General features: G+C 69.3%; 41 protein-coding genes. 21 read left to right on the top strand and 20 right to left on the bottom strand.

From position 1 onward, the window contains the following. The 5 genes from AC31A1_RS08850 to AC31A1_RS08830 all read right to left on the bottom strand — a co-directional run. Positions 1–917 (bottom strand): dihydrodipicolinate synthase family protein (locus tag AC31A1_RS08850; protein ID WP_489652701.1); only part of this gene is annotated, 917 nt, incomplete at its 3' end. Then, positions 914–1,978 carry an oligopeptide/dipeptide ABC transporter ATP-binding protein gene (locus AC31A1_RS08845; protein WP_489652700.1) on the bottom strand — a complete coding sequence of 355 codons (1,065 nt, stop codon included), beginning with the start codon at positions 1,976–1,978 and terminating at the stop codon, positions 914–916. The genes AC31A1_RS08845 and AC31A1_RS08850, both read right to left, overlap by 4 nt. Continuing rightward, on the bottom strand, positions 1,975–3,972 hold the full coding sequence (locus AC31A1_RS08840) for a dipeptide/oligopeptide/nickel ABC transporter permease/ATP-binding protein (protein ID WP_489652699.1): 1,998 nt from the start codon (positions 3,970–3,972) through the stop codon (positions 1,975–1,977). Before AC31A1_RS08840 ends, AC31A1_RS08845 begins: the two co-directional genes overlap by 4 nt. Beyond that, entirely contained in the window at positions 3,972–4,931 is a 960-nt protein-coding gene (locus AC31A1_RS08835) for an ABC transporter permease (RefSeq protein WP_489652698.1), read from the bottom strand. The genes AC31A1_RS08840 and AC31A1_RS08835 overlap by 1 nt, the downstream gene beginning before the upstream one ends. Positions 4,932–4,949: 18 nt before the next feature. Then, a complete protein-coding gene (locus AC31A1_RS08830) occupies positions 4,950–6,584 on the bottom strand; it encodes an ABC transporter substrate-binding protein (protein ID WP_489652697.1) in 1,635 nt (544 codons plus the stop codon). A 212-nt stretch (positions 6,585–6,796) separates the two neighbouring features. Between AC31A1_RS08830 and AC31A1_RS08825 the strand changes: the two genes are divergently transcribed. Together AC31A1_RS08825 and AC31A1_RS08820 are read left to right on the top strand one after the other, a co-directional pair. Continuing rightward, positions 6,797–7,510 (top strand): FadR/GntR family transcriptional regulator, encoded by a 714-nt coding sequence (locus AC31A1_RS08825; protein ID WP_489652696.1) that lies wholly within the window; start codon positions 6,797–6,799, stop codon positions 7,508–7,510. Between the two features lie 43 nt (positions 7,511–7,553). Continuing rightward, positions 7,554–8,015, top strand: a complete 462-nt coding sequence (locus tag AC31A1_RS08820) for a protein-tyrosine phosphatase family protein (protein ID WP_489652695.1) — start codon at positions 7,554–7,556, stop codon at positions 8,013–8,015. Here AC31A1_RS08820 and AC31A1_RS08815 read toward each other — a convergent pair. Then, positions 7,989–8,561, bottom strand: a complete 573-nt coding sequence (locus AC31A1_RS08815; protein ID WP_489652694.1) for a class I SAM-dependent methyltransferase — start codon at positions 8,559–8,561, stop codon at positions 7,989–7,991. The genes AC31A1_RS08820 and AC31A1_RS08815 overlap by 27 nt on opposite strands. Before the next feature lie 55 nt (positions 8,562–8,616). Between AC31A1_RS08815 and AC31A1_RS08810 the strand changes: the two genes are divergently transcribed. Further along, positions 8,617–9,378, top strand: a complete 762-nt coding sequence (locus AC31A1_RS08810) for an AraC family transcriptional regulator (protein ID WP_489652693.1) — start codon at positions 8,617–8,619, stop codon at positions 9,376–9,378. Here the strand turns inward: AC31A1_RS08810 and bla are convergent. Next, positions 9,375–10,310, bottom strand: coding sequence for a class A beta-lactamase (gene bla / locus AC31A1_RS08805; protein WP_489652692.1), 936 nt, complete (start codon positions 10,308–10,310; stop codon positions 9,375–9,377). The two genes, AC31A1_RS08810 and bla, sit on opposite strands and share 4 nt — an antisense overlap. Before the next feature lie 126 nt (positions 10,311–10,436). Here bla and AC31A1_RS08800 point away from each other — a divergent pair, with 126 nt between their 5' ends. Beyond that, positions 10,437–11,615, top strand: a complete 1,179-nt coding sequence (locus AC31A1_RS08800) for a glycoside hydrolase family 113 protein (protein ID WP_489652691.1) — start codon at positions 10,437–10,439, stop codon at positions 11,613–11,615. On the opposite strand, the gene AC31A1_RS08795 is transcribed toward AC31A1_RS08800, so the two are convergent. Then, entirely contained in the window at positions 11,567–12,034 is a 468-nt protein-coding gene (locus tag AC31A1_RS08795) for a GNAT family N-acetyltransferase (protein WP_489652690.1), read from the bottom strand. The two genes, AC31A1_RS08800 and AC31A1_RS08795, sit on opposite strands and share 49 nt — an antisense overlap. Positions 12,035–12,379: 345 nt before the next feature. Between AC31A1_RS08795 and AC31A1_RS08790 the strand changes: the two genes are divergently transcribed. The 6 genes from AC31A1_RS08790 to AC31A1_RS08765 all read left to right on the top strand — a co-directional run bounded on the left by AC31A1_RS08790 (position 12,380) and on the right by AC31A1_RS08765 (position 19,066). After that, complete coding sequence (locus AC31A1_RS08790) at positions 12,380–13,150, top strand: SCO2525 family SAM-dependent methyltransferase (protein ID WP_489652689.1); 771 nt, start codon at positions 12,380–12,382, stop codon at positions 13,148–13,150. An 81-nt stretch (positions 13,151–13,231) separates the two neighbouring features. Next, positions 13,232–15,073: an SCO2524 family protein gene (locus AC31A1_RS08785; protein ID WP_489652688.1), complete on the top strand. Its 1,842-nt coding sequence runs from the start codon at positions 13,232–13,234 to the stop codon at positions 15,071–15,073. A gap of 3 nt (positions 15,074–15,076) precedes the next feature. Continuing rightward, complete coding sequence (locus AC31A1_RS08780) at positions 15,077–15,994, top strand: SCO2523 family variant P-loop protein (protein WP_366490951.1); 918 nt, start codon at positions 15,077–15,079, stop codon at positions 15,992–15,994. Next, entirely contained in the window at positions 15,991–16,974 is a 984-nt protein-coding gene (locus tag AC31A1_RS08775) for an SCO2522 family protein (protein ID WP_489652687.1), read from the top strand. Before AC31A1_RS08780 ends, AC31A1_RS08775 begins: the two co-directional genes overlap by 4 nt. Before the next feature lies 1 nt (position 16,975). Further along, a complete protein-coding gene (locus tag AC31A1_RS08770; RefSeq protein ID WP_489652686.1) occupies positions 16,976–17,944 on the top strand; it encodes an SCO2521 family protein in 969 nt (322 codons plus the stop codon). Positions 17,945–17,986: 42 nt separating this feature from the next. Then, positions 17,987–19,066 (top strand): hypothetical protein, encoded by a 1,080-nt coding sequence (locus AC31A1_RS08765; RefSeq protein WP_489652685.1) that lies wholly within the window; start codon positions 17,987–17,989, stop codon positions 19,064–19,066. 60 nt (positions 19,067–19,126) lie between these two features. Here AC31A1_RS08765 and AC31A1_RS08760 read toward each other — a convergent pair whose 3' ends face one another. Further along, a complete protein-coding gene (locus tag AC31A1_RS08760; RefSeq protein ID WP_489652684.1) occupies positions 19,127–19,669 on the bottom strand; it encodes a hypothetical protein in 543 nt (180 codons plus the stop codon). 118 nt (positions 19,670–19,787) lie between these two features. On the opposite strand from AC31A1_RS08760, the gene AC31A1_RS08755 reads away from it, so the two are divergent. Further along, complete coding sequence (locus AC31A1_RS08755; protein WP_489652683.1) at positions 19,788–20,177, top strand: VOC family protein; 390 nt, start codon at positions 19,788–19,790, stop codon at positions 20,175–20,177. On the opposite strand, the gene AC31A1_RS08750 is transcribed toward AC31A1_RS08755, so the two are convergent. Further along, positions 20,163–21,137, bottom strand: a complete 975-nt coding sequence (locus AC31A1_RS08750; RefSeq protein WP_489652682.1) for an ArsR/SmtB family transcription factor — start codon at positions 21,135–21,137, stop codon at positions 20,163–20,165. The genes AC31A1_RS08755 and AC31A1_RS08750 overlap by 15 nt on opposite strands. Before the next feature lie 414 nt (positions 21,138–21,551). Between AC31A1_RS08750 and AC31A1_RS08745 the strand changes: the two genes are divergently transcribed. The 4 genes from AC31A1_RS08745 (at position 21,552) to AC31A1_RS08730 (ending at position 24,082) form a co-directional block, all read left to right on the top strand. Continuing rightward, complete coding sequence (locus AC31A1_RS08745) at positions 21,552–21,767, top strand: hypothetical protein (RefSeq protein WP_327404223.1); 216 nt, start codon at positions 21,552–21,554, stop codon at positions 21,765–21,767. A 65-nt stretch (positions 21,768–21,832) separates the two neighbouring features. Next, positions 21,833–22,582 carry a DNA repair protein RecO gene (gene recO / locus AC31A1_RS08740; RefSeq protein WP_393755358.1) on the top strand — a complete coding sequence of 250 codons (750 nt, stop codon included), beginning with the start codon at positions 21,833–21,835 and terminating at the stop codon, positions 22,580–22,582. Between the two features lie 50 nt (positions 22,583–22,632). Further along, on the top strand, positions 22,633–23,475 hold the full coding sequence (locus AC31A1_RS08735; RefSeq protein WP_489652681.1) for an isoprenyl transferase: 843 nt from the start codon (positions 22,633–22,635) through the stop codon (positions 23,473–23,475). A 64-nt stretch (positions 23,476–23,539) separates the two neighbouring features. Further along, positions 23,540–24,082 (top strand): YcxB family protein, encoded by a 543-nt coding sequence (locus AC31A1_RS08730; protein WP_489652680.1) that lies wholly within the window; start codon positions 23,540–23,542, stop codon positions 24,080–24,082. An 80-nt stretch (positions 24,083–24,162) separates the two neighbouring features. On the opposite strand, the gene AC31A1_RS08725 is transcribed toward AC31A1_RS08730, so the two are convergent. From AC31A1_RS08725 to AC31A1_RS08710, 4 genes are read right to left on the bottom strand one after another with little or no spacing between them, the layout of a single operon-like run. After that, complete coding sequence (locus tag AC31A1_RS08725) at positions 24,163–24,573, bottom strand: Fur family transcriptional regulator (RefSeq protein ID WP_033284652.1); 411 nt, start codon at positions 24,571–24,573, stop codon at positions 24,163–24,165. A gap of 59 nt (positions 24,574–24,632) precedes the next feature. Beyond that, a complete protein-coding gene (locus AC31A1_RS08720) occupies positions 24,633–25,535 on the bottom strand; it encodes a metal ABC transporter permease (RefSeq protein WP_393755352.1) in 903 nt (300 codons plus the stop codon). Beyond that, positions 25,535–26,299, bottom strand: a complete 765-nt coding sequence (locus AC31A1_RS08715) for a metal ABC transporter ATP-binding protein (protein WP_489652702.1) — start codon at positions 26,297–26,299, stop codon at positions 25,535–25,537. The genes AC31A1_RS08720 and AC31A1_RS08715 overlap by 1 nt, the downstream gene beginning before the upstream one ends. A gap of 32 nt (positions 26,300–26,331) precedes the next feature. Beyond that, positions 26,332–27,288, bottom strand: a complete 957-nt coding sequence (locus tag AC31A1_RS08710) for a metal ABC transporter substrate-binding protein (RefSeq protein WP_489652679.1) — start codon at positions 27,286–27,288, stop codon at positions 26,332–26,334. A gap of 131 nt (positions 27,289–27,419) precedes the next feature. Here AC31A1_RS08710 and AC31A1_RS08705 point away from each other — a divergent pair, with 131 nt between their 5' ends. Both AC31A1_RS08705 and AC31A1_RS08700 read left to right on the top strand, forming a co-directional pair. After that, the gene (locus tag AC31A1_RS08705; RefSeq protein WP_489652678.1) at positions 27,420–28,802 is read left to right on the top strand and encodes a glycine--tRNA ligase; all 1,383 of its coding nucleotides are present in this window, start codon (positions 27,420–27,422) and stop codon (positions 28,800–28,802) included. Between the two features lie 122 nt (positions 28,803–28,924). Next, positions 28,925–29,536 (top strand): LysE family translocator, encoded by a 612-nt coding sequence (locus AC31A1_RS08700; RefSeq protein ID WP_489652677.1) that lies wholly within the window; start codon positions 28,925–28,927, stop codon positions 29,534–29,536. Between the two features lie 12 nt (positions 29,537–29,548). Here the strand turns inward: AC31A1_RS08700 and AC31A1_RS08695 are convergent, their stop codons facing one another. Beyond that, the gene (locus tag AC31A1_RS08695; RefSeq protein WP_489652676.1) at positions 29,549–30,595 is read right to left on the bottom strand and encodes a chitinase; all 1,047 of its coding nucleotides are present in this window, start codon (positions 30,593–30,595) and stop codon (positions 29,549–29,551) included. Between the two features lie 155 nt (positions 30,596–30,750). Between AC31A1_RS08695 and AC31A1_RS08690 the strand changes: the two genes are divergently transcribed. Together AC31A1_RS08690 and AC31A1_RS08685 are read left to right on the top strand one after the other, a co-directional pair. After that, positions 30,751–31,761: an aldo/keto reductase gene (locus AC31A1_RS08690; protein ID WP_489652675.1), complete on the top strand. Its 1,011-nt coding sequence runs from the start codon at positions 30,751–30,753 to the stop codon at positions 31,759–31,761. Positions 31,762–31,787: 26 nt separating this feature from the next. Continuing rightward, positions 31,788–32,375, top strand: coding sequence for a TetR/AcrR family transcriptional regulator (locus AC31A1_RS08685; protein WP_489652674.1), 588 nt, complete (start codon positions 31,788–31,790; stop codon positions 32,373–32,375). 128 nt (positions 32,376–32,503) lie between these two features. On the opposite strand, the gene AC31A1_RS08680 is transcribed toward AC31A1_RS08685, so the two are convergent. The 3 genes from AC31A1_RS08680 to AC31A1_RS08670 all read right to left on the bottom strand — a co-directional run bounded on the left by AC31A1_RS08680 (position 32,504) and on the right by AC31A1_RS08670 (position 35,492). Next, complete coding sequence (locus tag AC31A1_RS08680; RefSeq protein WP_489652673.1) at positions 32,504–33,652, bottom strand: serine hydrolase domain-containing protein; 1,149 nt, start codon at positions 33,650–33,652, stop codon at positions 32,504–32,506. A 72-nt stretch (positions 33,653–33,724) separates the two neighbouring features. After that, positions 33,725–33,931 (bottom strand): hypothetical protein, encoded by a 207-nt coding sequence (locus AC31A1_RS08675; protein WP_393755337.1) that lies wholly within the window; start codon positions 33,929–33,931, stop codon positions 33,725–33,727. Between the two features lie 133 nt (positions 33,932–34,064). Then, entirely contained in the window at positions 34,065–35,492 is a 1,428-nt protein-coding gene (locus AC31A1_RS08670) for an MFS transporter (protein ID WP_489652672.1), read from the bottom strand. A 101-nt stretch (positions 35,493–35,593) separates the two neighbouring features. Between AC31A1_RS08670 and AC31A1_RS08665 the strand changes: the two genes are divergently transcribed. Further along, positions 35,594–36,490: a helix-turn-helix transcriptional regulator gene (locus tag AC31A1_RS08665; RefSeq protein ID WP_489652671.1), complete on the top strand. Its 897-nt coding sequence runs from the start codon at positions 35,594–35,596 to the stop codon at positions 36,488–36,490. A 63-nt stretch (positions 36,491–36,553) separates the two neighbouring features. Here AC31A1_RS08665 and AC31A1_RS08660 read toward each other — a convergent pair whose 3' ends face one another. After that, positions 36,554–37,999, bottom strand: coding sequence for an MFS transporter (locus AC31A1_RS08660; protein ID WP_489652670.1), 1,446 nt, complete (start codon positions 37,997–37,999; stop codon positions 36,554–36,556). 97 nt (positions 38,000–38,096) lie between these two features. Here AC31A1_RS08660 and dusB point away from each other — a divergent pair, with 97 nt between their 5' ends. After that, positions 38,097–39,299 carry a tRNA dihydrouridine synthase DusB gene (dusB, locus tag AC31A1_RS08655; RefSeq protein ID WP_489652669.1) on the top strand — a complete coding sequence of 401 codons (1,203 nt, stop codon included), beginning with the start codon at positions 38,097–38,099 and terminating at the stop codon, positions 39,297–39,299. A 40-nt stretch (positions 39,300–39,339) separates the two neighbouring features. Here the strand turns inward: dusB and AC31A1_RS08650 are convergent. Beyond that, positions 39,340–41,061, bottom strand: a 1,722-nt coding sequence (locus AC31A1_RS08650) for a sulfatase-like hydrolase/transferase (protein WP_489652668.1), incomplete at its 5' end; no start/stop codon positions are given.

Here is a 41,061-nt window from a genome sequence, read left to right as displayed (position 1 = left end):
GCCAAGAACTTCCCCACCCGCTCCACCTCGCCGGCAGACAACCCCACCTGCGGCTCCGCAGTCGCCGCGCACTCGATCACGCCCCGCAGTTGCAGTGCCGCCTTGAACGCCCCGAGGGCCGACGAACTGCCCCCCATCCGCGCCGGGTCACCGACACCCACCAGCCCGAACAACACACACAGCCGCTCCTGTTCGGCCCGCGCACGCGACCAGTCCCCGGCCCGGCACAACGCGTCCAGCCGGACATACCCGTGAGGATCGACGTTGGCGAGACCCGGCACCGCCCCGTCCGCGCCCAGCGCCAACGCCGAGTCGACGAACAGTTCGGACCCGGTGAGGACGCTGAACCCGGTGATGTCCGGATGGACACGCGCGCCGGTGACGACCGTACGGAAGCCGCCGAGGTCGCCGCTGGAGTCCTTGAGCCCGGCCAGCACCCCCTCGGCGGCGAGTTCGAGGACGAGGTCGGAGGGGAGTTTCGTGTGGACGGAGGCCGGGAGGTCGTAGGCGACGACCGGGACCGACGACGCGGCGGCGACCAGACGATAGTGGCGGGCGATCTCGGCGGGATGGGTGCGCGTGTAGAAGGGCGCGGTCACGACGACCGCGTCCGCACCCGCGTCCGTCACGGCGGCCACATGGTCCAGCACCCGAGGCGTCGTCATGTCGATCGCCCCTGCCAGTACGGGGAGTTGACCCCCGACATGAGCGACCACCGCCTCCACCACGTACCTCCGCTGCCGGTCCGTGAGATACGCCGCCTCCGACGTCGACCCGAGCAGAAACAGCCCGTGCACCCCCGCCCCGACCAGATGATCGACGAGCCTGAGCAGTGAACGGACGTCCACCTCGCGTTCCGGTGTCAGGGGCGTGCAGACGGGCGGTACGACACCGGTGAGCGGGGCGGGGAGGGTCATGAAGGCTCCATGGGGCGGCTTTGGCGAACGAGGTCGCGGGTGGACAGGTCCTCCTCTACAGGATGGTGGCAACGGTAGAAATGTCCCGGTGTCGACGCGGGCGAAAAGTCCGGCATGGCGGAAGCGCACACGTCGTCCGCCTTCCAGCAGCGGGTGCGGAACGGGCACCCGCTCGGCGGACGCGTGGCCGACGGCACCGGGCCGACCAGCGGGATCGGGTCGATGGGGTGGAGGAGACCGGGGGTCGCCGAGAACAGCGCCCGGGTGTACGGGTGCCGCGCCCGGTCGGTGACCCGGTCGGCCGGGGTCTCCTCGACGATCCGGCCCAGGTACATGGTGATCACGCGGTCGCTCATCCGCCGTACCGTCTGGATGTCGTGCGACACGAACACCAGCGCCAGGCCCAGCCGTTCCTTCAGGTCGAGGAGGAGGTTGAGGATCTGGGCCCGGACCGACACGTCCAGCGCGCTCGTCGGCTCGTCGGCCACCACCAGGTCGGGGTTCAGCGCCAACGCCCGCGCGATCGCCACGCGTTGGCGCTGGCCACCCGAGAGCTGGCCGGGCAGACCGTCGGCCAGTGCGCGGGGGAGGCCGACCAGCGACATCAACTCCCGTACCCGGTCCTCCCGTTCGGCCTTCGTCCCACGACCGTGCACGTCCAGCGGATCCCGCAGTATCTGCCGGATCGTCAGCCGGCGGTTCAGCGCGGTCGACGGGTCCTGGAAGATCATGCCGATGCCGGTGCCCACCGCGGCCCGGCGTTCGCCGTCCGGCATCGACCACAGGTCGCGGCCCCGGAACGACACCGTGCCGGACGTCGGCCGCTGTACGCCCACCAGCACCTTCGCCAGCGTCGACTTGCCGCAGCCGGACTCGCCGACCACGCCGACCGTCTCGCCGGACGCGATGGTGAGGTCGGCGCCGGTCAGGGCGTAGACCCGGTCGCGGCTGAACAGACCACCGCTGCGCGCCTTGTGCACGACATGGGCACCGGCCAACTCGACCAGTGGGCTGCCCAGTTGACTGCGGGCCGTCTCCGGTTCGACCTCCGCGCCGCTCATGACACCGCCCCGCTCTCCGTCGTCACCAGGTCGATCGCCGGGTGGTGGCAGGCCGCCGTGTGCGTGCGCGGGCCGACCAGGTCGGGGGCCGTCGTACGGCAGAGGTCGCTCGCCAGCGGGCAGCGGTCCGCGAAGCGGCAGCCGGCCGGGAAGTCGGCGGGGGAGGGGACGACGCCCTTGATCTGGGTCATCCGCTCGGCCGCCGACTCCAGGGACAGCACGCTGCCGAGCAGACCGCGCGTGTAGTGGTGGGCCGGTGACTCGACCAGGTCGGCGGTCACGCCCGTCTCCACGATCTGTCCGCCGTACATCACCACCACCCGGTCGGTGACGTCGGCGATGAGCGCGAGGTCGTGCGAGACGAGGATCAGCGCGAACCCCAACTCCTCACGCAGGCGCAGCAGTAGCTCTATGACCTGCGCCTGCACGGTGACATCCAGGGCGGTGGTCGGTTCGTCGGCGACGATCAGTTTCGGGTCGCGGGACAACGCCATGGCGATCAGCACGCGTTGGCGCTGGCCGCCGGAGAGTTCGTGCGGGTAGCTGCGCAGGGTGCGTTCGGGGTCGAGGCCGACCATCGTCAGCAACTCGCCCGCCCCGCGGCGCCCTCCGCGCCGTATCACCTGCTTGAGCTGGGCGCGGATCGTCATCGCGGGGTTCAGGGACGACAACGCGTCCTGGTAGACCATCGCCATCTCGTGGCCCAGCAGTTTGCGGCGGACGCGCATCGGCTCGCCCACCAACTGCCGCTGGTTGAAACGGACATGGCCGCGCACCCGCGCGCCCTTCGGTTCCAGGCCCATCACCGCCAGCGCCGTCAGCGACTTCCCGCAGCCCGACTCGCCCACCAGGCCCAGGACTTCACCCGGCCGCACCTCGAAGCTGATGCCGTCGACGATGTCCACGCCGCGGTGCCGGCCCTCGAAGCCGATCGCCAGGTTCTCGACCGCCAGGACCGGTTGGCCGTCCGGGTCGGGCAACGGCCGCGCCCGGGACCGGAGTCGTAGCGCCGCCTCCGTCAGGCCGGGGAGCGGGAGCACATCGCCGCTGCCCGGCTCGGGCGCGTCGAGCGGGTCCTCGTCGGGCCGTACGTCCACCTCGCGCGCGGCCGGGGCCGCCCACGCGTCCGAGACTCCCTCGGACAGTATGTTCAGCGAGAGGACCGTGATCAGCATCAGCAGACCGGGGAAGACCGTCGCCCACCAACCCCCGGTCAGCACCATGTTCTTGCCGTCCGCGATGACACTGCCCCACGACGGGTCCGGGGGCCGGACGCCCGCGCCGATGAACGACAGCGAAGCCTCGAAGACGATCGCCTCGGCGACCTGCACCGTGCAGAACACCAGGATCGGAGCGGCGCAGTTGACGGCTACGTGCCGCGCGACGATGTGCGGGGTGCGGGCGCCGATCACCCGTTCCGCGGTGACGTAGTCCTCGCCGTACTGGTCAAGTACGTTGGCCCGTACGACCCTTGCGACCGGCGGGGTGAACAGGAACGCGATCGCGCAGATCAGTACGGTGATCCCGCCGCCGAACACCGCGACCAGGACCGCCGCGAGCGCGATGCCGGGGAACGCCATCACCACGTCCAGGCAGCGCATCAGCGTCTCGTCGACGCCCTTGCGGGAGGTCGCGGCGACCGCGCCGATCAGCGCACCGGCGACCAGGGCCAGCGCGGTCGCCCCGAGCCCGATCGCGAGGGACCAACGGGCGCCGTACATCAGCCTGCTGAGGATGTCCCGGCCGAGGCTGTCCTGGCCCATCCAGTGCTCGGCGGACGGGTGTCCGGTGCCGTCGACGGGGAGCTGCTGGTCGAGCGGGTCGTCCGGCGCGAGGAGCGGGGCGAACAGCGCGACGAGGACGACGACCGCCAGGAAGCACACCGCGACCTTCGACAGCGGCGGCAGCCGGCGCAGGCCGCGCAGCCGGATACCGGGCCGGGACAGGGTCTCGGCGAGGCCCTCGCGGGAGAACCGGGGGAACTGAGTGAACATCAGGAGGCGTCCCTCAGACGGGGGTTGACCAGCAGATAGAGGATGTCGATGACGAGGTTCACGACGACGAACCCGGTCGCCGTCGTGAGCACCACGCCCTGGACGACGGCCGGGTCGCCGTTCTGCACGGCGTCGATCATCAGCTTGCCCATCCCGGGGAGGGAGAAGATGGTCTCGATGACGACCGCACCGCCGAGCAGGTATCCGACGCGCAGACCCAGCACGGTGAGTGGGTTCATGAGCGCGTTGCGGAGCACGTTCCGGCCGACCACCACCCGCGGTGGCAGACCGCTGCCGACCGCCGTCCGGACGTAGTCCTTGTCCAGCTCCTCGACCACCGACGTCCGTACGATGCGGGTGAGTTGGGCCGCCACCGGGAGCGAGAGGGCCAGCGCCGGGAGGGCCATCGTCTTGAGCCAGCCGGTGAGGGAGTCCGCCGGGTTGATGTAGCCGCCGGTCGGGAACCAGCCCTGGTCCACGGCCAGGTACTGGATCATCAGCAGCGCCAGCCAGAAGCCGGGCGCCGCGACCCCGGTCAGCGAAGCGACCCGGATGATCTGGTCGGGTAGCCGGTCACGGTAGATGGCCGCCGTCACCCCGCCGAGCAGCGACAGCACCACCGCGATCACCAGCCCCAGGAAGGTGAGTTGGAGGGTGAGCGGCAGTGCGGTGGTGACCTGCTCGACGACCGGTGCCCGGGTCAGGGCGCTGGTGCCCATGTCGCCGTGCAGGAGTGCGCCCACGAAATGGACGTAGCGCAGAGGCAGCGGATCGAGCAGGCCGTTCCGCTCGCGGAAGTCGTGCAGCTGCCGCGGTGTCGGGTTCGCGCCCTGGAAGAACGCGGACGCCGGGTCGACGTCCGAGAAGCGCATCACCAGGAACACGAACAGCACGATGCCGAGCATCAGCGGAACGAGCAGGACGATACGGCGGGCCAGAATCCGGAGGACGGTGACCATGGTCCAACTCCCGTGCTGCTAGACCCACTTGGCCTGGAGGACATTGATGCCGGGGTAGGGCTGCGGCCTTATCCCCGTCAGCTTCCTCGGGTCCCAGGCGGTCATCAGCTCGTTGTGGACGACCGGGTAGAGCACGGCCTGTTCGGCGACGATGTCGATGTAGTCCTGGATCATCGTCTTCTTCTTCGCCGCGTCCGACTCCCGCGTCGCCTGGTCCATGTCCTTGAAGAGCTGCTTGGCGACGGAGTTCCCGGCCCAACGGGCGTAGCCCATCCAGAGGTTCTGCGGGCCGTAGTTGTAGTGCATGATCAGGTCCGCGTCGAGGCCGAACTGGTTGGGGTTGGAGGCGGCGGCGACCACCTGGTAGTCCTGCTTCTGGTCCATCTTGGTGAAGACGGCCGTGGTCTCCTGCGGGGAGAGCGTCGTCTTCACGCCGATCGCGTCCCAGGACGCCTTGATGGTCGGCAGGCAGTCGACGATCCAACTCACGTTCACCGAGATGATGTTGATCTCCAGCCCGCTGACCCCGGCCGCCTTCAGCAGCGCCTTCGCCTTGTCGGGGTCGTAGTCGTAGACCGTCTTCGCGCGCCGGTAGGCCGGGTTGCCCTCGTTGAGGAACGACGAGGAGGGCTTCCCGTGGCCCCGCAGGGCGACCTGGACCATCTTGCCGGTGTCGATGGCGTAGTGGAGAGCCTGGCGCACCCGTACGTCGTCGAAGGGCTTGTGCTGCGTGTTGAACATCAGGAACAGGTTGTTCATCCCGGCCCCGCCGCCGACCGTCATCCCGCCGCTCCGCAGCCGCTGGATGTTGGCGTAGGGGATGTTGTCGGCGATCTGCGCGCCCGCGCTCGACCCGGAGATCTTGGCGACGCGCGGTGCCGCGTCGACGATCGTCAGCCAGTTCATCGTCTTGAAGGCGGGCGGGCGCGGGCCGTTGTAGTCGGCGAACGCGGCGAAGGTCGTGTTGGACTTCGGGTGGTGCGCGGTCTGCTTGTACGGCCCCGAGCCGACCGCCTTGCCCTTGATCGCGTCGTCCCAGGCACCCGGCTTCGAGAAGATGTGCTTCGGCATGATCTTCGCGAGGGTGAGCCGTGAAATCCCTTCCGGGAAGGGGAACTTGAGGACCAGCTCGACGTTCTGCGCGTCGATCTTCCGCACCTCCTTCAGCCAGCTCGCGAAGAAGCCCTGTGCGAGGGTCGCCGTCTTCGGGTCGAGGATGCGGTCGAAGACGAAGACGACGTCGTCGGCGGTGACCGGCTGCCCGTCGTGGAACTTTGCGCCCGCCCGCAGCGTGAACTTCCACGAGGTGCCGCCGGTGTCCTTCGGCACGGCGGTCGCCAGTGCCGGATAGGGGGCGCGGGTGATCGGATCGGTGTCGATCAGCCCCTCGTAGATGTGGTTGTTGCCGGCCATGGCGAACGCCGACGCCGTCTGCGTCGGATCCCAGCTGCCGTCGTTGCCGTAGCCGATCACCGCGGTCAGCGTCCGGTTCTTGCCGGTGCCTCCGCCGCCGGTGTCGTTCGTCGACTGCGGCCCCGACGAACAGGCGGTCAGGGACGAGGAGATCGCGGCCGCGGCGCCCAGCGCGCCGGAGTACTTCAGGAACGCCCGGCGGTGCAGCGCGGGCACGTTCTGGGTCACGTCTTCGCGCATGGTTACTCCAGGAGGTACGACGTCCTACGTCCTGCGGTCAGCGCGACCATAAGAGCGGCCGTGGGGGCGGTCAAGGCATCGCACACGAATGGCGTAGCCGTCAGAGGTCGGACCAATGGCGGTTTGAAAAGGCGTGGGAATGGCGGCAATTGACGCCCCATCAGGTCCGGTCGAGGCCAGACGTGGGACGTGGGACGTCTGATGCGGCTACGATGCGGCGCATGTCCGGGGAGCCAAGGAACAGTCGGATACAGCGCGAGATCGTCCAGCTGATCCTCGACCGCAAGCTCCAGCCCGGCGCGCCGCTGCCCACCGAGGCCGAGCTGATGGACGACCTCGGCATCAGCAGAAACTCCGTCCGCGAGGCCCTCAAGGCGCTCCAGGCCCTCGACATCGTCGAGATCAGACACGGCTACGGCACCTACGTGGGCCGCGCCTCGCTGACCCCGCTCGTCGACGGCCTCACCTTCCGCACCCTCACCCGCCACCAGGACGACGCGGACGCGCTGGCCGAGGTCCTCCAGGTGCGCGAGGTGCTGGAGGAAGGCCTGATTCATCGGGTCGTTGCCACCGTCACCGAACCGGAACTGGACAGACTCGAAGCGGTGGTGACCCGCATGGAGGAAGCGGGCCGCGTCGGCCGCCCCTTCCCCGAACTCGACCGGGAATTCCATGAGTTGCTCTACGCTTCGCTCGGCAACGAACTCGTCCCCCAACTCCTCGGCGCCTTCTGGACGGTGTTCCGCCGGGTCGCCGGCGCCCGCGGCTGGACCGACGACCCGGCCCCCGAACTCACCGTCCGCCGCCACCGCGACATCGTCACCGCACTGCGCGCCCGCGATGTCGAGGGCGCACAGCGCGCGATGGCCGACCACTTCCGCGGGATCGAGGCACGGGCGGCACAGGAGTCACGGGGAGTGGGCTGACCTCTGGGGGCAGCGGACGGCCCGTCATCTCTACGCTGTCCGCATGGCCGAGCTCTGGAACCCGACCACCACCGGCGTCCTACGGCTGCCCTCCGGCCGCCTGGTCCGAGGCCGCGCCCTGCGCCGGCCGCTCCCGGCCGACGGCCCGGCACCGACGTACGGCGTGTATCTGCTCGGCAGCCCGCCGCCCCAAGTCCCCTGGCCCGCACGGTGGTTGCGCTGGCCCGACTTCCGCCTGCCCGCCGACCGCGCCGAGGCGCACGCGGTCCTGGCGGAGATCTGGCACCGGTCCCTCACCGAGCGCGTCGAGATCGCCTGCGGCGGCGGCCGGGGCCGTACCGGCACGGCACTCGCCTGCCTCGCGGTCCTCGACGGCGTTGAGCCGGGGGAGGCGGTCGCCTACGTCCGCGCCCACTACGACCGGCACGCGGTGGAGACGCCCTGGCAGCGGCGGTACGTACGGCGGTTCGCGGCACCGTCAGGCGTGGCGCGCCCGGAAGCGTAGGCGGCGGCTCTCCGGGTCCAGGTCCACCGCCACGTCCGTGAAGCCGGCCCGCTCCAGCCGGGCCGGGAGCGTCGCCGGATCGAGGGTGTTCATCGTGTCCCGGAAGTGCAACACCCGGAAACGGAAGCCGGGTTGGCTGTCACTGCCCGCGAACGTGCCGCCGGGACGCAGCACACGGAACGCCTCGGCGAAGATGCGGTCCTGGTGGGCGGCGGTGGGCACATGGTGCAGCATCGTGAAGCAGACGACGGAGTCGAACGACCCGTCGGGCAACGGCAGTTCGGCGCCGTCCGCGTGAAGGACGTCCGCCCGGTCGCCCCACCGGGACCGCAGCAGCCGTGCGGTGTCGGCGTCGATCTCGGCGGCGGTGAGGTGGTCGACCCGCTCGACGAGGACGCGGAGGTTGGCGCCGTAGCCGGGGCCGATCTCCAGTACGTCCGCGCCGAGTTCGACGTGCTCAAGGGCCCAGGGCAGGATGCGGTCCTTCGTCGTCCGCGCCCACTCCTCTGAGCTGCATATTCTGCGGTGAGCTCGGTTCATCGGCATACGTCGACGCTAGGCGGGGCCGGTGGCTGTCCGCCACGGGCTAGGCTGCCGTGTCATGTCGCGGAACGGACAGGAGCGGGGGCGCCGGTCCGACACGGTCATCCTCGTCGGCCAGTTCGTCATGCCGCGCGGCACCGCCTTCGCCACGCACTGGCATCCCGACCACCAACTCCTCTGTTCCGAACGGGGGTTGCTCCGGATCCGCAGCGAGCACGGGACATGGCTGCTGCCGCCGTCTCTGGCCCTGTGGATCCCCGCGCACGTTCCGCACGCGACGGAGTCCGAGGGCGATGCCGTCATGCGGGGTGCGTACGTCGACCCGGTGAGCTGCCCGCACCTCGGCCGGCGGAACCCCACGGTCGTCGCGGTCACCCCTCTTCTGCACGCGCTCGTCGCTCACCTGGACCGCGCGGACCTTACACCGGGCGCCCGTTCACGCGCCGAGCTGGTGCTCCTCGACGAGCTGCGTCCGGTACCGGTGACGAGCGTGTCCGCGCCCGAGCCGCGTGATCCCCGGGCGCGGGCGGTGGCCGAGGCACTGCGGGCCCGTCCGGCGGACGGGCGGACCCTCGCGGAGTACGGCGGCCAAGTCGGCGCCAGCGCGAGGACGTTGGCCCGCCTCTTCGTCGCGGAGACGGGTCTCGGGTTCGGCCAATGGCGAGAACGGCTACGGATGCAGGCCGCGTTGCCGTTCCTCGACGAGGGGTTGCCGGTGGAGTCCGTGGCACGACGGGTGGGCTACGCCTCGGCGAGTTCCTTCACGGCCGCCTTCCACCGGGTGGTCGGGGTGACGCCGAGGCAGTACTTCCCGCGTTAACCCAGTGCCGTCGCCACCAACTCGGCGGTCTTCGCGACCAGTTCGTTGTCGTACGGCGCGTCCGGCAGGGTCGGCTTCGTCGTCAGGACCGCGAGGACGACCGGGTCACCGGCCTCCGTCCAGGCGATGCCGACGTCGTTGGCGGTGCCGTAGTCGCCGCTGCCCGTCTTGTCGGCGATCGTCCAGGTCGCGGGGAGCCCGGCGCGGAAACGGGTGGCGCTCGTCGTGTTGTTGAGCAGCCAGGCGGTGAGCCGGTCCCGGTCGGGGCGGCGCAGGGCGTCGCCGAGGACGAGCCTGCCGTACAGGCCGGCGATCGCGCGCGGGCTGGTGGTGTCGGTGATCCGGTCCGGCTCGGCCGAGTTCAGCTCGGTCTCCCAGCGGTCGAGCCGGGTGACCCGGTCGCCGAGGGAACGGGCGAAGCGGGTGACGGCGGTGGGGCCGCCGAGTTCGCGCAGGAGCAGGTTGCCGGCACCGTTGTCGCTGTAGCGGATCGCCACGTCCGCGAGCTGCTCGACCGTCATGCCGTCGGCCAGGTGCGCCCGGGTCTGGTCGGAACCGTCGACCAGATCGGCCTCCGTGTAGTGCACGACCTTGTAGAGCACCTCGCCGTGCCGGTCCAGGTCCCGCAGGACGGCCGCGGCGGCGAGCGTCTTGAACACCGAGCACATCGGGAAGAGTTCGTCGGCACGGTGCGCGACGGTCTTCTTCGTACCCAGGTGATGCGCGAACACGCCTACACGGGCGCTGTGTTGCTCTTCAAGGGCGCGCAGCCGAGCCGTGGTGTCCATGCTGTCCGTGCTGTCCGACGCCCGTGCGGAGGAGGTGCCGGCGAGGAGGGTGGCGGCGGTGGCGGCACCGGCGATGAGGAGGGTGCGGCGGGTGCCGGTGCCTGTCGTAGGGGTCGTGGGGGACTGTTCGGAGCCTGGGATCACGCTCTCCTTTGTTCGGTGTCCGGCAACGATCTCTTCAGTGATCGACGCGAGAGCTCATACCTTGGTTGCGCCGCCGTGGACCATCGGCGGACACCGCGACGGGCCCGCGCTCGGCACAGTGGACGCATGGTGAACACACAGGGGATCACTCGGGGGCAGTTCCTGGCGGGGTCGCTGGCCCTCGGAGCGGCGGGCGCGATGCTCCCGTCGGGACAGGCGTCGGCGCGGCCGCGTACACCTCCGCAGGCGACACATACCCGGTGTCCCGGTCTACGCCACCACGGCGTCGTCTACACGGTCGGCGAGGGCGAGACCCCCGCCACCGCCTGGAGCCCGCGCCGGATGCGCGCCGACCTCCGCGCGATCCGCGACGAGTTGCACGCCGACACGGTCGACGTCACCGGCGACGGTGTCGACCGCCTCACCGCGACGGCCGCCGAGGCCGCCGAACTCGGGCTGCACATCTGGCTCCAGCCCACTCTCGCCGACGTCCCGGAGCGGGACATCCTCGAACACCTCGCGGAGACAGGGCGGTTCGCGGAACGCCTCCGGCGGCAGGGCGCGAGCGTCGACTTCAGCGTGGGCTGCGAGTTCTGGCTGTTCGTACCCGGGATCGTGCCCGGCGCGACGGTCCTGGACCGCGTCCAGAACATCCTGGACGGCACGTTCGACCCGGCGAAGACGCAGCGCAGGCTGAACGCGTTCACCAAGAAGGCGGCGGCGACGGGCCGTTCGGTCTTCCGCGGCGACCTCAGCTACGCCGCCGCCCAGGACGACGAGGTCGACTGGAACCTCTTCGACATCGTGGGCATCGACTACTACTCCTACTTCCGCCAACCGGCCGACTATGTCCGGGAGTTGAGGGCATACCAGCGCTGGGGCAAGCCCGTCACGATCACCGAGTTCGGCACCTGCGCGTACAAGGGCGCCGAGAAGACCGCCGGCATGGGCTGGAACGTCGTCGACCACGACAAGGACCCCGAGGAGATCAAGGGCCGCCTCGTCCGCAGCGAACACACGCAAGCGGCGTACATGGTCGGCCTGTTGGAGGTCTTCGAGTCGATGAACCTCTACGGCGCGATGGCCTTCGAGTTCGTCACTCCGGACGCCCCGCATCGCGCCCACGACCCCCGCCACGACCTCGACATGGCGAGCTACTCCATCACCAGGACCATCAAGGACCGTCCGTACGACCCGAGTTCACCCTGGCGCTGGGAGCCGAAGGAGGCGTTCCACGCGCTGGCGCGACAGTACCGTCACAGGGCGAGTGTCATGAGGAGGCGGTGCTCGCCCGGCCCGAAGTAGTCCCTGAGCACTCCTTGCTCGGACGAGAAGCCCAGCGAGCGGTACAGCACGATCGCGGCGGCGTTCGTCGGTTCCACGGTCAGGCGGACCTGGTGGACGCCCTCCGTGCGCAGCCGGCGCAGGGCCTCGACCATCAGGCGCCGGCCCAGCCCATGGCCCTGCTGGTGGGGCGTGACGGCCAGGCTCATGATCCAACCCACGTAGCCGTCCGAGGTGTTGACGAAGAGGATGTAGCCGAGAAGGCCCTCACCGTCGTCGAGGACGAGGATGCGGTCGCCGTGGATGTCGCAGAACTGCCGGAGCACGAAGGCGGGGTACGGCTCCTCGGGGAATGCCTCCCTGTCCACGCGCAGGAGCTCGGGCAGGTCGGCCTCGGTGATGCCCCTCAGGGTCAGGTGCCGGTCGGTGCGGTCGGCCAAGAATGCCTGGTCAGCGCGGCGGCCCGCAGAAGGGAAACGTTCCTCCGGAAAGGGCGTCATACTGCCTCCTGTGGGTAGGGAGTCAATTGCGCGTTGACGGCTCGTGCGACTCGTACGGGTGGTACGGGCGAGACGTGTGCGCCCTGCCTTTCTGGTGTGTTCGGCAGGGTTCCACCCATCTTGGGTGGGGCAATCGGGCAGTTCAAGGCCGAATCAGGTCGCATGAATGCATTCGCGACCATGCGCCCCCCGTGCGCCCCGGTGGTGGCTGTGACCTGACGTAGATTGCCCTACGAAATTGACGAGAGGTATACGTCACGCCCGGGATGTTGGTACCGTGGCTTGGTGAAAAATGCGGAAGCCGCCTGGAGCGCGTTCGATTCGATCGCCTATGTAGATCATAACTATCGTGACCTACAGGCGGAGGACGCGGAGATCCTGCATATTATTCGGGATCATTTCGCCGATCATTTCCGGAAGCCGGGCGTCGGCCCCGTTCGCGGCATCGACGTGGGAGCGGGTGCCAATCTCTACCCCGCCCTGTCCATGTTGCCGTGGTGCGAGGAGATCACGCTCTTCGAGCGCTCGCCCGCGAATGTGGAGTACCTGAAGAGCCAGGTCGGCTCGTACGAGAAGAACTGGGACCAGTTCTGGACCGCCCTGTGCGGGAACGAGGACTACGAGTCCTTCGGTCTCAAATCCGACCCTCGCGAGAGATTCGGCGAGGTCGTCAAGGTCAGACAGGGCGACATCTTCGACCTCAAGCGGATCGGCCGCCGATGGTCCGTGGGGACGATGTTCTTCGTCGCCGAGTCGATGACCTCCTCCTACCAGGAGTTCACCCTGGGTGTGGAGCGCTTCATGCGCGCCCTGGCCCCCGGGGCCCCCTTTGCCGCCGCTTTCATGGAACACTCCGAGGGTTATCATACGGGTGAGCAATTCTTCCCCGCGTGCGACGTGGGAGAGAACGAGGTGCGGGAGAGTCTCGAACCCTTCACGGACGAGTTCAAGGTGCACCGGCTCAAAAGCGACGCCGGGCTGCGGGAGGGGTATTCCGGAATCATCCTCTCCTATGGCTGGCGCGGGAATTCGGACTCACCGGTTCCGATCCGCTGACCGGGTCGACCGGTGAATCTTCACAACAGAAGAGGGATATTCCTCGGCTGAGGGCAGTGCGGTCTGTGTGAGGGGAATGGAATGGAGATCAAGCCGCGGCAGCACCTGCTGGACATCTGGCAGGCGATCGCCCGCCACTCCTTCGACGGAGGGGAGTGGGCGTGGGGAAAATGGGGCGGTGAGAGCAGCGTCGCCGACGCCGAGCGGCTGCTCTGCCTGCTGTATCCGGCGACCGAGCTGCCGTCGTTCCGGCTGGACGACCCCGACACCACGCTGACCGACGTACAGCAGACGCTGAAGCGGGCCGGCGGACGGCTGGAGATTCCGGCCAACCTCGTCATGGCCGCGGTCGAGTTCATGCGCACCCACACCGACGACAAGAGGCCCACGTTCGCGGGCGGTTACTACTTCCAGTCCCGGGACAAGGAGCAGGACCTCACCGAGGAGCAGCGGCAACTCGGCGTCACCGACTCGTTCTCGATGTCGATCACCCTCTGTCTCGCGCTGCTCGGCTTCCTCAAGGTCTACGAGTCCAAGACCCGTCGCGGCGACATGCAGGAGACGATCAAAGAGCTGAAGGCCGCGACCAGCAACCGGCTCACCGCCGCCATGGTGAGTCTGCTGCGGTCGTTCACGGTCAACGTCTACGACACCGACTCCTCCCAGGGCCAGACGCTCTGCGAACTCCTCGGCCAGGGGCAGTTGTCGCAGCGTCAGGTGCTGGAGCAGTTCCAGCGGCGGTTCCGGCCGCTGCGCGCCGCCATCATCGAGAGCTTCATCCTCGGCCTCGACGTCCAGGAGGCACTCAAGGACGAGAGCCAGCTCTTCGAGTGCGGCTGGGCCTGGAGCCTGGTGCGGGACGCGCCCGAGGTGGAGACCGAGGAGGCCATCGGGACGCAGCCCGACGGCGTCGCCAACCCGGTGCCGTACCTCTACTTCACGGTGGTCGCGCTCGACGGCATCCAGGACCTGTTCTCGGACCGCACCCTGACCCTGGGCCTACTCAACGCCGAACAGCAGAAGCTCGCCGAGGCGTTACGACTGCGCTGGGAGATCACGCAGCAGTACTGGTCGCGCATCGCCCGCTTCGACGGCGACCGCTGGCCCCTGGAGGACATCCCCTGGCGTACGACGGGACAGCGGCTGGAGTCCGAGTACTTCTCGCTCTCCGTCGCCGCGATCCTCGTGCACGACCTGATGCGCCGCCGGGCCACCGACGACGACCTGACCCGCACCGTCCGCGTCATGGAGCGCCTCGCCGAACGCGGCCGTATCACCAGCCGGATGACGCGCGACGACCCGATGATCCAGCTGCACAACCCCGGCGTCACCCTGCCGCTCCAGGGCGGCGGCACCATCGGCCCGCCGATGGACTGGACGATGAGCGACTTCTCCGCCCAACTCCTCAAACGCACCGTCCAGTTGTGCACGCTCTCCCGCAACCTCTCCGCGCACGACCGGCTGCTCAGGCTGGCCGAGGACATCTTCGGCCATGTGTGGCGGCGCCGGATGGGCGAGGGCGAGGGCGTCGGCCTGTGGGACAACGTGCACGCCATCTACCCGGAGACCGCCCTCACCGAGGGCCCGGTGTCCTGGAGCATCACCGAGCGGGTCACCGAGGTGATGGTCCAGGTCCACAACATGTACGCGCAGCCCCCGATCCGTAGCCTCGAACTCACCGAGCTGGCACGGGCGTTGCTCAGCGAGTCCACCCACCTGCTGGGCAACGAACAGATGGCGCCCGCGCCCAACGCCGACGGAAAACGCGGCATGCAACTCAGGGGAATCGAGGTCAAGTTGCGCCGCGCCCGCGCGCTCGTCGACGAACAGCCGGGCACCGCCTACTCGTTGACCCTCGACGTACTGGGCCAGCTCGACGCACTCGCCCGGGCCCGCGAAGCCGCCGCGGTCCAGGGAGTGTGACCCGTGCTGATCTTCGCGGCCTCCGACAAGGGAGGCACGGGCCGCTCCGTCACCAGCGCCAACCTCGCCTACCAGCGCGCCCTGACGGGAGACGACGTCTGCTACCTGGACTTCGACTTCGGCTCACCCACCGCCTCGGCCGTCTTCGACGTGCCCGACGCCCGCCAGGCCGCCGAGGACCGCGGACTGCACTCGTACCTGATAGGCGAGATCAGCGAACCGGTCCGGATCGACGTCTGGGCGGACACCGAACACCGCGTCCTGCGCAACCAGCCGCCCGGAGCGGGCCGGTTGATCCTGATGCCGGGTGACCTCAGCGGCGGCGAGTTCGCCACCTCCGGCGACAACCTGCGCCGCTGCGTGGACCTTCTCCTGCGCCTCAACGGCGAGTTCGACCTGATCGTCGTCGACCTCAGCGCCGGCCGCAGCTACGCCGTCGACATGGTCCTCGCGGCCACCTCGCAGCGGGCGATGAGCGGTGTCCTGGCCCGCTGGCTGGTCTTCCACCGCTGGACCCGGCAGCACGTGGAGGCCGCGGCCAGCCTGGTCTACGGCAAGCGCGGCATCATCGCCGGCGGTGTCGCCCGCGGCCACGACGAGGACGCGCTGCGCGGCGCGATCCGTTTCGTACGGGCCGCCGTACCCGATCCCGACTCGGCGCTGTGGTCGCAGGCGACGCCCACCCAGTCGGCGTGGATGGAGCAGTGCGACACCGAGTTGAAGCATCTCGCCTCGCACCACGGCATCGGCTACAGCCAGGTCCTCGGCTCGGTGCCGCTGGAGCCGGTGTTGCAGTGGCGGGAGCAACTCATCACCGACGAGGACGTGTTGGACAGCCAGATCGCCACCATGGAGACCTGGCAGGCGCTGAGCGACCTCGCCGCGCGGCTGACCGACGACAAGTACTGGGAGGAGGCATGACGGAGGCCGTCTTCCGGGAGACCACCGCGGACCCGCGGACCCAGTCCGTGCCGCTGGCCCATCTCTCGCTGGAGCTGGGCCACCTCTACATGGAGGACTTCGAGGCGGGCCCTGAGCGGCTGCGCGAGCACTTCGCCGAGGTCCGGATCTGGGTGGACGCGGCCCGCGCCTCCGCCGCCCGCCGCACCGGCGGCAAACGCCCCCGCATCAGCACGTGCTTCCTGATCGACGACTACTTCACCCGCTTCTCCACCCCGGCCGAACTCGTCCCGCTGGTCCTCGAAGAGGCCGGGAAGGCGGGCCTCGTCATCGACTACCTCGCCCGCGAGTCGGGCTGCGCGGTCGCCGACCGGATCGAGCTGGCCGAGTCCGTCATGCACCGCCTCGTCGAGTCGCCGCCGCCCGGCAGCCACGGCTCCCGCCCGCCGGTCAGCCAGACGGGCTGGCTCGCGAACGGCGAGCGCACCACCCCGACGCGCAGCGCGCTGGCGGAGATCGTCACCTGGCAGCCACCGCACGAGACCGCGGCCCGCAACCACTCGGTCTTCATGGATGTCGAGCTGTGGTCCGAGACGGACAAGGGCCGCCTGTGGTCCTGCCCGTTCCTGGCCGCCGTATGGCAGTTGGCCCGCCTGGGTCTGCTACGGCACCTGGGCGAACCGGTGTTGGTCCCGCAGCCGTGGACCGGCGGGGACTTCCCGTGCGACTGGGACCGGCTGCCGCCGCTGCTCCAACTCAGCGACACCCGGGTCCCGTTCAGCGCGTACCGCACCTGCACGCTGATGGCGAACCGGTTCGTCGCCGTCGAGGACGCCGTACGGCTCATCCTCGACCAGATAGACGTGGACTCCGTCGCGCTCGAACAGGTCGCCAAACGGTCCGCGGGCGAAGGCGTCGCGGTACCGGAGGCGGTGGCCCAGCGCGCCACCTACGTGTTCTACGAGGAGCCAGCCAACTCGGTGTCACCCGACGGGAATTGACATGACGACCCCCGGCCGGCAGACGCGCTCGGTCCTCGCCTGCGGCGAGGTGCGCACCGGTCTGCTGCCCTCTTTCCAGGCACTGGACGGCCGCACCGCCGCCCAACTCCTGCGGCTGCGCGCCGACGAACACGTCCGGGTCTCCGAGCGGCCCAATCTCTACGCCCTCTCGCCCGAGGTCCTCACGGGCGTGGACTGCCGGCTGCCCACGTCGAACGGCGCCAAGGTCAGGGCCGTCGGTACGGTCGTCACCCGCGCCGCACTCACCGAGGGCCGGGTCCTCCAGTCCACCGCCTACTTCAGCGCCCCGGCCGCCGGACCCGACGTACGCCGGCCCTGGGGGCACTACCTGGTCCGCCCCGGGGTCGTCGAGCCGTTCGGGAAGCTGCCCGAACAGGCCACCGCGGAGGGCGTGTTGCGCGGTGGCGGGCGCGGCGAACTGGACCTGGGGATGATCGCCGAGGGACTGCTGGCGCAGCTGGTGCGCCACCCGCTCCTCGACCACAAGGCTCCCTTCAAGTCCCGCCGCACACAGCTGCGTTGGGCCGCGCGGCAGGCGCCGGAGGGTGAAGGGCCGTCGCTGGACCGCTTCACGCTGGCCGAAGACGGCCTGCGGACAGTGGAGTTGAGGGTGCCGGAAGGCATCGAGGCGGCCGCGGTCGCGGGGCTCTGCGAAGACCTGGCGTTGCACGACTGGCTTTTGACGACCGTGGTGCACATGCTGGAGAACAGCCGGCTCGGTGCGGCGGACGGGCCCGCGGCGGTCCTGGCGCTGCGCCCGGCCGTCGATCACCTGCTGCATCTGTGGATGCCGCGCGCGCACGTGGACCGCACGCTGGGACACCTGTGGGACGTACTGGAGCGGGAACCGGGCTTCAGCCGCCAATGGGAGAACCTTCGCCAGCGTATCCGGGACCAACTGGCCATACAGGCAATCCCGTTGCTGCACCAGGCGCTGAGCACGCGCTGACGGGGCGGCACGAACCGCATATCCGACGGGGGAGAGGTTCACATGAACGGAGTGACGACACCAGGGGCAGGCGGCCTGCGGTCCGTACCGCAGCAGGACCAGGTGCAGCGCAGATCAAAGCTGTTCCTCAAGACGCTCTTCGCGATCTTAGCGGGAGGCGCCGCCTTCTTCGTGACCAACGTCCTCAACGAGAACGACGGCGACCTGTGGCAGTGGACGATGTCCATCGTCCTCGGCTGCGCGACGCTGATCGTGCAACTGCTCGTGGACTTCGGCGAGCGGCTGGAGGCCGTCCAGGAGAGCCAGAAGCGACGCATCCGGGACATGAAGGACAGCCTGTCCAGCCATCACGCCGAGATGCGCGTGGCGGTCGACGAGAGCTTCGCGAAGATCAACGCCGCGACGGAGCTGTACAGCAAGGTCGACGGCTCGGTGCTGCGCTCCGACGAGGTGACCCGGCTGGTGCTGGGCTACACGAAAGTCGGCGAGCAGGGCGCGGACATCGTCAAGGCCTTCGCCGAGGAGGAGCTGGGCCGTCTCGCGCTCCTGATGGAGAACCTCGGCAACGGCACGGCGGACTGCCCCGGCGAGAACCACGAGTGGCTGATCGACCTCACCAAGTGCGTCAAGCGGACGCTCTTCGCCACCAGCACGTCCGTGGACCGCGACTTCTGGTCGAGCGAGCCCGCACGCCGCTATCTCGCCGCCCAGGAGACGGCCATCAAGACACGGCGTGTGCAGGTCCGGCGGGTGTTCCTCGTCGACGACCAGGCGGAAGTCACCGGCAGCCTCCGTCAACTCTGCGAGAGGCACCGCAAGTTCGGGATCGACGCGCGTATCGCGGTCCGGGCCCAGCTGGAACCGACGGCCCAGATGAACTCGTTGAACGACTTCATCGTCTTCGACGGCGAACTCTGCTACGAGACCGAGCCGGACATCCACGTCATGCCGGCCAAGACGACACTGAAGCTGACCCGCGAGCATGTGGAGGAACGGATCAACCGGTTCAACGTGCTCTGGGAGGCCACAGAACCGGACCGCACCCCGGAACCGGCCCCGACCCCGGAACCGGACGGAGGAAGGGCGGTCACCCACCCCGCCGGTCAACGCCGACAACCGTGACCATCGCGGACATTCGTGGGCCGGGGTGCCCTGGGTCTACGGCACGCTGTTCGCGGGGAGTCACGCCCCGGGCGGCGGTGGTACGACCTGCCCGTAGTCGCTGCTGGAGTAGTCCCCGTCCGCCAGGAAGCCGGGGCTGGTGCCCTGTTCGATGTACGGGGGCGGGTCCGTGTTGACGGACATGTCGCCGTTGGAGTTGATGCTGACGGTGACCTTCACCTGGCCGGCGGGTGGGCTGTCGCCGTAGCCGAGCTTCTCGGGGAGGTAGCCCTGGTACTGCTGCGGGGCGGAGTTGGTGATCTGGAAGGTGCCGTCGACCGGCTTGGCCTGGTTGATGCTGCCCCAGGTGGTGTCGGTGCTGGAGATCGCGGCCGTGGTGCCGCTGGTCAGGTTGCCCTGGCCGTCCCAGCAACGGGTGATGGTGATGGTCGAGTTGGCCATCGTGGTGTCGAAGAAGAGCGAGTCGTCGTTCCAGTGCCAGTGGAACTGGTAGCCGCCGTCGCAGGTGGTGGCCTGGGCCGTTCCCGGCGTCAGGAGCAGCGCGAGGGGGGCCAGGGCGAGGACGGAAAGTCGGACGGTGCGTTTGCGGAGTGCGGTCAGCATGGCCTCAGGTTCGCAACCGCCGTACGGGGAAGGGAAAACCCTTCGACCGTGCTCGAATCGTCCGGTACGGTCGCGAGGTTGTTTTCACTGCCGGGAGCCCTTGAGAGCAGGTTTTTTCATGGCGAGTCGTATCGGTGAGCTGGTGCTCGGGTGTCGTGATCCCGAACTGCTGGCGCGGTTCTGGTGCGAGGTCCTGGGCTTCGTCGTGCTCGAACGCGAGGAAGGGCAGTGGGTGGAGATCGGGACGTCGGAAGGGTTCGGGGGGCCGCATCCGACCCTCTTCTTCAGTCGGCGGGACGAGCCCGAGCCGGGGAAGTCCCGGTTGCACATCGACGTCAACCCCACCGACCGTGATCAGGACGCCGAGCTCGAACGGCTGCTGGCGCTCGGTGCGCGGCGGGCCGACATCGGTCAGACGGGGGAGGAGCAGTGGCATGTGCTGGCCGACCCCGAGGGCAATGAGTTCTGCCTGCTCAAGGCTCGTATCAACCCGCTAGCCGTCCAGTAGGGCCAGTCCCAGTGGGGTGAGCGTGTGCAGGACCGCCTGGCCCGCCCGTGACGTGCTCAGGAGACCCGCCTCGCGCAGTACGCCCGCGTGGTGGCTGGCCGTGGCCGGCGCGATGCCCACGCCGTGGGCGAGTTCCGTGGTCGTCATGCCGTGGTGCTCCGCGAGCGACTCCAGGACCTCCGTGCGGGTCTGGCCGAGCAGCGCGCCCAGGGAAGGGCGGTGGCGCGTCGTCCTGCCTACGGCCGTGTCGTGGGCCATGGGGTAGACCACGACCACCGGGAGCGTGGGGTCCCTCAGGAGTGTCGGGTACCGCCAGCAGAAGTACGACGGCAGGACGAGCAGTCCCCGGCCGTCCAGTCGTACGTCCCGGTCCGCTCCGCCCGGGCCGCTGACTTCGAGCACCGGTGGCTGCCAGGAGAGGCCGGGGTGGAGCCTGCCCAGCAGGCCGTCCAGGTGACCCTTCGTCAGGAAGCGGTCGTGAAGCGAGCGTTCGGCGTCCAGGCGGGTGCGGATGCCGTTCCACCAGGGGGCGAGCGCGATCCGGATGTAGGCGCGGAGCGCCTGTGCGAGATGCGCTACGGCGTCCCCGTCGCCCTCGGCCAGCGACGGCGCCCAGGACGGTAACTTCCGCCCCGCGCGCGAGAGTTCGAGCAGATCGTGCCGGAGCCGGCCCCGCGGGGTGGAGAGCAGCGCGCCTATCCCCGCCTCCAGGCCACCGGCTCCGCCCGCCGGGGTGAGGAAGTCCGGTGAGTATCCGTGGGGCGGTGCGAGCCGCAGCAACTCCCGGACCGGAACGGGCAGTTCGGGCCGCACCGCCCGCCGCCAGGGGCCGAAGACAGCCGACGCGGTGTTGGTCTGGAGTACGTGCATGCTCAGCAGCGCTTCCCATAAGGGGTCCGGTGTCTGCGCGAGCCTGATGTGTGCGAGGTCGTCGTCCGTGAAGTGGATGCGGACCGGCATGGGTGGCCTCCCCCGTTAGAGCCTCGTTCCCGTTCGAGCCTCGTTCCATAGTCGGAAGAGGGCCGGGGACGCGCCTGACCGCAACGCCGACCTTCACGGAATCGGCGCCGAAAGCACCCTTCTGTATAGACGATCTGTATAGACGATGCCGACGGTTCTCAGGATCTCGCCAAACCGGATGAGCAGATCCGTCTGCGGTTTCCGAATTCCCTGTTCGAATTGGCTGACACAGTCAACCCCCTTGGTCCGCACCGCAGTTGCCGTCGACAGACTCCTGCCGAGTGTAGGGGGATCAGGGGTGCCCCGGAGACGGGAAGCGTGAAAGTCGAAAAGGGAGGGGAGCCAGGTGTGGGCACACTGCTTGGAGGCGAGGGAAACCTTGATGGAATTCCGGATTCGGGTGCGAGGAGAGCGATGAAACCGCCAGTCGGATCGGTCGCCGTGGACACCCGTAACGGGAGAGTGGGCATCGTCATGGGGCATGAGGGGCCTTATGTTCAGCTGCGCCCGTACGGCGGCGGGCGGGAGTGGGACGTCGAGCCGGCCGCCGTGCGGGACGCGACCCCGGCCGAGCGGCTGAGCGCGGCGACCGCGTACGCGAACGCCCGCAGCCGGGGTGAGGTGCCTTGAAGCGCCGATGCCTGGATGCCTCGATGCGTCGTGGCGCCACAGAGCCGTAGGGGACAATGGGCGGCATGAGTCTGTTCCGCGACGACGGCATCGTGCTGCGCACCCAGAAGCTGGGTGAGGCGGACCGGATCATCACGCTGCTCACCCGGGGTCACGGGCGGGTACGCGCGGTGGCGCGCGGGGTGCGGCGGACCAAGTCGAAGTTCGGTGCCCGGCTGGAACCCTTCTCCCATGTGGACGTGCAGTTCTTCGCGCGGGGCAGCGAACTGATCGGCCGCGGGCTGCCGTTGTGCACCCAGAGTGAGACCATCGCTCCGTACGGTGGCGGGATCGTCGCCGACTACGCGCGGTACACCGCCGGCACGGCCATGCTGGAGACGGCCGAGCGGTTCACCGATCACGAGGGCGAGCCCGCCGTACAGCAGTATCTGCTGCTGGTGGGCGGGCTGCGGACGCTGGCCGGCGGTGAGCATGCTCCGCATCTCATCCTCGACGCGTTCCTGCTGCGTTCCCTCGCCGTCAACGGCTATGCGCCGAGCTTCGGTGACTGCGCGAGGTGCGGGATGCCGGGGCCGAACCGGTTCTTCTCCGTGGCGTCGGGCGGGGTCGTCTGCGCGGACTGCCGGGTGGCCGGAAGCGTCGTACCCTCACCGCAGGCCCTGGAACTCCTCGGTGCGCTGCTTACGGGAGACTGGGAGACGGCGGACGCGTGCGAGGCGCGGCATGTGCGGGAGGGCAGCGGGCTGGTGTCCGCCTATCTGCACTGGCATCTGGAACGCGGGCTCCGCTCACTGCGGTACGTGGAGAAGTCGTAGCAGGTCGTAGCAAGTTGTCGTAGGTCGTAGACAGAGGAGACGAGAAGCACATGGCCGTACGCGGGATCCTGGGGCGCCAGCGGCGCGAGTACAAGGCGCCGGAGCCGCACCCGTCGGGGGCCACCGCACCGAAGCTGCCCGGTGAGCTGATCCCGAAGCACGTGGCGATCGTCATGGACGGGAACGGACGGTGGGCGAAGGCGCGGGGGCTGCCGCGCACCGAGGGCCACAAGGTCGGCGCCGAGCGGGTGTTGGACGTGCTTCAGGGCGGCGTCGAGATGGGCGTCGGCGCGATCTCGCTGTACGCCTTCTCCACCGAGAACTGGAAGCGGTCGCCCGACGAGGTGCGCTTCCTCATGAACTTCAACCGCGACTTCATCCGCAAGTCCCGTGACACCCTCGACGAGCTCGGTATCCGGGTGCGGTGGGTGGGCCGTATGCCCAAGCTGTGGCGGTCGGTCGCCAAGGAGCTCCAGATCGCGCAGGAGCAGACCAAGGACAACGACGCGCTCACGCTGTACTTCTGCATGAACTACGGTGGGCGGGCCGAAATCGCCGACGCGGCAAGGGCGTTGGCCGAGGACGTACAGGCGGGCCGGCTCGACCCGGCCAAGGTCGACGAGAAGACCCTCGCCAAGTACATGTACTACCCGGACATGCCCGAGGTCGACCTCTTCCTGCGCCCCAGCGGCGAGCAGCGCACCTCCAACTACCTGATCTGGCAGAGCGCTTACGCCGAGATGGTCTTCCAGGACGTGCTCTGGCCGGACTTCGACCGGCGTGACCTGTGGCGCGCGTGCGTCGAATTCGCCCAGCGGGACCGCCGGTTCGGCGGCGCGGTGCCGAACGAGAAGCTGCTCGCGATGGAGCAGGCGATGCGGGGAAACGAGTAACACCCCTGTCAGACTCCGGGGTTACCATCACGGCTCGTCACCGCAGCAACGGGGAGGGGCCGTGATGGAGCAGGCACAGAGCGTCGAGCAACGCGTGAGCGACGTGGTGCTGGAGTACGAACTCCGGCTGGAGGACATGACCGAGGCCGTCCGGCTGCTGTTCCGCAAGCGCGGCCGGGCCGGGTTCGTCCACCACCCCGTCTTCCTCGCGGCCGTCATGGTGGTGGGCGTGCTCCTGCTGACCGCGGGCCTGGCGGGCGGCGACGGCATCGGCTTCGCCTTCGGCGGGGCGCTCATGGTCTGGCCGCTGCTGATGCTCCGGGTCCCCGGCATGACCGCCCGCCAACTGCTGCGGGCCAACCAGCACCACGGCGTGATGCGGGTGACCGTCGCCGAGGAGGGCGTGCGGACGGTCAGCGCACACATGGACTCGCGCATGTCCTGGGCCAATTACGGCAGTTACGCCGAGACGGACCACTGCTTCGTGCTCCGCAGCCCGGACAGGATCGGAGCCTGCGCGATGGTCATCGTCAAGCAGGGAGCGCCCACACAGAAGGACGTCGACCAACTACGCGCCCTGCTGAACACCAAGCTCCCTCGCGTCTGAACAAGCGGTCCCGACAGCGCGCCCCTCAGGGGCGCGGGGAACTGCGCGACCAGCCCCCACCGGGCCCGCGCTTTATCCGCTCAACCTGCGGAGCACTCCGCACAAGTGCCGAAGATCTCGACAGTGTGCGCCACGTTCACATACCCATGCTCCGCCGCGATCGCCTCCGCCCACTTCTCCACGGCAGGGCCCTCCACCTCCACCGCCTTGCCGCAGACCCGGCACACCAGGTGGTGATGGTGATCGCCCGTGGAGCAGCGGCGGTACACCGATTCGCCCTCGTCCGTGCGCAGGACGTCGACCTCGCCCGCGTCAGCGAGGTTCTGGAGGGTGCGGTAGACCGTGGTCAGGCCCACCGAGTCACCCTTGTGCTTGAGCATGTCGTGGAGTTCCTGGGCGCTGCGGAACTCGTCGACCTCGTTGAGCGCCGCCGACACGGCGGCACGCTGGCGGGTGGAGCGTCCCTTTACGGGCGGGCCGGCCGTCGTCACCGTTGCCTCCTCACGTCTGCACTTTGCCGAGCCATTGTGCCAGCCCGGGCTGTGCGTGGTCAGACGCCGACCTCGTCGGCGGCCCCCCGGGTGGCTGGAATCGCGCACTCCACCGGGTCCCCGGCGGGGCGCGCGGCCGCCGCGGCCCGGGCCCGGCGCCTCGCCAGCGGGGTCGCCAGCGCGGTCAGCGCGATGAACGCGGCGATCGTCAGGAGCACGATCGTCGCGCCGGGCGGCACGTCCTGGTAGTACGAGGTGACGGTGCCGCTGACCGACACGGTCACGCCGATCACGCCCGCGATCGCCAGCGTCGCCCCGAAACTGCGGGTCAGCTGCTGCGCGGCGGCGACCGGCACCACCATCAGCGCGGAGACCAGGATCAGGCCCACGACCCGCATCGCGACGGTGACCGTGACGGCCGCGGTGACCGCCGTCAGCAGGTTCAGGGCACGCACGGGAAGGCCCGTGACCCGCGCGAACTCCTCGTCGTGGTTCACGGCGAACAGCTGCCGCCGCAGCCCCAGCGTGACCACGATCACGAACGCGGCGAGGATGCCGATCGCCGTCACGTCGGACTGCGAGACCGTCGAGAGGGAGCCGAAGAGGTACGAGCTCAGGTTGGCGTTCGAGCCGCCCGGCGCGAGGTTGACGAACATCACGCCGCCCGCCATACCCCCGTAGAAGAGCATCGCGAGGGCGATGTCGCCGCGGGTCTTGCCGTACCAGCGGATCAGCTCCATGAGGACCGAGCCGAGCACGGAGACGGCGGTGGCCATCCAGACCGGGGAGGCGTTCAGCAGGAAGCCGAGGCCCACGCCGGTCATCGCGACGTGGCCGATGCCGTCGCCCATGAGGGGCTGGCGGCGCTGGACGAGGTAGATGCCGATCGCGGGGGCGGTGATGCCGACGAGGACGGCGGCGATGAGCGCCCGCTGCATGAAGGCGTAGTCGAGGATGTCCATCAGCTCAGCAGTCCCGTGCGGATCGGTTCGGCGTCCGCCGAGTGCGGGTGTACGTGGTCGTGGCCGGGCAGCGCGTGCTGGCCCAGCGCGCGCGGGGGCGGGCCGTCGTGCTGGACGCAGCCGTCGCGCAGGACGACCGCGCGGTCGATCAGCGGCTCCAGCGGGCCGAGTTCGTGCAGGACGAGCAACACCGTTGTGCCTTCGGCGACTTGGCGGGTCAGGGTGTCCGCCAGCACCTTCTGGCTGGCCAGGTCCACGCCCGCCATCGGCTCGTCCATGATGAGGAGTTCGGGTTCGGCGGCGAGCGCGCGGGCGATCAGCACGCGCTGGTGCTGGCCGCCGGAGAGCGCGTCGACGGAGTCCTTGGCGCGGTCCGCCATCCCGACCAGCTCCAGGGCGTGCCGTACGGCCTCGTGGTCCGCCTTGCGCAGCAGGCCGAAGCGGGCACGGGAGAGACGGCCGGACGCCACGATCTCGGTGACCGTGGCGGGCACCCCGCCCCCGGCCGTCGTGCGCTGCGGTACGTAGCCCACGCGCCGCCAGTCGCGGAAGGCGCGGCGCGGGGTGCCGAACAGCTCGATCTCGCCCTCGGCGAGCGGGACTTGGCCGATGATCGTGCGGATCGCGGTCGACTTGCCGGAGCCGTTGGCGCCGAGCAGCGCGACCACCTCACCGCGGCGCACGGTGAGGTCGATGCCGCGCAGGACGGGTCGCGAGCCCAGCTCGGCGCGGACTCCGCGCAGCGATATGACGGGCTCGCTCATCAAGTCGCTCATCAACTCGTCCTCCGTGCTGGTCATTTGCTTCCCAGGGCCGTCCGCAGGGCCTTGAGGTTGGCCTGCTGGACCGAGAAGTAGTCCTTGCCGCGGGATTTTTCGGTGATGCCCTCGATCGGGTCGAGGACGTCGGTCTTCAGGTTCGCGTCCGCGGCGATGGTCTTCGCGGTCTTGTCGCTGACGAGCGTCTCGTAGAACACCGTGGTGACGCCGTCGGCCTTCGCCATCTTCTCAAGGTCCTTCACGCGCTCGGCACTCGGCTCCGACTCGGGGTCGAGACCGTTGATGGCCTCCTCGGTGAGGCCGTAGCGCTCGGCGAGGTAGCCGAAGGCGGCGTGCGTGGTGATGAACACCTTGGTCCTGGTGTTCGCGAGGCCCGTCTTGAACTCGGTGTCGAGCGCGTCCAGCTTCTTGACCAGGGCCGCGGTGCTGGTCTTGTAGTCGGCCGCGTTCTTCGGGTCGGCCTTCTCGAAGGCCTTGCCGACGCCCTCGGCGACCTGGGCGTAGCGCACCGGGTCGAGCCAGATGTGGGGGTCGAGGCCGGCCAGCTCCTCGTTCTTCGAGGAGTCGTGGGAGGCGGCGTGGCCGCCGACCTCGTTGCCGTGCTTCTCCTCGGTGGTGAGGGAGGCCGCGTCGATCTTCGTCTTGACGCCGGACTGGCTCACCACGTCGTCGACGGAGGGCTGGAGGTTCTTGAGGTAGAGCACCGCGTCGGACTCCCCGAGCGCGGCGGTCTGCTGCGCGCTGATCTCCAGGTCGTGCGGCTCCTGGCCGGGTTTCGTCAGGCTGGTGACGTGGACGTGGTCCCCGCCGATCTGCTCGGCGAGGTACTGCAGCGGGTAGAACGCCGCGACGACGTCGAACTTGTCCGTGTTGGCCGCGGACGCGCTGTCGGAGCAGGCGGAGAGGGTCCCGAGACCGAGGGCGGTGGCCGCGGCTATCGCGATCCCGGATATGTGGCGTCGTCGTACGTTCATGACAGTCATTTTCAACAGAGATGGAAACCGTTGTCAACAAGCCCTGGCTATGGAACCGATTTGATACGGGGCAGGGCGGCGCCGGTAACCTGAGACATTCGCTGCCGTCCATCCGTCATGAAGAGAGCACCGTGGCCGCCGACAAGATCGACACCATCGTCAGCCTGAGCAAGCGCCGTGGCTTCGTATTCCCCAGTAGTGAGATCTACGGCGGCCAGCGCGCCGCCTGGGACTACGGGCCGCTGGGTGTCGAGCTCAAGGAGAACCTGAAGCGCCAGTGGTGGCGCTACATGGTGACGTCGCGCGAGGACGTGGTCGGTATCGACTCGTCCGTGATCCTGGCCCCCGAGGTGTGGGTCGCCTCCGGCCACGTCGCCACTTTCTCGGACCCGCTGACCGAGTGCACCGCGTGCCACAAGCGGTTCCGCGCGGACCACCTGGAGGAGGCGTACGAGGCCAAGCACGGCCGCGCCCCCGAGAAGGGCCTCGCCGACATCAACTGCCCCAACTGCGGCAACAAGGGCCAGTTCACCGAGCCCAAGGAGTTCTCCGGCCTGCTCTCCACCCACCTCGGCCCGACGCAGGACACCGGCTCCGTCGCCTACCTGCGCCCCGAGACCGCCCAGGGCATCTTCACCAACTTCGCCCAGGTGCAGACCACTTCGCGCCGCAAGCCGCCGTTCGGCATCGCGCAGATGGGCAAGTCCTTCCGCAACGAGATCACGCCCGGCAACTTCATCTTCCGGACCCGCGAGTTCGAGCAGATGGAGATGGAGTTCTTCGTCAAGCCGGGCGAGGACGAGAAGTGGCAGGAGTACTGGATGGAGCAGCGCTGGAACTGGTACACCGGCCTGGGCCTGCGCGAGGAGAACATGCGGTGGTACGACCACCCCAAGGAGAAGCTCTCCCACTACTCCAAGCGCACCGCTGACATCGAGTACCGCTTCCAGTTCGGCGGCAACGAGTGGGGCGAGCTGGAAGGCGTCGCCAACCGCACGGACTTCGACCTGAACGCCCACTCCAAGGCCTCCGGCCAGGACCTCTCCTTCTTCGACCAGGAGGCCCAGGAGCGCTGGACGCCGTACGTCATCGAGCCCGCCGCCGGTGTCGGCCGCGCGATGCTGGCGTTCCTGCTCGACGCGTACGTCGAGGACGAAGCGCCCAACGCCAAGGGCAAGTTGGAGAAGCGCACGGTGCTGCGCCTGGACCACCGGCTCGCCCCGGTGAAGGTCGCGGTGCTTCCGCTGTCCCGGAACCCCGAGCTGTCCCCGAAGGCCAAGGGCCTTGCCGCCGCGCTCCGCCAGAACTGGAACATCGAGTTCGACGACGCCGGTGCCATCGGCCGCCGTTACCGCCGTCAGGACGAGATCGGTACGCCGTACTGCGTGACGGTCGACTTCGACACCCTTGAGGACAACGCGGTGACGGTTCGCGAGCGCGACTCGATGAAGCAGGAACGCGTGTCGCTGGACCAGATCGAGGGCTACCTGGCCGGGCGTCTGATGGGCGCCTAGGTCTGTTTGAACCGAGAACGCCGGACGGGCTGATTGTGCCCGTCCGGCGTTGGCTATTGGTCCTTGATACGGGCGTCCCATTGGACCTGCCGGGGGGATCGCGACACCGTCAGGCTGAGGCCATGAGCCTCGCCTTTCTCCTCACCACCCTTGTCGTGGTCGCCACCCCTGGCACCGGTGTCATCTACACCCTGGCCGCCGGTCTCTCCCGTGGGCGCGGCGCGAGCGTCCTCGCGGCCCTCGCCTGCACGCTCGGGATCGTGCCGCACGTGCTGGCCACCGTCGTCGGGCTGGCCGCGCTGCTGAACGCCAGTGCCGCCGCCTTCCAGATCCTCAAGTACGCCGGTGTCGCCTATCTCCTCCACATGGCGTGGGTGACGGCGAAGGACAAGGCGGTGATCGACGTCGACCAGGACAGCGCGCCCCTGTCCGCCGGCCGCGTGATCGTCCGGGGCGTGCTGATCAACATCCTCAACCCGAAGCTGACGATCTTCTTCTTCGCGTTCCTGCCCCAGTTCGTGAGCCCCGACGAACCCCACTCCACCGTAAGGATGTTGGCGCTCAGCGGGGTCTTCATGCTCGCGACCTTTGTCGTCTTCGCCGCGTACGGCGTTCTCGCCGCCTCCGTCCGTAGCCACGTCACCTCTCGGCCGAGGGTGATGACATGGCTGCGGCGGAGCTTCGCGGGGTCGTTCGTGGCGCTGGGGGCCAAGCTCGCCCTCACCGAGCGTTAGATCTCCTGGATCTCAACGCCCTTGCAACGACTTGACGTTGTCGCCGAACGTCCAGTTCTTCGAACCGTCCCAGTTGATCGACCAGGTCATCAGGCCCTTGAGGCTCGTGCCGTAGTGCTTCCACGCCTGGGAGACCAGGGACGGTGACATGTAGCCGCCGCCCGCGCCCGACTGGGCGGGCAGGCCCGGGACCTGCTTGTCGTACGGGACCTTGATCGTCGTACCCTGCACGACCAGGCCCTTGTTGAGGCAGTCGGTCTGGGCGGTGAAGCCCGCGACCGTGCCCGCCGAGTACGAGTCGCCGGAGCAGCCGTACATGCTGCCGTTGTAGTACTGCATGTTGAGCCACCACAGGCGGCCGTTGTCCGCGTACTTCTTCACGATCGGGAGATACGCGCCCCAGATCGAGCCGTACGTGATGCTGCCGCCGGTGACGTACGCGGTCTCGGGGGCCATCGTCAGGCCGAAGCCGGCCGGCATCTGGGCGAGGATGCCGTCGATGATGCGGATCAAGTTGGCCTGGGACGTGGAGAGTTGGGCGATGTTTCCGCTGCCGACGAGACCCGTCTCGATGTCGATGTCTATGCCGTCGAAGTTGTACTTCTTCAGGATCGGGACGATCGTCGAGACGAACTTGTCGGCGACCGTGGACGAACTGAGGTCGATGCCCGCGGCCGCGCCGCCGATCGACATCAGGATCGTCTGGCCGGAGGCCTTCGCGGCGCACATCTCCGCCGGCGTGGCCACCTTCACGCCCGCGTCCATGCCGTCCTCCCAGAGGGCCGTTCCGTCGGAACGGATGACCGGGAAGGCCGCGTTGATCACGTTGTAGCCGTGAGTGGCGATCGCGGAGTTGGTGATCGGGGTCCAGCCGAAGGGCGGATGAACGCCGTTGGAGGAGCCGTCCCAGTTCTCCCAGTAGCCCTGGAGGACCTTGCCGGCGGGGCGGGACTTCACGGCGCAGGTGTCGGCGGCGGACGCGGTCGCGGCGACGGGGAGTTGGGTGAGGCAGGCCGTCGTCAGGGCGGCGGCGAGCAGGCGCAGGGCACGGCGGAGCATACGGGCCTCCCGGTGGGGGTGCGGTGAGGTGTCGTAGGCATGACAGTGCGCGTGGTCCAGACCTTTCGTCAAGAGGCCCGGACCGGCCGACCGTGCCGACAAGTATGGAATGACAGATATTGAAATCTGTCATCTGTCATGCCAAGCTGGCATGCATGACGATCCCCACGCGCACTCTCGGAACCACCGGCCCCCAGGTTTCCGCCCTCGGCCTCGGCTGCATGGGCATGTCCGCGTTGTACGGCGACGCGGACCGGGCCGAGTCCATCGCCACCATCCACGCCGCACTCGAAGCGGGCGTGACGCTCCTCGACACCGGCGATTTTTACGCCATGGGTCACAACGAGATGCTGATCGGCGAAGCCCTGCGCGCCGCTCCGGCCGCCCGGCGCGAACAGGCGCTCACCAGCGTGAAGTTCGGGGCGCTGCGCGGTCCGGACGGCGGCTGGAGCGGCTACGACGGCCGGCCCGCCGCCGTGAAGAACTTCGCCGCGTACTCCCTCCAGCGGCTCGGCGTCGATCACATCGACGTGTACCGGATCGCCCGGGTCGACCCCGGCGTGCCGATCGAGGAGACGGTCGGCGCGATCGCCGAACTGGTCGAGCAGGGCTACGTCCGGCACATCGGGCTCAGTGAGGTCGGCGCCGACACGATCCGCCGGGCCGCCGCGACCGCGCCGATCGCGGATGTGCAGCTGGAGTACGCGCTGATCACGCGCGGCATCGAGGACCGGATCCTGCCGGTCACCCGCGAGCTGGGCATCTCCGTCACCGCGTACGGCGTGCTGTCCCGCGGGCTGATCTCCGGGCACTTCACGCCCGACCGGCAGCTCGGCGCGACCGACTTCCGGGCGCACTCGCCGCGCTTCCAGGGCGAGAACCTCCAGCACAACCTGGGCCTGGTCGAGCAGTTGCGGAAGATCGCCGAGCAGAAGGGCGTCTCCGTCGCCCAGCTCGCCATCGCCTGGGTGCTGTCGCGGGGCGAGGACATCGTGCCGCTGGTCGGCGCGCGGACCCGGGGGCGGCTGGCGGAGTCGCTGGGCGCGCTGGACGTCGTACTGGACGCGGCGGACCTGGCGGCGATCGAGGCGGCCGTACCGGCGGACTCGGCGTCGGGCGACCGCTACCCGTCGGCGCAGATGGCGCACCTCGACAGCGAGCGCTGATCCGGCCTGCGGGTACGGTCTCCGTCATGGCACCGAGCGAGACCCTGACCGCCGAGCGCATCCTCGAAGCGACCGAGGAGGTGCTGCGCCGCCACGGCCCGGCGAAGGCCACCGTGGTGGACGTGGCCCGCGCGCTCGGCGTCAGCCATGGCACCGTCTACCGGCACTTCCGCACGAAGGCCGCGCTGCGGGAGGCGGTGACCCAGCGGTGGCTGGACCGGACGGCGGAGACGCTGTCCGGGATCGTCGCCGGGACCGACCGGGACCCGGAGACGCGCCTGCGGGACTGGCTCGCGGGACTGTTCGCGGCCAAGCGGCGCAAGGCGGGCGGCGACCCCGAACTCTTCGCCACGTACTCGGTCCTCGCGGAGGAGGCGGGCGAGGTGGTCAGCGCCCACATCGACGAACTCACCGGCCAGCTCACCGCGATAGTCCGAGCGGGCGTCGAGAGCGGTGTCTTCACGGTCGCCGACCCGGCCGTCGCCGCCCGCACCGTGTTCCAGGCCACCGGCCGCTTCCACGACCCGTCCTACGCGCGGGAGTGGCAGAAGCCGGGCGTGGAGGGGGAGTTCGGGGAGATGGTGGAGTTGTTGGTGCGGGGGCTGCGCGGCTGACTGTGGGCCTTTCGCCGCGCGGTTGCGGTGAACTGACCCTGCGTTCCGGTCAGTTCACCTTGACGGTGACAGTGGCAGTGGCAGTCGGGGAGGTAGGTCGTGCCGGCCGCGACGGCGAGTCGAGAGGGTCAGCGCCCCGCCGCGCACCCCCAGAACTCCCGCATCAGCGCTGTCGGTACCGGGCTCGTCATCGCCACCTGGGTCAGCAGGACCGTCACCGTGCCCGTGGGCGGGACCACGTGGGCCGTGGTGCCGGTGCCGCCGACCCAGCCGTAGCGGCCGGGGACGTTCCACGGGTCGGCCGGAGCGACGTCGACCTGGCCGCCGTAGCCCCAGCCCTGGCCCTCCAGGAAGAGGGTGGCGGCGTCGCGCTGGGCGGCGGTGAGGTGGTTGGTGGTCATGCGGCTCACGGAGGTGGGGGAGAGGACCGGGGTGCCGTCCGGCGCCGCGCCGGCGTTCGCGAGCATCCGGCCGAAGGCCAGGAGGTCGTCGGCCGTCGAGACCAGGCCGCCGGCGCCCGAGGGGAAGGCCGGGGGCCGGCTGAAGCCGCCGTCCGGGGTGTCGGCCTGCTCCAGGGTGCCCTGCTCGCCCGGTGTGTAGGCGGTGGTGAAGCGGGCCCGCTTCGACTCCGGGACCATGAATGCCGTGTCCGGCATGCCCAGCGGCCCGAAGAACCGCTCCGCCAGGAAGTCGGGGAACGACGAGCCCGAGGCGCGGGCGACCAGGACGCCCTGGAGGTCCGAGCAGGTGTTGTACAGCCACGCGGCACCCGGCTGGCGCACCATCGGGATCCGGGACAGGGCGGCGAGCCACTCGTCGGGGCCGGGCTGGAGGTAGGGCGCGCGGCCGTCCTGCTGGAACGCGAGCAGCGTCTGGACGGCCGGCAGGGAGAAGTCGTCCGGGAAGCCCCAGCCGGCCCGGAAGCTCAGCAGGTCCTCGACCGTGATCGGACGCTCCGCCGGGACCACGTCCTCGACCGGCGAGGACGGGGTGCGGACCACCGTGGGCTTCGCCAGTTCCGGCAGCCACTCCGCCACCGGCGCGTCCAGCGCGAGGCGCCCGTCCTCCACCAGGGCCAGCACCGCCGCCGCCGTGACCGGCTTGCTGACCGAGGCGATCCGGAAGATCGAGTCGCGGGCCATCGGGGCGGTGCCGTCGACGTCGACGGAGCCGACGGCGGCCACCTCGACGTCGTCGCCGCGGGCCACCAGGCCCACCGCCCCCGGCACGGTGCCGTCGTCGACGCGTCGTCGCAGGGTGTCGTGGAGAGAGCTCATCGGTCGGCCTTCCGGTCCGGGGAGTCGTATCGGATACGACTCTCCTCGCCCCGCGAACTCATCGCTCCCCGCTCAGCCGGCGGACGGATCCACCGTCGCCTGGTGCTCCTCGGCCAGATGCTCCTCCGCCTTCAGCCAGGGCAGGAACTGGGCGCTCTTCTTCCAGCCGCACGTGTCGCAGCTGATCGTGCGCTTCGCGCCGGTGCGCAGCACCCGGACGACGTGCTCGCGTCCGTGCTGGTCCCAGCGGCTCACCTTGCTCGTGTTGATCTCCAGCATGATGTCTCGCCTCCGGCACAGAGTGTGCAGCAAGACCAACATCAACAGGGCTCAATTCACGCCGAGTTGTCCAAGCTGTGAACATGACATCCCGGGTGTCGTCCGGCATGTCGTCCGCATGTCGTCCGGTATGTCACCCGATCGTGCGCGGCAGCCGCAGGCTGAGCAGCCCGGTCAGCACGACCCCCGCCAACTGCACCAACAGGGTTATCGCCAGGGCATCGCGCATGCCCATGCCCGGGATCAGCGACAGGAAGAGGGTGCCGAGCGTGGCCACGCCCAGCGCCAGCGCGGACTGCTGGGTGGTGACCATGACGCCGGCGCCGACACCGGCACGGGCCGCCGGAACCTCGGACAGGATGATCCGGAAGATGATGGGCAGTTGGAGCGCCTGACCGGCACCGGCGACCGCCGCGCCCGGGAGCAGTTCGACGAACCCGAGGTGCGGCCAGGAGCGCCAAACGGCCAGCACGATCAGGCCCAGGCCCACCGCCTGGATGACCGAACCGGCCGTCACGATCCGCGTGCCGTACCGGGTCACCAGACGCGGCCCGGCGAGCGAGGCCAGGAAGAAGGTCACCGCCAGCGGGACCAGCGCGAGGCCCGCCGCGACCGGGCCGAGACCCGCGCCGCGCTGCAACGACACCGCGATCACGAACATGAACCCGCTGAAGCCCATCCCGAACGGCAGGATCATCACCAGCCCGCGCCGCAACGAGGTCAGCGCCAGCAGACTCGGCGGCACCAACGGTGTACGGCCCTGCCGGTCCGCCCTGCGCTCCACCGCGTAGAACGCCGACGCGATCCTCGGGAACGCGGCCAGCGACAGCCACGTCCACAGCGGCCAGCCCGCCGCCCGGCCCTCGGTCAGCGGCACGAGCAGCGCCAGCAGGGACGCGCCGAGCAGGAAGGTGCCGGGCACGTCGACCGGCTCAGGGTGCTGGGAGCGCGTCTCCGGTACGACCTTGGCGGCCAGGAACAGGCCGACGACGACCACCGGCACGTTCACCAGGAACACCGCGCGCCAGCCGGTACCGGCGATGTCGGCGGCGACCAGGACCCCGCCGAGGATCTGCCCTGCCACCATGGCGAGGCCGGCGGTCGCGCCGTACAGGCCCATCGCCTTGGCGCGGCGCGGGCCCTGGGTCGTGGACTGGATGGTGGCGAGGACCTGCGGGAGCATCGCGGCGGAGGCCGCGCCCTGCGCGATCCGCGCCGCGACCAGCGTCCACGCGGTGGGCGCGAGCCCGCACGCCAGCGAGGTCACGCCGAACGCGGCCATCCCGCCGAGGAACAGCCGACGGCGCCCGAACAGGTCGCCGAGCCTTCCGCCGAGGACGAGCAGCACGGCGTACGCGACTCCGTAGCCGGCGACGACGAGTTCGAGGACGGCCTCGCTCGCCGAGAGGTCCTTGCCGATGGTCGGCAGGGCCACGTTCACGATGAAGAAGTCGATGAGGGGCAGCGCCGCGGCCAGCAGCACTGTGAACAGTCCGAGGCCGCTGAGCACGGGTGCCGCCGCCGGGGATTTCACGGTGCGGGAAGCGATGGTTTCGGTCACGCTGACGAGCGTGCGCCTCCTGGGAGACTGGTACCAGAGTGTCCTTATCCTGGTAGCAGGACTACCTGGAAACAGGCTCCGTACAGCGGCAGACTGGGGTGATGACGACGATGGCACAGGAGACGGTGACAGAGGCGACGGCCGAGGCCGCGGATGCTCCGCAGACCGCGTCGACGGTCCGGCGGCACGAGCTCGCCGCGTTCCTGCGCCACCGCCGTGAGCACATCACCCCCGAGCAGGTCGGCCTCCCGCGCGGCACCCGGCGCCGTACACCCGGCCTGCGCCGCGAGGAGGTCGCGCAGCTCGCCGCGGTCGGGGTCACCTGGTACACGTGGCTCGAACAGGCGCGGGACATCCAGGTCTCGGTACAGGTGCTGGACGCGCTGGCCCGCACGCTCTTCCTGGACAGCAGCGAGCGCTCCCACCTCTTCCAGCTGGCCGGTGCGATCGACCCGCGGCCGGCCACGAGCTGCGCGGTCGTCACGCCCGCCCTCCAGGCGATGCTGGACCAGCTGGACCCGATCCCGGCCTGTCTCCAGAACAGCAGGTACGACATCCTCGCCTACAACCGCACCTACGGGATGCTGCTCTGCGACCTGGACGCGGTACCGCCCGAGGACCGCAACTGCATGATCCTCTCCTACACGCACGAGGAGTGGCGGTCGTCGATCGTGCACCTGGAGAAGACCCAACGCCTCATGGCCGCCCGCTTCCGGGGCTCGATGGCCGACCACCTCGCCGACCCCACCTGGAAGACCCTCCTCAAGCGCCTGCGTACGTCCCCCGAGTTCTGCGAGGTCTGGGACCGCCACGAGGTCATGGGCGCCAGCCCCCGCCGCAAGGAGTTCCGCAACACCCACGTCGGCCGCATCACCGTCGACCACACCGACCTGTGGCTGACTCCGGCGAGGGGCCCGAGGATGGTGACGTACGCTCCCGCGGACGCCGAGTCGAGAGACCGACTGGAGAGCCTGCACGCCCTAGCGCAGGCCAGGTGAGGGTTTTGCTTTTAGGGGCGCGGGGAACTGCGCGACCAGCCACGACGCACCCGCACTCGAAAACTAAGCGTTGATCCCAGCCGCTTCGCGCACCTCAAAAGACTGCAACCGCTCAGCCGTACGCTCAGCAGTCCTGCGTGCCCACACTCCGCTGGTAACCGCACCGAGCACCAGCACAGCCAACCCGCACACCACCAAGATCCACCACCCGGGCCGAGCAGCAGACACGAACGTCTCCCTGTACGACGACGCCGACACCCCGGAAGCCAACACCGCCCCCACCACGGCAACCCCCAGCGTCTGCCCCAACTGCCGACTCGTGGACGCCACGGCCGCCGCAACACCCGCTTGAGCGCGAGGCATCCCGGACACCGCCGTGTTGGTGATCGGCGCGTTCACAAACCCGAACCCGATCCCGAACAGCGCGTACCCGATGAACCGCGAGACGCCCGACGTCTCCGCCTCGAACCCCGCGAACATCACCGCACTGGCAGTCATCGCCGTCCCCGCGATCAACAGGGATATGCGCGGCCCATGACTACCGACCAGCCGCCCCGAAACCGGCGCGCACAGGAACGTGGGCACAGCCATCGGCAGCATCCACAGACCGGCGTGCAGCGCGTCAAGACCCACCACGTTCTGCAGATACAGCGTGGACAGGAACAGGAAGCCGCCCAGTGCCGAGAACGCGCTGATGGCGATCACCGTCGCCCCGCTGAACGGCGCCGAACGGAAGAAGCGCAGGTCGATGAGGGGTTCGTCGCGCCGAGGCTCGTACCAGAGCAGCGCGACGAGCGCGGCCAGCGCGAGGACGGCGAAGGGCAGGATCGAGGTGAACCCGGAGCTCGGCGCCTCGATGATCGCGTACGTCAGGGAGCCGAACAGGGCGATCACCAGGAGCTGGCCGACCGGGTCGGCACGGCGGGCCTTGGGCGCACGCGACTCGGGGATGAACTTCAGCGTGAGCAGCAGCGCGGCCAGGCCCACCGGCAGGTTGATCCAGAAGATCGAGCGCCAGCCGACCGAGTCCACGAGCAGCCCGCCGATCAGCGGCCCCGCGGCCATCGATATGCCGACGACCGCGCCCCACACACCGATCGCCCGGGCGCGCTCGCGCGGCTCGGTGAAGGTGTTGGTGATGATCGACATGGCGACCGGGTTGAGCATCGAGCCGCCGACCGCCTGGATCATGCGGAACCAGATCAGCGCGTTCAGACCGGGGGCCAGGGAGCAGAGCAGGGAGCCGAGGCTGAAGACCACCAGGCCGGCGATGAAGACCCGCTTGCGGCCGATGCGGTCGGCCGTGGAGCCCGCCAGCATCAGCAGGGAGGCCAGGACCAGGGTGTACGCGTCGATCGTCCACTGCAGACCGGAGGTCGACGCGTGCAGATCGGTCTGCATCGCGGGCAGCGCGACGTTCAGGATGGTCACGTCCAGGCTCACGATCAGCAGACTCATGCAGCAGATCGCGAGCACCAGCTGTCGGCGGCGGTGGCTGAGCTCGGGCATGCGCACCATCGTACGCCAAACTCGATAGTGCGTCTAACTAATTACCGATACACGATCCTCGGCCCGAGTACCCGGCGTCGTACGGGACAATGGAGCAATGTCCACGCCCGTCTCCGCGCCCGTCGCCCCGTCCGTGTCCCCGGCTGTGACCCCCTTGCAGGTCGGCCCGCACACCGTCTCGCCGCCCGTCGTCCTGGCCCCCATGGCCGGGATCACCAACGCGCCCTTCCGCACCCTGTGCAGGGAGTTCAGTGGGGGCAAGGGTCTGTTCGTGAGCGAGATGATCACGACCCGGGCGCTGGTCGAGCGCAACGACAAGACCATGCAGCTGATCCGTTTCGACGCGACCGAGACGCCGCGTTCGATCCAGCTGTACGGCGTGGACCCGGCGACCGTCGGCAAGGCCGTCCGCATGATCGCGGAGGAGGGGCTCGCCGACCACATCGACCTCAACTTCGGCTGCCCGGTGCCGAAGGTGACCCGCAAGGGCGGCGGCTCCGCGCTGCCGTACAAGCGGAACCTGCTGCGGGCGATCCTGAAGGAGGCCGTCAGCGGGGCCGGCGACCTGCCCGTCACGATGAAGATGCGCAAGGGCATCGACGACGACCACATCACCTTCCTCGACGCCGGCCGCATCGCCGTCGAGGAGGGCGTCACGTCCATCGCCCTGCACGGCCGCACGGCCGCCCAGCACTACGGCGGTACGGCGGACTGGGACGCGATCGCGCGCCTGAAGGAGCATGTGCCGGAGATCCCCGTGCTCGGCAACGGCGACATCTGGTCGGCGCAGGACGCGCTGCGGATGGTGCGGGAGACCGGGTGCGACGGGGTCGTGGTCGGGCGCGGCTGCCTCGGGCGGCCGTGGCTGTTCGCCGACCTCGTGGCCGCCTTCGAGGGGCGTCAACAGGCCCGTGCCGGAGGCACTGATGGACGCAGTCTGGAGCCGTCGTTGCGCGAGGTCGCCGACGTCATGGTGCGGCACGCGACGCTGCTCGGTGAGTGGATCGGGGACGAGGCGCGGGGAGTCATCGACTTCCGTAAGCACGTCGCCTGGTACCTGAAGGGCTTCGCGGTCGGCAGCGAGATGCGCAAGCGGCTCGCGATCACGTCCTCGCTGGAGGAACTCCGGGCCGGGCTCGACGAGTTGGACCTCGACCAGCCCTGGCCCGTAGGCGCCGACGGGCCCCGCGGCCGTACGTCCGGCAACAACAGGGTGGTGTTGCCGGACGGTTGGCTGAAGGACCCGTACGACTGCGCGGGGATCAGCGAGGACGCGGAGCTGGACACGTCCGGCGGCTGAACTCCGTTGGGCGGGCGCTCAGTTCTTCTTCTGGTGCTGCTCAGTTCGTCTTCGGGTGGGGCGTCGAGCCGTACGCCGTGAGGAACTTGTCGCGGAAGTCGCTCATCTTCCACACCGGAGCCTTGTGGGCGGGGCGCAGGCCGTCGGTCCAGTTCCAACTGTCGATCTTCTGAAGGATCTTGGGGTCCTTGGCGACGATCGAGATCGGGACGTCACGGCTGGCGTGGTTGCCGCTGACGCGGGCGATCGGCTGGTGGTCGCCGAGGAAGACGAGCACGGTGTTGTCGTTGCCGTAGCGCTCCAGCCACTGGGTGAGGGAGTTCACCGAGTACTGGATCGACTTGCCGTACTCCTGGCGGGACTTGGTGGTGTCGGCGATGACGCTGGACGCCTTGTTGCCGGCCTTCTCGATCGAGTCGAAGATCGAACCGTTGCCCAGCTGGTCCCACGGGACGAGCTTCGGGATCGGGGCCCAGGGCTGGTGGCTGGAGGTCAGGATCAGCAAGGACATCAGCGACTTGCCGTCGGTGCGGGGCTTGCTGTGCACCTGCTTCTGGAACTGCTCCAGCGCGTACTGGTCGGGCATCGTGGACCAGCTGAACTTCGGTCCCTGGTAGCCGAGTTGGAAGGCGTTGTAGACCTTGTCGAGGCCGTAGAAGCTCTGCTCCGGCCAGCCCTTCTGGATGCCCGGCATCACGCCGACGGTGTCGAAGTCGCCGGTCTTCTTGAAGGCGTCGGTCAGGCTCAGGTGGTCGCTGGCCATCACCGTGCGGTAGCGCTGCTGGTTGCTGACCCACAGGCCCGACATGGTGGTGGAGTGGCCGAGCCAGCTGCTGCCGCCGTACGTCGCCGAGGTCAGCCAGCCGCTCTTCGCGGCGAAGCCCGCCTTGGAGAGGGCGGTCGTGTCGGCGGCGAGGGTCGAGTCGACGCCGGGCGCCATGATCGGGTCCTCGATCGCGCTACGGCCGTAGCTCTCGATGAAGGTGAAGATCACGTCCTTGCCGCGGAGGTCCGGGACGAGCTCGCTGCCGGGGGTGTTGCCGAAGGCGTCGACCTTGGCGACCTTCTTGAACTCGGCCTCGTCGCGCAGGGTTTCCTGCATCGCGCGTACCTGGTACTTGATGACGCCGGCGGTGTGGTCGGCGGCGAGCGGGATGCCGTGGAACTCCAGCGCGAACGCGGTCAGGGTGATCCACACCGTGCCGGCGATCAGGGTGCCCTTGGTCGCGATGGCCTTGTAGGTCACCAGGACGTTGCTGAGCCGGACCATCGCCAGCGCGACGAGCACGATCAGCACGACGATCAGCGCGATCAGGCCGACCGTGATGGCCTGCGTGGCCGCCCCGCCGAAGGTGTCCTTCAGATACCCGCGGGCGTCCCCGAACAGGCTCCAGTCCAGGATGATGTTGAAGTGCCGGCCGAGGTATTCGTTGAACCCCATGTCGAACATGTTCAGCACGGCGATGGCCCCGACGAGCGCGCCGAAGCCCGCGGCCGCGATGATCCGGGCCCGCCGCGGCAGACTCAGCAGAACCACGGCCGCCATGATCGCCTCGGCCGGTATCCGCGCGAACTCCATGAGCCTCAACTGCCCCAGCGTGTTGGGCATTTCGAGGCAGATGTAGACCAGCACGGCGGCGAGGAACGTGACGACCCAGGAGAGCGTGAGCGCGGCCACGGGGTGCCTTTCGCGCCAGGCGTGCACCCGGCGACGGAGGCCTAGGCGGCTGCTCCAGGTGCGGGGGCCGGGGCGTTTGGGGCG

This window comes from Streptomyces sp. P5F9 (assembly GCF_057961495.1).
Note: the sequence above shows the minus strand (reverse complement) of the source record. Positions and strands in the feature narration are given on the sequence as shown.

What these genes read in the sequence shown, in the direction of transcription:
- AC31A1_RS08800 (WP_489652691.1), top strand. Translation starts at nt 10,437, where the DNA reads ATGGTGAACACACAGGGGATCACTCGGGGGCAGTTCCTGGCGGGGTCG.
- AC31A1_RS08760 (WP_489652684.1), bottom strand. Translation starts at nt 19,669, where the DNA reads ATGCTGACCGCACTCCGCAAACGCACCGTCCGACTTTCCGTCCTCGCC.
- AC31A1_RS08810 (WP_489652693.1), top strand. Translation starts at nt 8,617, where the DNA reads ATGTCGCGGAACGGACAGGAGCGGGGGCGCCGGTCCGACACGGTCATC.
- AC31A1_RS08845 (WP_489652700.1), bottom strand. Translation starts at nt 1,978, where the DNA reads ATGAGCGGCGCGGAGGTCGAACCGGAGACGGCCCGCAGTCAACTGGGC.
- AC31A1_RS08690 (WP_489652675.1), top strand. Translation starts at nt 30,751, where the DNA reads ATGACGATCCCCACGCGCACTCTCGGAACCACCGGCCCCCAGGTTTCC.
- AC31A1_RS08715 (WP_489652702.1), bottom strand. Translation starts at nt 26,299, where the DNA reads ATGAGCGAGCCCGTCATATCGCTGCGCGGAGTCCGCGCCGAGCTGGGC.
- AC31A1_RS08755 (WP_489652683.1), top strand. Translation starts at nt 19,788, where the DNA reads ATGGCGAGTCGTATCGGTGAGCTGGTGCTCGGGTGTCGTGATCCCGAA.
- AC31A1_RS08785 (WP_489652688.1), top strand. Translation starts at nt 13,232, where the DNA reads ATGGAGATCAAGCCGCGGCAGCACCTGCTGGACATCTGGCAGGCGATC.
- AC31A1_RS08665 (WP_489652671.1), top strand. Translation starts at nt 35,594, where the DNA reads ATGACGACGATGGCACAGGAGACGGTGACAGAGGCGACGGCCGAGGCC.
- recO (WP_393755358.1), top strand. Translation starts at nt 21,833, where the DNA reads ATGAGTCTGTTCCGCGACGACGGCATCGTGCTGCGCACCCAGAAGCTG.
- AC31A1_RS08730 (WP_489652680.1), top strand. Translation starts at nt 23,540, where the DNA reads ATGGAGCAGGCACAGAGCGTCGAGCAACGCGTGAGCGACGTGGTGCTG.
- AC31A1_RS08745 (WP_327404223.1), top strand. Translation starts at nt 21,552, where the DNA reads ATGAAACCGCCAGTCGGATCGGTCGCCGTGGACACCCGTAACGGGAGA.
- AC31A1_RS08695 (WP_489652676.1), bottom strand. Translation starts at nt 30,595, where the DNA reads ATGCTCCGCCGTGCCCTGCGCCTGCTCGCCGCCGCCCTGACGACGGCC.
- AC31A1_RS08775 (WP_489652687.1), top strand. Translation starts at nt 15,991, where the DNA reads ATGACGGAGGCCGTCTTCCGGGAGACCACCGCGGACCCGCGGACCCAG.
- AC31A1_RS08750 (WP_489652682.1), bottom strand. Translation starts at nt 21,137, where the DNA reads ATGCCGGTCCGCATCCACTTCACGGACGACGACCTCGCACACATCAGG.
- AC31A1_RS08770 (WP_489652686.1), top strand. Translation starts at nt 16,976, where the DNA reads ATGACGACCCCCGGCCGGCAGACGCGCTCGGTCCTCGCCTGCGGCGAG.
- AC31A1_RS08685 (WP_489652674.1), top strand. Translation starts at nt 31,788, where the DNA reads ATGGCACCGAGCGAGACCCTGACCGCCGAGCGCATCCTCGAAGCGACC.
- AC31A1_RS08720 (WP_393755352.1), bottom strand. Translation starts at nt 25,535, where the DNA reads ATGGACATCCTCGACTACGCCTTCATGCAGCGGGCGCTCATCGCCGCC.
- AC31A1_RS08675 (WP_393755337.1), bottom strand. Translation starts at nt 33,931, where the DNA reads ATGCTGGAGATCAACACGAGCAAGGTGAGCCGCTGGGACCAGCACGGA.
- AC31A1_RS08710 (WP_489652679.1), bottom strand. Translation starts at nt 27,288, where the DNA reads ATGAACGTACGACGACGCCACATATCCGGGATCGCGATAGCCGCGGCC.
- AC31A1_RS08815 (WP_489652694.1), bottom strand. Translation starts at nt 8,561, where the DNA reads ATGCCGATGAACCGAGCTCACCGCAGAATATGCAGCTCAGAGGAGTGG.
- AC31A1_RS08840 (WP_489652699.1), bottom strand. Translation starts at nt 3,972, where the DNA reads ATGTTCACTCAGTTCCCCCGGTTCTCCCGCGAGGGCCTCGCCGAGACC.
- AC31A1_RS08835 (WP_489652698.1), bottom strand. Translation starts at nt 4,931, where the DNA reads ATGGTCACCGTCCTCCGGATTCTGGCCCGCCGTATCGTCCTGCTCGTT.
- AC31A1_RS08830 (WP_489652697.1), bottom strand. Translation starts at nt 6,584, where the DNA reads ATGCGCGAAGACGTGACCCAGAACGTGCCCGCGCTGCACCGCCGGGCG.
- AC31A1_RS08820 (WP_489652695.1), top strand. Translation starts at nt 7,554, where the DNA reads ATGGCCGAGCTCTGGAACCCGACCACCACCGGCGTCCTACGGCTGCCC.
- dusB (WP_489652669.1), top strand. Translation starts at nt 38,097, where the DNA reads ATGTCCACGCCCGTCTCCGCGCCCGTCGCCCCGTCCGTGTCCCCGGCT.
- AC31A1_RS08765 (WP_489652685.1), top strand. Translation starts at nt 17,987, where the DNA reads ATGAACGGAGTGACGACACCAGGGGCAGGCGGCCTGCGGTCCGTACCG.
- AC31A1_RS08825 (WP_489652696.1), top strand. Translation starts at nt 6,797, where the DNA reads ATGCGGCGCATGTCCGGGGAGCCAAGGAACAGTCGGATACAGCGCGAG.
- AC31A1_RS08735 (WP_489652681.1), top strand. Translation starts at nt 22,633, where the DNA reads ATGGCCGTACGCGGGATCCTGGGGCGCCAGCGGCGCGAGTACAAGGCG.
- AC31A1_RS08680 (WP_489652673.1), bottom strand. Translation starts at nt 33,652, where the DNA reads ATGAGCTCTCTCCACGACACCCTGCGACGACGCGTCGACGACGGCACC.
- AC31A1_RS08660 (WP_489652670.1), bottom strand. Translation starts at nt 37,999, where the DNA reads ATGCCCGAGCTCAGCCACCGCCGCCGACAGCTGGTGCTCGCGATCTGC.
- AC31A1_RS08700 (WP_489652677.1), top strand. Translation starts at nt 28,925, where the DNA reads ATGAGCCTCGCCTTTCTCCTCACCACCCTTGTCGTGGTCGCCACCCCT.